Source organism: Streptomyces sp. NPDC041135, assembly GCF_055592085.1.
Window position 1 is genome coordinate 1 of record NZ_JBVIYZ010000006.1, and the last position, 55,930, is coordinate 55,930.

The 55,930-nt window shown below is 73.2% G+C and carries 48 protein-coding genes and 1 rRNA gene (1 of these 49 cut by a window edge); 19 read left to right on the top strand and 30 right to left on the bottom strand.

Annotation, left to right across the window (positions count from 1 at the left end):
• A 16S ribosomal RNA gene (locus tag ACZ6CZ_RS15800) occupies nt 1-356 on the bottom strand; the annotation flags it as partial.
• A 575-nt stretch (nt 357-931) separates the two neighbouring features.
• Nucleotides 932-1,939 (bottom strand): stage II sporulation protein M, encoded by a 1,008-nt coding sequence (locus ACZ6CZ_RS15805; protein WP_469020576.1) that lies wholly within the window; start codon nt 1,937-1,939, stop codon nt 932-934.
• 150 nt (nt 1,940-2,089) lie between these two features.
• Here ACZ6CZ_RS15805 and ACZ6CZ_RS15810 point away from each other — a divergent pair, with 150 nt between their 5' ends.
• On the top strand, nt 2,090-3,046 hold the full coding sequence (locus tag ACZ6CZ_RS15810) for an RDD family protein (protein WP_469020579.1): 957 nt from the start codon (nt 2,090-2,092) through the stop codon (nt 3,044-3,046).
• A 39-nt stretch (nt 3,047-3,085) separates the two neighbouring features.
• Here ACZ6CZ_RS15810 and ACZ6CZ_RS15815 read toward each other — a convergent pair whose 3' ends face one another.
• The 8 genes from ACZ6CZ_RS15815 to ACZ6CZ_RS15850 all read right to left on the bottom strand — a co-directional run bounded on the left by ACZ6CZ_RS15815 (nt 3,086) and on the right by ACZ6CZ_RS15850 (nt 11,644).
• Nucleotides 3,086-3,700 carry a hypothetical protein gene (locus ACZ6CZ_RS15815; protein ID WP_469020582.1) on the bottom strand — a complete coding sequence of 205 codons (615 nt, stop codon included), beginning with the start codon at nt 3,698-3,700 and terminating at the stop codon, nt 3,086-3,088.
• Between the two features lie 193 nt (nt 3,701-3,893).
• Nucleotides 3,894-5,351 carry an adenosylhomocysteinase gene (gene ahcY / locus ACZ6CZ_RS15820; protein ID WP_469020585.1) on the bottom strand — a complete coding sequence of 486 codons (1,458 nt, stop codon included), beginning with the start codon at nt 5,349-5,351 and terminating at the stop codon, nt 3,894-3,896.
• Between the two features lie 271 nt (nt 5,352-5,622).
• On the bottom strand, nt 5,623-6,603 hold the full coding sequence (locus ACZ6CZ_RS15825; RefSeq protein ID WP_469020587.1) for a cation diffusion facilitator family transporter: 981 nt from the start codon (nt 6,601-6,603) through the stop codon (nt 5,623-5,625).
• Nucleotides 6,604-6,765: 162 nt separating this feature from the next.
• A complete protein-coding gene (gene manA / locus ACZ6CZ_RS15830) occupies nt 6,766-7,917 on the bottom strand; it encodes a mannose-6-phosphate isomerase, class I (protein ID WP_469020590.1) in 1,152 nt (383 codons plus the stop codon).
• Between the two features lie 179 nt (nt 7,918-8,096).
• Nucleotides 8,097-9,227, bottom strand: a complete 1,131-nt coding sequence (locus ACZ6CZ_RS15835; protein WP_469020592.1) for an SIS domain-containing protein — start codon at nt 9,225-9,227, stop codon at nt 8,097-8,099.
• Between the two features lie 59 nt (nt 9,228-9,286).
• Entirely contained in the window at nt 9,287-9,457 is a 171-nt protein-coding gene (locus ACZ6CZ_RS15840; protein ID WP_469020595.1) for a Trm112 family protein, read from the bottom strand.
• A gap of 212 nt (nt 9,458-9,669) precedes the next feature.
• Entirely contained in the window at nt 9,670-11,034 is a 1,365-nt protein-coding gene (locus tag ACZ6CZ_RS15845; protein ID WP_469020598.1) for a phosphomannomutase/phosphoglucomutase, read from the bottom strand.
• Nucleotides 11,035-11,221: 187 nt separating this feature from the next.
• Nucleotides 11,222-11,644, bottom strand: coding sequence for a DUF3499 domain-containing protein (locus ACZ6CZ_RS15850; protein WP_469020601.1), 423 nt, complete (start codon nt 11,642-11,644; stop codon nt 11,222-11,224).
• Nucleotides 11,645-11,928: 284 nt separating this feature from the next.
• Between ACZ6CZ_RS15850 and ACZ6CZ_RS15855 the strand changes: the two genes are divergently transcribed.
• Nucleotides 11,929-12,381 (top strand): metallopeptidase family protein, encoded by a 453-nt coding sequence (locus tag ACZ6CZ_RS15855; protein ID WP_469021602.1) that lies wholly within the window; start codon nt 11,929-11,931, stop codon nt 12,379-12,381.
• A gap of 20 nt (nt 12,382-12,401) precedes the next feature.
• On the opposite strand, the gene ACZ6CZ_RS15860 is transcribed toward ACZ6CZ_RS15855, so the two are convergent.
• From ACZ6CZ_RS15860 to ACZ6CZ_RS15870, 3 genes are all read right to left on the bottom strand, one after another.
• Entirely contained in the window at nt 12,402-13,901 is a 1,500-nt protein-coding gene (locus ACZ6CZ_RS15860; protein WP_469020604.1) for a DUF5719 family protein, read from the bottom strand.
• Nucleotides 13,898-17,569 carry a glycosyltransferase family 2 protein gene (locus ACZ6CZ_RS15865; protein ID WP_469020607.1) on the bottom strand — a complete coding sequence of 1,224 codons (3,672 nt, stop codon included), beginning with the start codon at nt 17,567-17,569 and terminating at the stop codon, nt 13,898-13,900. The genes ACZ6CZ_RS15860 and ACZ6CZ_RS15865 overlap by 4 nt, the downstream gene beginning before the upstream one ends.
• Nucleotides 17,570-17,792: 223 nt before the next feature.
• The gene (locus tag ACZ6CZ_RS15870; RefSeq protein ID WP_003975777.1) at nt 17,793-18,056 is read right to left on the bottom strand and encodes a WhiB family transcriptional regulator; all 264 of its coding nucleotides are present in this window, start codon (nt 18,054-18,056) and stop codon (nt 17,793-17,795) included.
• A gap of 651 nt (nt 18,057-18,707) precedes the next feature.
• Between ACZ6CZ_RS15870 and ACZ6CZ_RS15875 the strand changes: the two genes are divergently transcribed.
• The 4 genes from ACZ6CZ_RS15875 to ACZ6CZ_RS15890 all read left to right on the top strand — a co-directional run bounded on the left by ACZ6CZ_RS15875 (nt 18,708) and on the right by ACZ6CZ_RS15890 (nt 22,869).
• Nucleotides 18,708-19,214, top strand: a complete 507-nt coding sequence (locus tag ACZ6CZ_RS15875) for a cysteine dioxygenase (RefSeq protein WP_469020610.1) — start codon at nt 18,708-18,710, stop codon at nt 19,212-19,214.
• Nucleotides 19,215-19,298: 84 nt separating this feature from the next.
• Nucleotides 19,299-20,258, top strand: a complete 960-nt coding sequence (gene cofD / locus ACZ6CZ_RS15880) for a 2-phospho-L-lactate transferase (protein ID WP_469020613.1) — start codon at nt 19,299-19,301, stop codon at nt 20,256-20,258.
• A gap of 92 nt (nt 20,259-20,350) precedes the next feature.
• Nucleotides 20,351-21,667, top strand: a complete 1,317-nt coding sequence (locus ACZ6CZ_RS15885) for a coenzyme F420-0:L-glutamate ligase (protein WP_469021606.1) — start codon at nt 20,351-20,353, stop codon at nt 21,665-21,667.
• 182 nt (nt 21,668-21,849) lie between these two features.
• The gene (locus tag ACZ6CZ_RS15890) at nt 21,850-22,869 is read left to right on the top strand and encodes a DNA-3-methyladenine glycosylase family protein (protein ID WP_469020615.1); all 1,020 of its coding nucleotides are present in this window, start codon (nt 21,850-21,852) and stop codon (nt 22,867-22,869) included.
• 115 nt (nt 22,870-22,984) lie between these two features.
• Here ACZ6CZ_RS15890 and manB read toward each other — a convergent pair whose 3' ends face one another.
• Together manB and ACZ6CZ_RS15900 are read right to left on the bottom strand one after the other, a co-directional pair.
• The gene (gene manB, locus ACZ6CZ_RS15895; protein ID WP_469020618.1) at nt 22,985-24,067 is read right to left on the bottom strand and encodes a mannose-1-phosphate guanylyltransferase; all 1,083 of its coding nucleotides are present in this window, start codon (nt 24,065-24,067) and stop codon (nt 22,985-22,987) included.
• A 162-nt stretch (nt 24,068-24,229) separates the two neighbouring features.
• Nucleotides 24,230-25,729: a peptidoglycan recognition protein family protein gene (locus tag ACZ6CZ_RS15900; protein WP_469020621.1), complete on the bottom strand. Its 1,500-nt coding sequence runs from the start codon at nt 25,727-25,729 to the stop codon at nt 24,230-24,232.
• Between the two features lie 140 nt (nt 25,730-25,869).
• On the opposite strand from ACZ6CZ_RS15900, the gene ACZ6CZ_RS15905 reads away from it, so the two are divergent.
• From ACZ6CZ_RS15905 to ACZ6CZ_RS15915, 3 genes are all read left to right on the top strand, one after another.
• On the top strand, nt 25,870-26,625 hold the full coding sequence (locus tag ACZ6CZ_RS15905; protein ID WP_469020624.1) for a TIGR03089 family protein: 756 nt from the start codon (nt 25,870-25,872) through the stop codon (nt 26,623-26,625).
• A 191-nt stretch (nt 26,626-26,816) separates the two neighbouring features.
• Nucleotides 26,817-28,028, top strand: a complete 1,212-nt coding sequence (locus tag ACZ6CZ_RS15910; RefSeq protein WP_469020626.1) for an LCP family protein — start codon at nt 26,817-26,819, stop codon at nt 28,026-28,028.
• A 243-nt stretch (nt 28,029-28,271) separates the two neighbouring features.
• Nucleotides 28,272-30,044: an LCP family protein gene (locus ACZ6CZ_RS15915; RefSeq protein ID WP_469020628.1), complete on the top strand. Its 1,773-nt coding sequence runs from the start codon at nt 28,272-28,274 to the stop codon at nt 30,042-30,044.
• 59 nt (nt 30,045-30,103) lie between these two features.
• Here ACZ6CZ_RS15915 and ACZ6CZ_RS15920 read toward each other — a convergent pair whose 3' ends face one another.
• Nucleotides 30,104-31,132 (bottom strand): glycosyltransferase family 2 protein, encoded by a 1,029-nt coding sequence (locus ACZ6CZ_RS15920; protein ID WP_469020631.1) that lies wholly within the window; start codon nt 31,130-31,132, stop codon nt 30,104-30,106.
• Between the two features lie 125 nt (nt 31,133-31,257).
• Between ACZ6CZ_RS15920 and ACZ6CZ_RS15925 the strand changes: the two genes are divergently transcribed.
• Nucleotides 31,258-32,739, top strand: a complete 1,482-nt coding sequence (locus ACZ6CZ_RS15925; RefSeq protein WP_469020633.1) for an LCP family protein — start codon at nt 31,258-31,260, stop codon at nt 32,737-32,739.
• A gap of 148 nt (nt 32,740-32,887) precedes the next feature.
• On the opposite strand, the gene ACZ6CZ_RS15930 is transcribed toward ACZ6CZ_RS15925, so the two are convergent.
• A complete protein-coding gene (locus ACZ6CZ_RS15930; RefSeq protein ID WP_469020636.1) occupies nt 32,888-33,472 on the bottom strand; it encodes an acyl-CoA thioesterase in 585 nt (194 codons plus the stop codon).
• Between the two features lie 118 nt (nt 33,473-33,590).
• Between ACZ6CZ_RS15930 and ACZ6CZ_RS15935 the strand changes: the two genes are divergently transcribed.
• Nucleotides 33,591-34,913: an LCP family protein gene (locus ACZ6CZ_RS15935; protein WP_469020639.1), complete on the top strand. Its 1,323-nt coding sequence runs from the start codon at nt 33,591-33,593 to the stop codon at nt 34,911-34,913.
• 567 nt (nt 34,914-35,480) lie between these two features.
• Nucleotides 35,481-37,124 carry an LCP family protein gene (locus ACZ6CZ_RS15940; protein WP_469020642.1) on the top strand — a complete coding sequence of 548 codons (1,644 nt, stop codon included), beginning with the start codon at nt 35,481-35,483 and terminating at the stop codon, nt 37,122-37,124.
• Nucleotides 37,125-37,244: 120 nt separating this feature from the next.
• Here ACZ6CZ_RS15940 and ACZ6CZ_RS15945 read toward each other — a convergent pair whose 3' ends face one another.
• From ACZ6CZ_RS15945 to ACZ6CZ_RS15955, 3 genes are all read right to left on the bottom strand, one after another.
• Nucleotides 37,245-37,607, bottom strand: a complete 363-nt coding sequence (locus ACZ6CZ_RS15945; RefSeq protein WP_469020644.1) for a four-helix bundle copper-binding protein — start codon at nt 37,605-37,607, stop codon at nt 37,245-37,247.
• An 89-nt stretch (nt 37,608-37,696) separates the two neighbouring features.
• Nucleotides 37,697-38,473, bottom strand: a complete 777-nt coding sequence (locus ACZ6CZ_RS15950) for an SAM-dependent methyltransferase (protein WP_469021608.1) — start codon at nt 38,471-38,473, stop codon at nt 37,697-37,699.
• Nucleotides 38,474-38,628: 155 nt separating this feature from the next.
• Nucleotides 38,629-39,786 (bottom strand): acyl-CoA dehydrogenase, encoded by a 1,158-nt coding sequence (locus ACZ6CZ_RS15955; protein WP_469020647.1) that lies wholly within the window; start codon nt 39,784-39,786, stop codon nt 38,629-38,631.
• Between the two features lie 179 nt (nt 39,787-39,965).
• Between ACZ6CZ_RS15955 and ACZ6CZ_RS15960 the strand changes: the two genes are divergently transcribed.
• The 3 genes from ACZ6CZ_RS15960 (at nt 39,966) to ACZ6CZ_RS15970 (ending at nt 42,284) form a co-directional block, all read left to right on the top strand.
• Nucleotides 39,966-41,309 carry a UDP-glucose dehydrogenase family protein gene (locus ACZ6CZ_RS15960; RefSeq protein WP_469020649.1) on the top strand — a complete coding sequence of 448 codons (1,344 nt, stop codon included), beginning with the start codon at nt 39,966-39,968 and terminating at the stop codon, nt 41,307-41,309.
• Nucleotides 41,310-41,496: 187 nt separating this feature from the next.
• Nucleotides 41,497-41,856 (top strand): VOC family protein, encoded by a 360-nt coding sequence (locus tag ACZ6CZ_RS15965; RefSeq protein WP_469020652.1) that lies wholly within the window; start codon nt 41,497-41,499, stop codon nt 41,854-41,856.
• A 29-nt stretch (nt 41,857-41,885) separates the two neighbouring features.
• A complete protein-coding gene (locus ACZ6CZ_RS15970; protein WP_469020655.1) occupies nt 41,886-42,284 on the top strand; it encodes a VOC family protein in 399 nt (132 codons plus the stop codon).
• Nucleotides 42,285-42,315: 31 nt separating this feature from the next.
• Here the strand turns inward: ACZ6CZ_RS15970 and ACZ6CZ_RS15975 are convergent, their stop codons facing one another.
• Nucleotides 42,316-43,422, bottom strand: a complete 1,107-nt coding sequence (locus ACZ6CZ_RS15975) for a dipeptidase (protein WP_469020658.1) — start codon at nt 43,420-43,422, stop codon at nt 42,316-42,318.
• Between the two features lie 109 nt (nt 43,423-43,531).
• Nucleotides 43,532-43,891, bottom strand: a complete 360-nt coding sequence (locus ACZ6CZ_RS15980) for a MerR family transcriptional regulator (protein WP_469020660.1) — start codon at nt 43,889-43,891, stop codon at nt 43,532-43,534.
• A gap of 149 nt (nt 43,892-44,040) precedes the next feature.
• Between ACZ6CZ_RS15980 and ACZ6CZ_RS15985 the strand changes: the two genes are divergently transcribed.
• Complete coding sequence (locus tag ACZ6CZ_RS15985) at nt 44,041-45,246, top strand: alkene reductase (RefSeq protein ID WP_469020662.1); 1,206 nt, start codon at nt 44,041-44,043, stop codon at nt 45,244-45,246.
• Here ACZ6CZ_RS15985 and ACZ6CZ_RS15990 read toward each other — a convergent pair.
• The 3 genes from ACZ6CZ_RS15990 to ACZ6CZ_RS16000 are packed head-to-tail and all read right to left on the bottom strand — an operon-like array spanning nt 45,174 to nt 48,039.
• Nucleotides 45,174-46,373, bottom strand: coding sequence for a dipeptidase (locus ACZ6CZ_RS15990; RefSeq protein ID WP_469021610.1), 1,200 nt, complete (start codon nt 46,371-46,373; stop codon nt 45,174-45,176). The genes ACZ6CZ_RS15985 and ACZ6CZ_RS15990 overlap by 73 nt on opposite strands.
• 5 nt (nt 46,374-46,378) lie before the next feature.
• Nucleotides 46,379-46,903 (bottom strand): 5-(carboxyamino)imidazole ribonucleotide mutase, encoded by a 525-nt coding sequence (purE, locus tag ACZ6CZ_RS15995; RefSeq protein ID WP_469020663.1) that lies wholly within the window; start codon nt 46,901-46,903, stop codon nt 46,379-46,381.
• Nucleotides 46,900-48,039: a 5-(carboxyamino)imidazole ribonucleotide synthase gene (locus ACZ6CZ_RS16000; protein ID WP_469020666.1), complete on the bottom strand. Its 1,140-nt coding sequence runs from the start codon at nt 48,037-48,039 to the stop codon at nt 46,900-46,902. Before ACZ6CZ_RS16000 ends, purE begins: the two co-directional genes overlap by 4 nt.
• Nucleotides 48,040-48,253: 214 nt before the next feature.
• On the opposite strand from ACZ6CZ_RS16000, the gene ACZ6CZ_RS16005 reads away from it, so the two are divergent.
• Entirely contained in the window at nt 48,254-48,784 is a 531-nt protein-coding gene (locus ACZ6CZ_RS16005) for a GtrA family protein (RefSeq protein WP_469021612.1), read from the top strand.
• 48 nt (nt 48,785-48,832) lie between these two features.
• Here the strand turns inward: ACZ6CZ_RS16005 and ACZ6CZ_RS16010 are convergent, their stop codons facing one another.
• Both ACZ6CZ_RS16010 and ACZ6CZ_RS16015 read right to left on the bottom strand, forming a co-directional pair.
• A complete protein-coding gene (locus ACZ6CZ_RS16010; protein WP_469020668.1) occupies nt 48,833-50,107 on the bottom strand; it encodes an ATP-binding protein in 1,275 nt (424 codons plus the stop codon).
• Between the two features lie 67 nt (nt 50,108-50,174).
• On the bottom strand, nt 50,175-50,852 hold the full coding sequence (locus tag ACZ6CZ_RS16015; RefSeq protein ID WP_067024884.1) for a response regulator transcription factor: 678 nt from the start codon (nt 50,850-50,852) through the stop codon (nt 50,175-50,177).
• A 486-nt stretch (nt 50,853-51,338) separates the two neighbouring features.
• On the opposite strand from ACZ6CZ_RS16015, the gene ACZ6CZ_RS16020 reads away from it, so the two are divergent.
• The gene (locus ACZ6CZ_RS16020; protein ID WP_469020673.1) at nt 51,339-52,835 is read left to right on the top strand and encodes an oligopeptide:H+ symporter; all 1,497 of its coding nucleotides are present in this window, start codon (nt 51,339-51,341) and stop codon (nt 52,833-52,835) included.
• Nucleotides 52,836-52,982: 147 nt separating this feature from the next.
• Here the strand turns inward: ACZ6CZ_RS16020 and ACZ6CZ_RS16025 are convergent, their stop codons facing one another.
• Together ACZ6CZ_RS16025 and ACZ6CZ_RS16030 are read right to left on the bottom strand one after the other, a co-directional pair.
• The gene (locus ACZ6CZ_RS16025) at nt 52,983-53,681 is read right to left on the bottom strand and encodes an ATP-binding protein (RefSeq protein ID WP_469020676.1); all 699 of its coding nucleotides are present in this window, start codon (nt 53,679-53,681) and stop codon (nt 52,983-52,985) included.
• A gap of 307 nt (nt 53,682-53,988) precedes the next feature.
• Complete coding sequence (locus ACZ6CZ_RS16030) at nt 53,989-54,366, bottom strand: STAS domain-containing protein (protein ID WP_469020679.1); 378 nt, start codon at nt 54,364-54,366, stop codon at nt 53,989-53,991.
• A 356-nt stretch (nt 54,367-54,722) separates the two neighbouring features.
• On the opposite strand from ACZ6CZ_RS16030, the gene ACZ6CZ_RS16035 reads away from it, so the two are divergent.
• Nucleotides 54,723-55,616 (top strand): RNA polymerase sigma factor SigF, encoded by an 894-nt coding sequence (locus ACZ6CZ_RS16035; protein WP_469021614.1) that lies wholly within the window; start codon nt 54,723-54,725, stop codon nt 55,614-55,616.
• A 118-nt stretch (nt 55,617-55,734) separates the two neighbouring features.
• On the opposite strand, the gene hutI is transcribed toward ACZ6CZ_RS16035, so the two are convergent.
• On the bottom strand, nt 55,735-55,930 hold the final stretch of the coding sequence (gene hutI, locus ACZ6CZ_RS16040; RefSeq protein WP_469020682.1) for an imidazolonepropionase. 980 nt of this gene lie beyond the right edge of the window; only the last 196 of its 1,176 coding nucleotides appear in the window; its start codon lies beyond the right edge, outside the window; the stop codon is at nt 55,735-55,737.

The following is a 55,930-nucleotide window of genomic DNA, read 5'->3' on the forward strand; positions in this document are numbered from 1 at the left end:
TTCCCCACTGCTGCCTCCCGTAGGAGTCTGGGCCGTGTCTCAGTCCCAGTGTGGCCGGTCGCCCTCTCAGGCCGGCTACCCGTCGTCGCCTTGGTGAGCCATTACCTCACCAACAAGCTGATAGGCCGCGGGCTCATCCTGCACCGCCGGAGCTTTACAGCCTCCAAGATGCCATGGAGGCTCATATCCGGTATTAGACCCCGTTTCCAGGGCTTGTCCCAGAGTGCAGGGCAGATTGCCCACGTGTTACTCACCCGTTCGCCACTAATCCCCACCGAAGTGGTTCATCGTTCGACTTGCATGTGTTAAGCACGCCGCCAGCGTTCGTCCTGAGCCAGGATCAAACTCTCCGTGAATGTTTACTCGGCCAGAAAATTAATTCAGCCGGTGAGCACCACGAGAGCGGTGCGAGAGGAGGAATAATCCCCTCGCACACAGCGTCCTCGCTGTGATTTTTCAAAGGAACCGCGTCCCGGTCGTGACGACCGGAGACGGGGTATCAACATATCTGGCGTTGACTTTTGGCACGCTGTTGAGTTCTCAAGGAACGGTCGCTTCCTTTGTACTCACCCTCTCGGGCTTTCCTCCGGGCTTCCCTTCGGTCTTGCGTTTCCGACTCTATCAGATCTTTTCTCGACCCGATTTCCTCGGCGCTTTCCAGGTTTCCGCTCTCGCGTTTCCCTTTCCGGCGGTTCCGACTTTATCAGAAGTTTTTGGCCGGTCTGACCGGCCACTCATTCCTGAGTAATTCGGAGGAGCGCTTCCGGGTCAATGCGTAGGCATCGCCTCGGGAAGCAAGTAGATTCTAACGTTTCGCCCCGAGCTTGTCCAGCTCTAGGCAACTCAGTGAATCTACCTCCCCACGCCAGCCGTGTCAACAGCTCTTGCGGGGCGAAGAGGAGAGTAGCAGCTTGCGGGGGCCGCACGCACATCAGGCGGCCGTGGGCACCGTGGCGCTGCGTTCGGCCGCCTCGACGTCACCGGTGGCGCCGGACCGTACGGCGCGACCGCCGAGGACGTAGACGTACGTCAGGAAGCCCGCCTCCGCCGCGATGCCGATGCCGATGCGGGCCCACGTGGGCAGGCCGGACGGGGTGACGAAGCCTTCGATGGCGCCGGAGACGAACAGCACCAGGGCCAGGCCGATGGCCATGCCGACGGCCGCGCGGCCTTCCTCGGCGAGAGCGGTGCGGCGAGTACGGGGGCCGGGGTCGATGACGGTCCAGCCGAGCCGCATGCCCGTACCCGCGGCCACGAAGACGGCGGTCAGTTCGAGCAGGCCGTGCGGGAGGATCAGGCCGAGGAACGTGTCGAGGCGGCCGGCCGAGGACATCAGGCCGATGCCGACTCCGAGGTTGAGCATGTTCTGGAACAGGATCCAGAGCACGGGCAGGCCGAGGAAGACACCCAGGACCAGGCACATCGCGGCGGCCTCGGCGTTGTTCGTCCACACCTGGGCGGCGAAGGACGCGGCCGGGTGGCTCGAGTAGTAGGTCTCGTACTCGCCGCCGGGGCGGGTCAGCTCGCGGAGCTGGCCGGGTGCCGCGAGGGACGACTGCACCTCCGGGTGGGTGGCGATCCACCATCCCAGGACGATCCCGACGACGGTGGAGACGAGTGCGGTGGGCACCCACCAGTGACGGGCCCGGTAGACGGCGGCCGGGAAGTCCTGCCCCAGAAAGCGCGTGACGTCCCGCCAGGAGGCTCGGCGCGTTCCCGTCACCGTGGCACGCGCGCGTGCCACGAGCCGGCTCAGCTGACCCGTCAGCTGCGGATCGGGAGCGCTGGACTGGATCAGGGAGAGGTGGGTGGCGGTGCGCTGGTAGAGGGCCACGAGTTCGTCGGCCTCCGCGCCGCCGAGGCGGCGCCTGCGGCGGAGCAGGGCGTCGAGGCGGTCCCATTCCGCTCGATGCGCGGAGACGAAGACATCGAGGTCCATCAGGTCTGTCTGCTCCTCGGCTGGTCGTCGGCTGCACGTCTGCCGCTCGCCGGCACCAGTCACAGCGGTCAGGTTGTCGTACTGGCGCGCGATGCGTGCTCAGCTTGGCAGACTTGCGGTTCTCGGGGCAGACCAGGAAGGGCGGCGGGCGTGAGTGAGCTGGTGACCGGCGAGGCGGTGGCGCTCGAACTGCGGCCCGCGAGGCTGCCGAGCAGGGCCTTGGCGGTGGTGCTCGACCTGGTCGTGTACATGGCCGTGTACATCGCCGTGACCGTCGCGCTGGTGGCGGCCACCGCGTCCCTGGACGAGGCGGCGCAGACGGCACTGGCCATCGCGACGTTCCTGCTGGTGCTGGTGGGCGTGCCGATCGCGGTGGAGACGCTCAGCCACGGGCGTTCGCTGGGGAAGCTGGCGTGCGGACTGCGGGTGGTGCGGGACGACGGCGGGCCGATCCGGTTCCGTCACGCGCTGGTGCGCGGCGCCCTGGGGGTCGTCGAGATCCTCATGACCTTCGGCGTGGTGGCCTGCATCGCCTCGCTGGTGTCGGCGCGTGGGCGGCGGCTCGGGGACGTCTTCGCCGGCACGCTGGTCGTGCGTGAGCGGGTGCCCACCGGACAGGCGGCTTTCGTTCCCCCGCCTCCGCCGTGGCTCGCGGGACGCTTCGCGGGCCTCGACCTGTCCGCCGTTCCGGACGCACTCTGGCTCGCCGTCCGTCAGTACCTGGTGCGGATGCAGCAGCTCGATCCGCAGACGGCCGCGGGGATGGCGCAGCGGCTCGCGGCCGATGTCGCGGCTCGTACGGGGACTCCGGCGCCGCCGGATGTGCACCCGGCCGCCTATCTGGCGGCCGTGGTGCACGAGCGGCAGGCGCGCGACGCCCGGCAGGCGTTCGGCGGTGCGCCCTATGCGGGCAGTGCCCCGGCGCCTTACGCGGGCGGTGCCCCGGCGACCTTCTCGGGTGCGGGGCCGCAGCCTTACGGCGTCGCACCCGAGCCGCCGGTACCGTCCGCGCCGCCGGTGCCGCCGGTGCCGCCGGCGGACCCGCGTCGGCCGTCGGACGGGCCGGGGTCCGAGCGGCCGGCCACGGGGTTCGTGCCGCCGGCGTGAGCTGCCCCGGGCCCCGGGCCGGCAGGTCGGGCCGGCCGGTCAGTCGAAGGCCGAGGGGGGCGACTCGAGGTCCTCCAGCTCGATGCCGGGCGCCGCCAGCACCACGTCGCCGGCGATGTGGACGGTGTGCCGTTCGCCGGTGTCCAGGGCTGTGACCTGGTACGCGTCCACGGTCAGGGGGCCGTTGTCAGTGGCGTGTGCTTCTCTGTCGAGCAAGGCCCACGACTGGTCCACGGTGCGCGGGGCGAGGACCGGGTCCGTGAAGGCCACGAGCCGTACGCGGGTCGCCGAGGCGGAGGGGGTGAGGCGCAGCAAGCGGGCTGTGGCGACGAGGAACGCGGGGGACGTGCCGGTGAAGGCGTGGGCGCGCACATTGCCCTCGCTGGCGTCGGTGCCGGTGGGGTCGGTGCGGACCCAGGTGACGCCGTCGATGGCGGCCCCGCGCACCTGCCAGCCCCCGGCGTGGAGTTCCAGGCGGATGGGGCGGCCGAGGTCGTCGAGGGCGAGGTCGACGGAGCCGCCGTGGTCGCCCGCGGGGGTGGTCAGCTGGGCGACGTAGCGCCAGCCGGAGGGGCCGGGGGCGCAGTGGAAGTGTTCTTCGGCGAGGGGGGTGTGATCGTGCGGATCGTGGAGCGAATAGCGGCCGCGGGGCATGGGTGTCCTGCTGTCTTGACGGGCTGGTGGTCCGGTCGCCCCGACGGTCCGCCCGGGCCGGTGTGACGGCCGGTCCGGCCAACGGGGCAGGCCCCCGGCACGGGGGTGCGGGGGCCTGCTTCGTCGGACCTGCCGCCGGGGCGGGCGCGCCGGTGTTCCGGGCGCGCCTGCTCCGGCGGGTGGGGCTGCGGACTCAGTAGCGGTAGTGGTCCGGCTTGAAGGGACCGTCGACCTCGACGCCGATGTACGCGGCCTGCTCGGGGCGCAGCTTGGTGAGCTTCACGCCGAGCGCGTCCAGGTGCAGGCGGGCGACCTTCTCGTCGAGGTGCTTGGGCAGCACGTAGACGCCGGTCGGGTACTCGTCGGGCTTGGTGTACAGCTCGATCTGGGCCAGGGTCTGGTCCGCGAAGGAGTTGGACATCACGAACGACGGGTGGCCGGTGGCGTTGCCCAGGTTCAGCAGGCGGCCCTCGGACAGCACGATGAGGACCTTGCCGTCGGGGAACGTCCAGGTGTGAACCTGCGGCTTGACCTCGTCCTTGACGATGCCGGGGATCTTGGCGAGGCCGGCCATGTCGATCTCGTTGTCGAAGTGGCCGATGTTGCCGACGATCGCCTGGTGCTTCATCCGCGCCATGTCCGAGGCGAGGATGATGTCCTTGTTGCCGGTGGTGGTGACGAAGATGTCGGCGGTCTCGACGACCTCGTCCAGGGTGGTGACCTGGTAGCCGTCCATCGCCGCCTGGAGGGCGCAGATCGGGTCGATCTCGGTGATGATCACGCGGGCGCCCTGGCCGCGCAGGGACTCGGCGCAGCCCTTGCCGACGTCGCCGTAGCCGAAGACGACCGCGGTCTTGCCGCCGATGAGGACGTCGGTGGCGCGGTTGATGCCGTCGATGAGGGAGTGCCGGCAGCCGTACTTGTTGTCGAACTTCGACTTGGTGACGGCGTCGTTGACGTTGATCGCCGGGAAGAGCAGCGAGCCCTCGCGCTGCATCTCGTACAGGCGGTGGACGCCGGTCGTGGTCTCCTCGGTGACGCCGCGGATCTCCGAGGCCAGCTGGGTCCACTTCTGGGGGTCCTCGCCCAGGGTGCGGTGCAGCAGCTGGAGGATGACGCGGTGCTCGTCGGACTCGGCGGTGTCCACGGAGGGGACCTCGCCGGCCTTCTCGTACTCGACGCCCTTGTGGACCAGGAGCGTGGCGTCGCCACCGTCGTCCAGGATCATGTTCGGGCCGCCGGTGGGGCTGTCGGGCCAGGTCAGCGCCTGCTCCGTGCACCACCAGTACTCCTCCAGGCTCTCGCCCTTCCAGGCGAAGACCGGGACACCGCGGGGGTCGTCGGGCGTGCCGTCCGGGCCGACGGCGATGGCGGCGGCCGCGTGGTCCTGGGTGGAGAAGATGTTGCAGGAGGCCCAGCGGACCTGCGCGCCGAGGGCGACGAGGGTCTCGATGAGCACGGCCGTCTGGACGGTCATGTGCAGGGAGCCGGTGACGCGGGCACCGGCGAGGGGCTGGGCCTCCGCGTACTCCCGGCGGATCGCCATCAGGCCGGGCATCTCGTGCTCGGCGAGGGTGATCTCCTTGCGGCCGAACTCGGCCAGGGAGAGGTCGGCGACCTTGAAGTCCTGTCGGTTGTCGACAGTCGTCATGCGAGCTGCTCCTCGGGATTGGGTCGAGGTGGGTACGGCTGGTCTGCGCGGCGGCGGACACCGGGGTGCCCGAAAGAGGACACAGGCATGCCCGCGTACGCGCAGCGCAGTCCGTCGGAGGCCCTCTCTCCCTCGGTCGGTCCGCTGGGGGACCGCCCGACCGCCATCAGCAGCGACGTCTGGCTCCGTTCCAAACTACACCGCCGACCCCTGCCGCCCCCAGTCCGCGCCGGACATCTCACATCGTCCGCGGCGGGGTGCCGGTGGGTGGTCAGTGGCCGGAGGGGTGCTGGTTCGGGCCGCCGGGGGTCGCCTCCGGATCGGGGCCCTTGGCGGCCTCGGTCGCGCTGTAGATGTCCGGCTCGAGGTAGATGACGCGGGCGATCGGGACGGCGGCGCGGATGCGGGCCTCGGCGGCGTCGATGGCCTTGGCGACCACGGCGGCGGTGTCGTCGTGCCGGACGGCGACCTTGGCGGCGACCAGCAGCTCCTCGGGGCCGAGGTGGAGGGTGCGCATGTGGATGATGCCGGTGACCGTGCGGTCGTCGACGATCGCGGTCTCGATCTTCTTGACGTCCTCGACGCCCGCGGCCTCGCCGAGCAGCAGCGACTTGGTCTCGGCGGCCAGGACGAGGGCGATCGAGACGAGCAGGACACCGATGCAGACCGTACCGATGCCGTCCCAGACTCCGTCGCCGGTGAGCAGGGTGAGGCCGACGCCGCCCAGGGCGAGGACCAGGCCGATCAGCGCGCCGAAGTCCTCCAGCAGGACGACCGGCAGCTCGGGGGCCTTGGCGCGGCGGATGAACTGCGCCCAGGAGAGCTTGCCGCGCAGTTCGTTGGACTCCCTGATGGCCGTCCGGAAGGAGAAGCCCTCGGCGACGACCGCGAAGACGAGCACGCCCACCGGCCAGTACCAGTGCTCCAGTTCGTGCGGGTGGCGGATCTTCTCGTAGCCCTCGTAGATGGCGAACATGCCGCCGACGGAGAACAGCACGATGGAGACGAGGAAGGCGTAGATGTACCGCTCGCGGCCGTAGCCGAACGGGTGCTGCGGGGTGGCCTCGCGCTGGGCACGCTTGCCGCCGACCATGAGCAGGAACTGGTTGCCCGAGTCGGCGAGCGAGTGGACGCCCTCGGCGAGCATCGAGGAGGAGCCGCTGAACGCGAACGCCACGAACTTCGATACCGCGATCGCGAGGTTGGCACCGAGTGCCGCCACGATCGCCTTCGTTCCGCCTGCCGCGCTCATGAGTTCGCGTCGTCCCTTCGCCTTCGTACGTCCACGCCGTGCGCCGTGTCGCCGGCCGGCTCCGCCCGGGGATGCCGTCCCGGCGGCTTTGCCCGTCCTTTGCCGGTGGGCCATTCTTGCAGCCCGGACCGGCACCGACGCGTCAGGTATCCACAAGCGTGGTCATACGATCACACTCGCCCGGAAGACCGTGCCCGCGCCGGACACCTCGGCCTTCTCTCCCGCCGGGACGAAGACCGACTGCCCGGGCAGCAGCCCTTCCACGCCCGCCCGGACGGAACCGGCCGTGCAGAGCAGGATCTGCGGGGCGCCGAGCGTGAGGTCGTGGGCGGCGCCGCCCTCGGGCAGGACGTAACGGGAGAGCCGGAACTCGTCGATCGGCGTCTCGTAGACCTCCTCGCCGTCCGCTGCGGCCTCCGGGCGCAGCACGCGCGCGTCACCGGCCTCGAAGCGCACGACGCGCAGCAGTTCGGGCACGTCCACGTGCTTGGGGGTCAGGCCGCAGCGCAGCACGTTGTCGGAGTTGGCCATGATCTCGACGCCGAGGCCGCTGAGGTAGGCGTGCGGGATGCCGGCGCCCAGGAACAGTGCCTCGCCCGGCTGCAGCCGGACGTGGTTGAGCAGCATGGCGGCGATGACGCCGGGGTCGCCCGGGTAGTGGTGGGCGATGTCGGCGTACGGGGCGTAGGCGCCGCCCAGGCGGGCGCAGGCGGCGGTGGTCTCGGCGACCGTGTCGGCCGTCTCGTCCGGGTCGGCGGTGAGGATCGCGGTGAGGACCTCGCGCAGGGTGGCGTCCTGGGGCCGGGCGTGCAGCAGGTCGACGTACGGCTTCAGGGAGGCGACGCCGAGGCCGTCGAGCAGACCGGCGGTCAGCACGGGATCACGGAAGCCGCACAGGCCGTCGAACTCGGTCAGCGCGCAGATCAGTTCGGGCTTGTGGTTGGCGTCCTTGTAGGTGCGGTGCGGCGCGTCCACGGGGATGCCGCGGCGCTCCTCGTCCGCGAAACCCTCCCTCGCCTGCGCCAGGTCGGGGTGGACCTGGAGGGAGAGCGGGGCGCCCGCGGCGAGGAGCTTCAGCAGGAAAGGCAGGCGGGGGCCGAACTTCGCGACGGCTCCCGCCCCCAGTGCGCGCTCGGGGTCCGCCTCGATGACCTCGGCGAGCGTCCCGCGCGCGGTGCGTGAGGGCGCGCCCGGGTGTGCGCCCATCCACATCTCGGCCTGCGGCTCCCCGGTCGGCTCGACGCCGAGCAGGGTGGGGATGGCGGTGGGGGAACCCCAGGCGTAGGGGCGGACGGTGTTGTCGAGGCGGTCCATGCGGTTCTCTCTGCCGTTCTGTCTGCGTACGACGCGGTGCGGCCGGTGCGGCCCCGTGCGGCCCTGTGCGGTGCGGCGCGCCGGGTCGCCGTCCGCCCGCCGCCCGTCCTTCGCCCGTTCGCCGGGGCTACAGGTTCAGGGCGTGCCCCGGGGAGGCGGTCACGGCGTCGGCGTCCACCTCAGGCCCTCGAAGCGAGCGCCAGGTAAACGGCGGCGAAATCCGTGACGGCGATCAGCTCCGCCAGGGTCACCACCTCGTCGCCCTCCTCCGGCTCCAGCTCGCTGATCGGCGTCTCGTGGCTGAGGGCCAGGTCGCGGGCGGCGGGAGCGGCGCTGAGGCCGCTCAGGGGGCGGTCACGCAGGAGCACCACGCGCGCGTGCAGGGCGGGCGGCTCCTCGACGCGGTCGCGGAAGAAGTCCTCGGGGTCGGCCGCGGCGGCCAGCGGTCCGGCGAGCAGGGCGCTGTGCTCGGACAGCGCCTCGGGGAGTTCGGCGACCAGGGCGGGGCGGCCGGCCAGTTCGGCGAGGGCGGCGGCGAAGCGGCGGCCCGCGGGACCGGCCGAGGTGCCCTCCGTCCAGATCACCGGGAGCGCGTCGGCGAGTTCGGCGGCGAGCGTCTTGGCGGGGTTGCTGTAGGTGGCGATGGCCGGGCCGCAGCGTTCGGCGACGAGGTCCAGGCGGTCGGCGACCTTCTCCAGCACGTCCGGCGGGGCGGCGAGCAGGCCGACGCGGTCCAGGAGCACGAGCAGCGGGGTGAGCAGCGCCCACAGGACGCCGGGGGCGGAGGCGGCCAGCGGCGCGTCCTCGTCCGGGTCGTAGGGGGCGGTCGCCATCGGTACGAAGAGGCCGTGGGCGCCGTCGACCGCCTCGGCGAGGGGCGTGCCCGCGGGGGCGACGGCGGCGATCGAGCAGCCGTGCCGGTAGGCCTGCTCGGCCAGCAGGGACAGGCTGGGTTCGGTGCCGTCCGGGGTGGCGACGAGGACCAGGTCGACGGAGCCGGCCCAGCCGGGCAGTTCCCAGCGCAGGGCGCCGGCCGCGGGGGCGACGCCGGTGGGGGCCAGGCGGATCACCGGGCTGCCGGCGGTGAGCGTGCCGAGCAGGTCGGCGGCGTGCGTCGCGGCGGCACCGGGGCCGGCGATCAGGACGGCACGGGGGCGGCCGTCCGGCTTGAGTTCGCCGATGCCCGCCTCGGCGGCGTACCGGGCGGCGGTGCGGACGCGGGCGCCGGCCTCGGCGGCACCGCGCAGCAGGCCCCGGCGGTCGGCCGCGGCGAGCCCCTCCGGGGTGTCGAGCAGCGTTTCGTCGAGCATGGGCGGCAGCCTCCGGTGGCCGGGGTCCGGGTTCCAGTGCGGGGTGGGACGCCTCGTCGTCAGGCGGGGCGGCGGGCCTCGTCGACGAGGAGGACGGGGATGCCGTCGCGGACGGGGTACGCCAGGCCGCAGTCCTGACCGGTGCAGACCAGCTCGGCGTCCCGCTCGTCGAGGGGGGCGTGGCAGGCCGGGCAGGCGAGGATCTCCAGGAGGCCGGCTTCGAGCGGCATGGGGGTTCCCTTCGGGACGGGCGGGACGGCTGTCGGGATGTGCCTGGTCAGCGTACCGCCGGTGGGGGCGGCCGGGTGGGCTTCGGCGGACCCGGTGGTGCGGCTCGCCGCGGCGGGCAGCCGGACCGGGGCCTGCGCGGGCCCCGGGACCGGCCGCAGGCGCCCCTCCCGAGCACCTCCCGCGGCCGTACGCCGCCCTGCTCGGCCGGTGGTCAGCCGCGGATGACGGCCAGGACCTCGTCGCGGATCTTGTGCATCGTCGCCTCGTCGCGGGCCTCCGCGTTGAGGCGCAGCAGGGGCTCCGTGTTGGACGGGCGGACGTTGAACCACCAGTCGGCGGAGGTGACGGTGAGGCCGTCGAGGTCGTCCAGGGTGACGTCGTCGCGGCCGTCGTAGGCGGCGCGGACGGTGGCCAGGCGGGCCGACTGGTCGCCGACGGTGGAGTTGATCTCGCCCGAGCCGGCGTAGCGGTCGTACTGGGCGACCAGGGCCGACAGGGGGCCGTCCTGGCCGCCGAGGGCCGCGAGGACGTGCAGGGCGGCCAGCATGCCCGTGTCGGCGTTCCAGAAGTCCTTGAAGTAGTAGTGCGCGGAGTGCTCGCCGCCGAAGATGGCGCCGCTGTCGGCCATCTCGGCCTTGATGAAGGAGTGGCCGACGCGGGTGCGCACCGGGGTGCCGCCGTGCTCCCGCACCACCTCCGGGACCGTCCAGGAGGTGATCAGGTTGTGGATGACCGTGCCGGCGCCGCCGTTGCGGGCGAGTTCGCGGACGGCGACCAGCGCGGTGATCGCCGACGGGGAGACGGGGTCGCCGTTCTCGTCCACGACGAAGCAGCGGTCGGCGTCGCCGTCGAAGGCGATGCCGAGGTCGGCGCCCTCGGCCGGGACCCGCTTCTGGAGGTCGACGAGGTTGGCCGGGTCGAGCGGGTTGGCCTCGTGGTTGGGGAAGGTGCCGTCCAGCTCGAAGTACATCGGCACCAGGGTGAGGGGCAGCCCGGCGAGGACGGAGGGGACCGTGTGGCCGCCCATGCCGTTGCCCGCGTCGACGACCACCTTCAGCGGGCGGACGGCGCTGAGGTCGACGAGGGAGCGCAGGTACGCGGCGTAGTCGTCCAGCGTCTCGCGGGTGGTGAGGGTTCCCGGCCGCGCGGCGGGTTCCGGGGCGCCCTCGCGCGTCCAGCGCTCGACCAGTGCGCGGATCTGCGCGAGGCCGGTGTCCTGGCCGACCGGGGCCGCGCCGGCCCGGCACAGCTTGATGCCGTTGTACTGGGCGGGGTTGTGCGAGGCCGTGAACATGGCGCCCGGCAGGTCCAGGGCGCCGGACGCGTAGTACAGCTGGTCCGTCGAGCACAGGCCGATCTCGGTGACGTCCACCCCGAGGGAGGCGGCCCCGCGCGCGAAGGCACGGGACAGGCCGGGCGAGGAGGGGCGCATGTCGTGGCCGACGACGATCGCGCTCGCGTCGGTCACCCGCGCGAAGGCCGCCCCGAAGAGTTCGGCCAGCGAGGCGTCCCACTGGTCCGGGACCACTCCGCGCACGTCGTACGCCTTCACGATCTGCGACAGATCAGCAGCCACGGGCCACCCCTCCTGGTTTCTCACTGGGTGCCCACAAACTACCCGTACGCGATGGCGGCCCGGTGCGCGGACGCCTGCCGGCGGTCCGGCCGTAACGTGAGGTCAGGGTGGTGAGGCGGGAGTGGGGTGGTTCCTCCGGGCGGTTCGCCGTCCGGTTGACGCGCCGGGGGCGGGTCACGCGGGCGGGTCAGTTGTCCGGTGACCGCAGGACGCGCAGGTGGCCGCGGCGGGCGACCTCCATCGGGTCGGCCGTGCGTCCGCCGCCGCCCGCCTGGGCCGCCCGCTGCTGCGGACGGGCCGCCTCGCGCACCGCGTTGGCGAGCGCTTCGAGGTCGTCGCCGCTCGGCCGCGCCGGGGCGGAGCCGTCGAGGAGGCGGACGACCTCCCAGCCGCGCGGGGCGGTGAGGCGCTCGGAGTGCTCGGCGCACAGGTCGTAGCAGTGGGGTTCGGCGTAGGTGGCGAGCGGGCCGAGGACCGCGGTCGAGTCGGCGTAGACGTACGTCAGCGTCGCGACGGCGGGTCGGCCGCAGGCGGTGCGCGAACAGCGACGTACAGGGCTCACGACGTTGGACGGTACCGCACTCTTGAGCGGGCCGCGACGACTCTCCACCAGGTCACTCCACCGTGTCGTGTTGTGAAACGCCCCACACGCCTCTCCGGACACGCCTCGCTGACCAGGGCGGACACGCCTGCGCGCGCCGGTAGTCCGGGACCACATCCGGTCATGAGTCGGTACAAACACCGTCAATTGCCTTGAGGATCACGGTCTTGTAGAGCTATGGAAACGAGCCCAACCTTGGCTGGAACGGTCATCCGGCGACACGTCCGGTGAGGTGGTGTCCACCGTGTGGGGACCGGGCAGCGGGGCCGCTCGGGGACTACGCTTCACCGGTGATGGACAACCGTGTACCGCCCCGCGCCGCCGGCCCCGGGCCCCGCCGCCGTGATCGCCACGGGCGAGGCATGCGTGGGCCGATCGCGCCGCCGCAGGTGCCTCTTGCGGCCAGCCGTGCCGATGTCTTCGCGGACCTCGTGCAGGACTCCGTCGACCGCCTCGAGCGGCGGTGGCCGCAGCTGGCGGAGATCGACTTCCTGGTCCTCGAGGTGCCCCGGGTGGACGGGCGGGCCGGGGAGGCGTGGAGCGACGAGGCGGTGCCGCTCGGCGGGACCGTCGCCGCACGCGAGGGGCGCCGGGCGCGGGTCGTGGTCTACCGGCGGCCCGTGGAGATCCGCACCAAGGGCCGCGACGAACGGGCCGCGCTGGTGCACGAGATCGTCGTGGAGCAGGTGGCCGAGCTGCTCGGGCTCACCCCGGAGACGGTCGACCCCCGGTACGGCGAGGACTGAGAGCCCCGCCGCCCACCGGCCTAGTCCTGCACCACCGACACGTCCTGGTCCGCCTGGGGCACCGCGACCGTTCCCCGGTCGTCCGGGAGGGTCTGGACGGTGACTCCCGAGACGCCGTTCTCGGTGGCCGTCAGGGTGCGGGCGGCGTAGACGGGGCCGCCGGAGACGGGCTGGACGGTCAGGGCGTAGGTGCCCTTGAGGCCGGCCGGCCGCGGGGCGGCGATGTCCTGGGTGGTGCCGGCGGCGATGGTGAACGTCTTGGAGACCGGGGTGCCGCCGCCGCTGCCGGCCGACGCCGTGACCCTGACCGTCGCCCGGGCCGTGGGCGCGGTGACGGACACGGTGGTGCCCTTGGCGCTGTTGTCGGCGGACGTCGCACGCGTGCCGACGGGGCCGGTCGCGGGGATGAACGCCGTCTCCCGGCCGTCGCCCTTGCCGCGGGTGACACGCAGGGCCGCGACGACGGGGACGGGCCGGCCGTCGCAGGTCAGGACGAGTGAGCCCGCCTCGCCCCGGGTGACGTCGCCGAGGTCGGCCGCCGCGGTCATGCCCGCCTTGACGTGCAGGCTCTCGTGGCCGGCCGGGGTGATCAGGCCGCTCGGGGAGGCCAGGCGGATCTTCAGGTCGGCGTCGGCGTCCGAGGGCGTGAAGGCGATCAGGCGGACGGAGGTGGCGTCCTTGGGGATGCCGGGCAGCACCAGGGTGTCCGCCGGGTCGGCGGAGGCGGCCAGCCAGTCGCCGCCCACGGCGTCGTCCAGGGCCTGTACGGCCGCGCCGACGCGCCCGCTGCGCACGTTGACGTGCACCGTCAGGTCGGTCTGCCGTTCGTCGGTGAGCGTGGACAGCAGGACCGGTTCGCTGCTGTGCGGCTTGACCGTGATGCCCTCCCCCACCGCCGACTTCACGGCGCCGTCCTTGCCGTACAGCTCGATGTCCACGACGGCGGCGGAGTCGTCGGGGTTGGTCAGGTGCACGTAGTCGGTGCGGTCGGGGGAGGTGGCGGCGCCCGGGAACCAGAACTCGGTGTCGGGGGCGGTGCAGTTGACGCCCTGGAGGCCACGTCCGGTGCCCGCGGCGACCTCGGTGGTCTCCTGGACGGTCCAGCCGGGCGCGGACCTGCCCTCGGCGGTGCCGACGAGCGCGGGCGCGTCCGCACCGGAGGCGTCGCCCGTGGCGGGCGTGCCGGGCGCCTTGGGGGTCAGGACGGGCTTGGCGGCCTTCTTGCCCTTGCCGGCCTTGCCGCCCGTGCCGTCCGCCGACTGCGCGGTGGCGGCCAGGAGCCGCGCCGTGCCGCTGCCGCCGGTTCCCTTGGTGACCGGCGTGAACGACGTGTACGACGTCTCGGCGATGTCGGAGACGCTCGGCGCCGGGCACAGCAGGCTGGTGCGCTCCACGGGCAGCCGGGCGGCCGCCCGCGCGGTGTCCGTGCCGGACGCGGCCGGCGGGTTGAGCGCGGCGAACCCGGTGAGCGCGGCGAGAGCGGCGGTGCCGGCGATCAGGGACAGGGTGGTGCGCTTCACTGCTGGCTCCCGTCGGGGCGCTCACTGCCGGTGCCGTGCGGGTGCCGGGCGGGGTCGTAGGCCGGGTCGTAAGCCGGATCGTAGGCGGGGTCGTAGGCGGGGTCGTGGTCCTGCTGGTACGCGGGGTCGTACGGCGGCTGCTCGCCCGTGCCGCCGTAGCCGTACGGGTCGTAGGGGGCGCTCTGGTACGGGTCCGCCTGGTAGGGCTGCTGGTCGTAGCCGCCGGCCGGGTGGGCGGCGGGGTCCTGGTACGGGTCGGCGCCGTAGCCGCCGTACCCGGCGCCCTGGGGGGAGGCGGTGTCCCAGTCGCCGTACGGCTGCTGGTGCGGGACGGCGACGGGCGGCTCCGGCGCGTCCGGGGGCGCGGCGGGGCCGGACTCCTGCGCGGCGGCCTCCTCGGCCTGGGCGCGCAGGCGGCGGGCGCGGCGGCCCTCGCCCTCGGTGGCCTGGGCCGGGACGGGCTGCTCCGCGGGGAGGTCGTCGTCGACGTCCCGGCGGCGGCCGGGCAGGGCGAGGACGACCAGGACGACGGCGAGCGCGCCCTGGGCCCACAGCCAGGCGGTGTGCCCGACCGGGGTGTCGTAGGTGACGTCGAGCCTGCCGCCGGACGCGGGCAGCCGGAAGCCCTGGGCCCAGCCGTCGACGGTGGTGGGGGTGAGCGGCCTGCCGTCCAGGGTGGCCGTCCAGCCCTCGGAGGCGGTGTCGGCCAGGCGCAGGACGCGGCCGTCCGCTCCGGAGGGGATCGTGGTGTGGATGTCGACGGGCCCGGCGGCGACGGGCAGCGCGGCGGTCGAGCCGCCGGGGGGGACGACGGCGGCGCGGGAGACCTGCCGGTCGACGCGCCACAGGGCGCTGTCGCTCTGCTGGCTGAGCCGGCTCAGGCCGGGAGTGGCGTCGAGCACGCGGCTGACCTGGCGCGGCGCGCCCTTGTGGACGAGGACGTAGCGCACGGCGAAGCCGCCGAGCTGGTCGGCCTGGTCGGCGCCGGAGCCGGCGACGAGGTTGGCGACGACCTTGTCGAGGCGGGTGTTCTCACCGTCGGCGGCGGTGAGTTCGGCGTCTCCCATGCGGGCGCCGGAGCCGCGGACCAGCAGATACCGCACGTGTGCGGCGGAGTCGCTGTCGAGGACCAGGGTGCGGGCCTGGTCGCGGGTGCCGGACTCCTCGGCGACGAAGGCGGGCACCTGCACCGGGTCGCGCCGCTCCAGCGGTCCGTCGGCGCCGCCGATCATCCAGCCGGCGGCGACGAGCAGCGGGCCCGCGGCCGAGGCGAAGGCGATCAGCGCGGCCACCGGCTGGCGCCAGCCGAAGCTCTGCTCGGCCACGCGCGCGCGTGCCCCGTCGGCGCCGAGCGCGGCGGCGGCGAGCAGGGCGATGCCGTAGACCAGGGTGGCCGGTCCGGCCCAGGCGGAGCCGTTGGACAGGACGGCGAGGAGCAGGCCGGCCAGGGCGGCGGTCCAGGCCGCGCGGATGCCCAGCCGGCGCTCGGAGCGCAGCAGCGCGGCGAGGGCGGCGCACACGATGCCGATGAGCATCAGCCCGTGCACCGTGCCGGGGCCGCCAGGGCTGGCGCCGAGCAGGTCGACGGCCGAGGCGGCGGACGAGCCGTAGTCCAGCCCGGCCTCCTGGAAGAAGCCGGACGGCAGCAGGGTCAGCGACCAGGGCGCGAGGACCAGCAGCGGGGTGCCGAGCTGGGCCAGGAGGCGCAGCCCGTAGGGGACGAGGTCGGCGCGGCGCACGGCCAGCACGCCGAGGCCGAGGATCAGCGCGAGCGGCCACACGAGGGGCGTGAAGGCGGTGGTGACGGTGAGCAGCAGCGCGTACGCCCAGGTGGCGCGCCAGCTGCCGCGCGCGGCGGAGCCGTTCGCCAGGCCGCTGGCCGCGACGCCCGCGCGCGCCAGGAGCGGCAGCAGGACGGCGAGGACGGCGGTGCCGAGGCGGCCGCCGGCGAGGGCGCCGGTGGTGGCGGGCAGGAAGGCGTAGGCGACGGCCGCCCAGGCGCGCAGCAGCCGGGAGGTGACCAGCGGGCGCGAGGCGAAGTAGGCGGTGCAGCCGGCCAGGGGCACCGAGCAGACCAGCAGGACCGTGACCGCGAGGCCGGTCGAGCCGAACAGCGCGGAGGCGAGCATCGCGACCAGGGCGAGGTAGGGCGGTGCGGAGGGGCTGCCGCCGGTGCCCACCGGGTGCCAGGCGTCGAGGTAGCGCGACCACAGCTCGCCGGAGCCGGCCGGGGCGGGCAGCAGGGCGCCGCCCGCGAGCGCGCCGCCGCCCAGCAGGGCGCGGCAGGCCACGAGGGAGACCAGCAGCAGGGCGAGGAAGAGCACCGGGCCGGGCCTGCGGGCGATGCGCTTGAGGCGGGCGAACTGCTCGACCTCGAGGAAGTCGGCGTCGTCGCCGCCGGGCCCGGACTCGACGGCGCCACCGTGCCGGCCGGCCGGGGAGACGTCGGTGTCGGAGCTGCCGAAGAGGTCGCCGGCGACCTGTTCGACGGTGGCCCGGACGGTGGCGCCGGGCGGCGGGAACAGCTGCCGCAGCTCACCCTTGTCGATGCGGGACTGTCCGCGCCTGCGCCGGGCGGCGACGATCCGCTCGGGGCGCAGCAGGGTGCCCAGCAGGCCGCGGATCTCGTCCACGGCCTGCCCGGGCACCTTGCCGACCAGGTAGGCGACGGTCCGCACCAGGGTGCCCAGGACGATGCGCAGCAGCACCCAGGGCAGGACGGCGGTGCGGGAGTTGGCGAGCAGGGCGTAGACGGCGCCCGCCTTGTCCACCTTGTGCGGGGAGGCGGTGGTGCGGCCCGCGCAGTCGACGGCGCGGCGCTCGCGGGAGGCGGCCTCGGCGTGCCGTACGACGGCCTCGGGGGCGACGAGGACGCGGTGGCCGGCGGCGTGGGCGCGCCAGCACAGGTCGACATCGTCCCGCATCAGGGGCAGCCGGCGGTCGAACCCGCCGAGCTGTTCGAAGACGTCGCGGCGGATCAGCATGCCGGCGGAGGAGACCGACAGCACGGAGCGGACGTGGTCGTGCTGGCCCTGGTCCTGCTCGCGGCGGTCAAGGCCGGTCCAGCGGCGGCCGGAGTGGGCGATGGTGACGCCGACCTCCAGCAGCTGGCGGCGGTCGTACCAGCCGCGCAGCTTGGGTCCGACCACGGCGACGTCGTCGCGGCCCAGCTCCAGTTCGTTGTCCACCACGCGCAGCAGCTGGGCCAGTGCCTCGGGCTCGGGAGCGCAGTCGTCGTGCAGCAGCCAGAGCCACTGGACCGGTTCGCCGTGCGGCAGCTCGGGCAGGTCGTAGGCGTCGTCGCGCCAGGTGCGCGTGACGGGGTCCCAGCCGCTGGGGCGCTTGAGGTACGGCAGCTCCTCGGGGGTGAGGAGGGGCGCGGTGCGGCTCGCCTCCTCGACGGCCTGGCCGAAGCCGGTGCGCCGGGCGAGGTGCAGGACCCGGTCGGCGCCGAGGGCGTCGGTGAGCAGCTGGGCGGAGTCGTCCGCGCTGCCGGTGTCGGCGGCCACCGCGTACTGGACGGGGCGCTCCTGGCCGAGCAGCCCGGCGAGCGCGTCGGGCAGCCAGCGGGCGCCGTCGTGGGCGACGAGGACCGCGGTGACTACGTGGCGCGGGAACTCGGGCGTGGCAGCGTCGTGGTGGGCTGCCGTATGGCTGTGCACGGACATCGAGGTACGGGCCCCGGTTCGGTGGACTGCGGTGGACGCCTGTGCCCTCGGGGGCAGCGGGGCGTCTCGGACGAGCGACCACACTATCGGCTGGCCGGCACCACGGACCGCCGCCTGTGGACGACCACGGACCACCACCTGTGGACAACCCGGTCGCGACGGGCCGTTCGCGCGGCGCGGAGGGGGTGTCGTGCGCCGTCCGCCCGGACGGCGTCCCGCAACCTCAGACGGCGGCCTTCTTCAGGCGGCGCCGCTCGCGCTCGGACAGTCCGCCCCAGATGCCGAAGCGCTCGTCGTTGGCGAGGGCGTACTCGAGGCACTCGGAGCGCACCTCGCAGGCGAGGCAGACCTTCTTCGCCTCTCTGGTGGAGCCGCCCTTCTCGGGGAAGAAGGACTCGGGGTCGGTCTGGGCGCACAGCGCGCGCTCCTGCCAGCCGAGTTCCTCGTCCGCGTCGTCGACCAGCAGTTGCTGCACCAGCTCGGTCATGTGCGCCCCTCGTCTGTCTTCCAGCGTCCCCGTGCCTGGCCGTTACCGATTTCGGCTGAACGACACGAGTGAAATTACAAGTGTGCTGCTCCGGGCGAGTCAAGCCGAGATCTGCTATTGGGCCCGTTATTCACTCTGCGGAACCAAGACCAAGCGGAAAGTGTTCAAATCGCCATAAACCTTGACCCGCACGGGGCGCCGACTCCGTGCGGAGCCTTGTACGGAGAAGGACGCCCATGCGTTCGATCGCGTTCCAGCGAGGCTCGAGCGCTCGGTTGTGCGCCATGTGTCCCGAGAGTCGGGTGGACAAACCTTTCACCTGACAGATGAACCGGATGAGGTGAAGCACATCCCACGATCCGGGCGTCGAGTTGACAGTGCAGGTGTGAACCGGTGTCCTTGTGGGCATGCTCGCGAACTCGGCACTCACCTCGACCCGCTCCGCCGGGTCCCACGGTGCTGCTCGCGCACGCTGTCGCTGTTGCTGTCACAGCTGTTGAGCCACCCGCGCTCCGGCTGCCGCCGAGTCTCCCCGACCCGGCTGCGTCTCCCCTCCCGGCCCCGCCCCGGGCACCGCTGTCCCCCGTGACCCGGGACGGCGGCAGGCGACACACCAGCCCCCCACTCTTCCGCCGAGGAACCCCGCACCCCATGAACAGCGACAACGATCTCCAGATCGCCGGTGACATCCTCGAGGTCACCCACCTGCTCCAGCCGCCGCGCGAGCACCCGGTCACCGTCGCCGAGTTCGCCGGCCTGGCCCGGTCCATCGCCGCCGACCGCTCCCAGTGGGCGCACCTCGTCCGCTACGACGCCACCACTCGCTGGTACCACCGGCTGCGCACCGGCCCCGGGTACGAGGTGTGGCTGCTGTCCTGGGTGCCGGGGCAGGGCAGCGGGCTGCACGACCACGGCCGCTCCTCCGGCGTGCTGACCGTGCTGGAGGGCACGCTGACCGAGCGCACCGAACGCGGCACGCGCGCGCTGGCCGCCGGGGCGCAGCGGGTGTTCGCCCCCGGGTACGTGCACGAGGTCGTCAACGACGCGCTGGAGCCGTCGGTCAGTCTGCACGTCTACTACCCGGGCCTGACCGAGATGCCCATGCACACCGCCCAGGCCTGCACGGCCCACCCCGGGCAGGCCCCGGTCACCGCCTGACGCACCGGGGCCGTCCGGAACACCACCGGTGCGGCGCGGCCCACCGGCTGACGAGGTGTCGTACCCGCCTGCGAGACTTGGCCCATGCGCATTGTGGTTCTGGCAGGCGGCATCGGCGGTGCCCGGTTCCTGCGCGGTCTGAAGCGGGCCGTGCCGGACGCCGACGTCACGGTCATCGGCAACACGGGCGACGACATTCACCTCTTCGGGCTGAAGGTCTGTCCGGACCTCGACACGGTGATGTACACGCTCGGCGGCGGCATCAACGAGGAGCAGGGCTGGGGGCGGACCGACGAGACCTTCCACCTCAAGGAGGAGCTGGCGGCCTACGGGGTGGGCCCGGAGTGGTTCGGGCTCGGCGACCGGGACTTCGCCACGCACATCGTGCGGACCCAGATGCTGGCCGCCGGGTATCCGCTCAGCGCGGTGACCGAGGCGCTGTGCGACCGGTGGAAGCCGGGCGTGCGGCTGATCCCGATGACCGACGACCGCGTCGAGACGCACGTGGCGGTCGACCTGGACGGCGAGCGCAAGGCGGTGCACTTCCAGGAGTACTGGGTGCGGCTGCGCGCCTCCGTCCCGGCCGAGGCGGTCGTACCGGTCGGGGCCGAGCAGTCCAAGCCGGCGCCGGGCGTGCTGGAGGCGATCGCCGCGGCGGACGTCGTGCTCTTCCCGCCGTCCAACCCGGTCGTGTCCGTCGGCACCATCCTGGCCGTGCCCGGCATCCGGGAGGCCATCGCGGACGCCGGGGTGCCCGTGGTCGGCCTCTCCCCCATCGTCGGGGACGCGCCGGTGCGCGGGATGGCCGACAAGGTTCTGGCGGCGGTCGGCGTGGAGTCCACGGCGGCGGCGGTCGCCGAGCACTACGGCTCGGGGCTGCTGGACGGCTGGCTCGTGGACACCGTGGACGCGGGCTCGGTCGAGCGGGTCGAGGCGGCGGGCATCCGCTGCCGGGCCGTACCGCTGATGATGACCGACGTGGACGCGGCGGCGCGGATGGCGCGGGAGGCGCTGGCGCTGGCGGAGGAGGTGCGGGCGGCTTGAGCGGCGAGACGCACCGCCAGGGGCAGGCGGCGCCCGGGGCGGACCAGGGGCTCGCGGCGGCGCCCGGGTACCGCGTCTGGGCGGTTCCCGGGATGCCCGAGGTCCGGGAGGGCGACGACCTCGCCAAGCTGATCGCCGCCGCCGAACCGGGGCTGGCCGACGGCGACGTGCTGCTGGTCACCTCCAAGATCGTGTCGAAGGCGGAGGGCCGGATCGTCGAGGCGGCCGACCGGGAGGCGGCGATCGACGCCGAGACGGTCCGGGTGGTGGCGCGGCGGGGGCCGCTGCGGATCGTGGAGAACCGGCAGGGGCTGGTCATGGCGGCCGCCGGGGTCGACGCCTCGAACACGCCGTCGGGGACCGTGCTGCTGCTGCCCGACGACCCGGACGCCTCCGCGCGCGCGATCCGCGCCGGTCTGCGGGACGCCCTCGGTGTCGACGTCGGCGTCCTCGTCACCGACACCTTCGGGCGGCCGTGGCGCGCCGGGCTCACGGACGTGGCGATCGGCGCGGCCGGTGTGCGGGTGCTGGACGACCTGCGCGGCGGCACGGACGCGTACGGCAATCCGCTGAGCGCCACCGTCGTCGCCACCGCGGACGAACTGGCCGCGGCGGGCGACCTCGTCAAGGGCAAGGCCGCCGGGCTGCCGGTGGCCGTCGTGCGCGGGCTGCCGCACGTGCTGGCCGGGGAGGCCGGGATCGCCGGGGACACCGCGGACAGCGCGGACGCCGGGGAGCAGGCGGAGTGGGCGGCGGGCGCACGGCTGCTGGTGCGGGACGCGCGGGACGACATGTTCCGGCTCGGCACCTCCGAGGCGGTGCGGGAGGCGGTGACCCAGCGGCGCACGGTCCGGGCGTTCACCGCCGAGCCGGTGGACCCCGGGGCGGTCCGGCGGGCGGTGGCCGCCGCGGTCACCGCGCCGGCGCCGCACCACACGACGCCGTGGCGGTTCGTAATGCTGGAGTCCGGGGAGTCGCGGACCCGGCTGCTCGACGCCATGCGGGAGGCGTGGATCGCCGATCTGCGGCGCGACGGCAGGAGCGAGGAGTCCATCGCCGCGCGCGTGCGCCGCGGGGACGTGCTGCGGAACGCTCCCTACCTGGTGGTGCCCTGCCTCGTCATGGACGGCTCGCACCACTACGGGGACGCCCGGCGCGACGGCGCCGAACGGGAGATGTTCGTGGTCGCCGCGGGCGCGGGCGTGCAGAACTTCCTGGTCGCGCTGGCCGGGGAGCGGCTGGGATCCGCGTGGGTGTCGTCCACGATGTTCTGCCGGGACGTCGTGCGCGAGACGCTCGGGCTGCCGCCGGACTGGGACCCGATGGGCGCGGTGGCGGTCGGGCATCCGGCCGCGTCCCCGACGCCGCGTCCGGCACGGGAGGCGGGAAGCTTCATCGCGGTGCGGTGAACCGGCCGGGGTGAGGTGCGCCGCGGCACAGGACGCAGGGCGCGGGCCCGGCGCGCGTGCGTGCGTGCCGGGTGGGGCGTCCGGTGGGACGGCGTGCCGCCCGGTGTGGCACCGTAGGACGTCCGTTACGGGACGGCTCCCGCACGGCTCGCACCGCACACCGCATCCCGAGGACCTCACCCGTGGCAGGACGTTTCGTTCAGCGGCCCCCTCGCCCGCAGGGCACCGGGGGCCTGCCGGGCGTCCCCGCCCCCGCGCGCGGCGGGCGGACCGTCGTGCCCTCCGGTGCGCCGGGGCGTGTGCGGCGGTGGGTGCCTGACGGGCCGCTCGACCTCGGGCTGGTCCTCGGGCCGCTCAGACGCGGGCCGGGCGATCCGACGTTCCGGGCGACGCCCGACGGGTCCGTGTGGCGGACCAGCCTGACACCCGCCGGACCGGGCACGCTGCGCGTGTCGGCGTACGGCGGCGAGGTGCGCGGCGAGGCGTGGGGGCCCGGCGCCGAGTGGCTGCTGGAGCAGCTGCCCGAGCTGCTCGGCGCGGCGGACGAGCCCGGCGCGTTCGTGCCGCGGCACCGGGCGGTGGCGGCGGCGTGGCACCGGCGGCGCGGGCTGCGGCTGACGCGGACCGGGCTGGTGCTGGAGTCGCTGATCCCGTCGGTGCTGGAGCAGAAGGTCACGACCGTCGAGGCCTACCGGGCGTGGCGGACGCTGGTGCGCGCGTTCGGCGAACCGGCGCCGGGGCCCGCGGCGGGCGGACGGCTGTGGGTCATGCCGGCGCCCCGGACGTGGGCGCTGATCCCCTCCTGGGAGTGGCACCGGGCCGGCGTCGACGACAAGCGGGCCTCGACGGTCCTGCGTGCCGTGCGGGTCGCCGCACGGCTGGAGCAGGCGGTGGGGATGGAACCGGAGGCCGCCCGGGCGCGGCTGGAGGTGGTCCCCGGGATCGGGCCGTGGACGTCGGCGGAGGTCGTGCAGCGCAGTCACGGCGCCCCGGACGCGGTGACCGTCGGGGACCTGCACCTGCCCGGGATCGTGGGCTGGGCGCTCGCGGGCGACCGGCACGCCGACGACGCCGCGATGCTCCGGCTGCTGGAGCCCTACGCGGGGCAGCGGCACCGGGCGGCGAGGCTCATCCTGCTGAGCGGGCACCTTCCGGCGCGCCGAGGACCGCGGATGCCCGTCGGGGACATCGGGCGGCTCTGACCCGGCGGTGAGCCGGCGGTGAGCGGCCCCGGACGCGGCGCGGGTCAGTGGCCGGTCACCTCGTGGGCCACCTGGCCGTCACCTCGTCGGTCACCTGGCCCGGTCACCTGGTCGGTCACTGGTCGGAGGAGAAGCGGACCGCTCCCGCCGGGATGCGGGCGTCGCACCACACGCGGGCGCCCTCGCGCAGTTCGTTGTCGGGGCCGACGACCGCGCCGTCACCGATGACCGTGCCGGTCAGGACGGACCGCTCGCCGACCCGGGCACCGGTGCCGATCAGGGAGTCGGTGACGACGGCGCCGGGCTCGATCACCGCGCCCGGCAGGATCGTGCTGCCGTAGACCCGGGCGCCCTCGGCGACGAACGCGCCCTCGCCCACCACCGTGCCGCCCGTCAGCTTGGCGTCCGGGGCGACCCGGGCCGTGGGCAGCACGAGCCGGTCGCCGCAGCGGCCGGGCACCGCCGGGGACGGCGCCCGGCCCAGGACCAGGTCGGCCGAGCCGCGCACGAAGGCGGCCGGGGTGCCGAGGTCCAGCCAGTACGTGGAGTCGACCAGGCCCTGGAGGTGGGCGCCGGCGGCGAGCAGACCGGGGAAGGTCTCGCGTTCCACCGAGACCGGGCGGCCCGCCGGGATCGTGTCGATGACCGAGCGGCGGAAGACGTACGCGCCCGCGTTGATCTGGTCGGTGACGATCTCCTCCGGGCTCTGCGGCTTCTCCAGGAAAGCGAGGACGCGGCCGGTGTCGTCCGTGGGGACCAGGCCGTAGGCGCGCGGGTCCGCGACCTTGGTCAGGTGCAGGGAGACGTCCGCTCCGGTCGTCTCGTGGGTGCGGACCAGGGCCCTGATGTCCAGGCCGGTCAGGATGTCCCCGTTGAAGATCAGCACCGGGTCGTCGGGGCCGGAGCGCAGCCGGGAGGCGACGTTGCGGATCGCGCCGCCCGTGCCCAGGGGCTCGTCCTCGGTCACGTACTCGATGTGCAGGCCCAGTTCGGCGCCGTCGCCGAAGCAGGGTTCGAAGACCTCCGCCAGATAGCTCGTGGCCAGGATGATGTGGTCCACGCCGGCCGCTCGCGCGCGTGCCAGCTGGTGCGTGAGGAACGGCACTCCGGCCGCTCGGACCAGCGGCTTGGGCGTGTGCACCGTGAGCGGACGCAGCCGGGTGCCTTTGCCGCCGACCAGGAGGATCGCTTCTGTCACCTGTCGTCTCTGCTTCCTGCCGGGGCCGGCCGAACCGTCGTTCTGGCCGGCCAGTGTATGCAGACCCCCCGACGGCGCTCCCGACGGCCGCGCTGCGTCCCGCGCGTTCGGTGCGCGGTTTCCCCCGTCCGCCGCACGGACCGCCTCCCCTGCCCGCCTCGCTCAGCGCCCCTGGTAGCGCGCCGCGCTGGAACGGGCCGAACCGAGCCTGGCGTAGAGCCGCTTGCCGGGGCAGTCGGTGACGAAGCCGTCCCGGTGGCCGGAGATGACGTGCAGCCGTACGTTCCTGCCCTTCGGGTAGCGGTTGCCGCCGCCCGACTCGAGGTGGGTCGTGCCGCGCGGGTTGACCCCGTAGAGGCCGAGCTTCCACGCGGTGAGCCGGGCGATGGCGCGGACGGCGGCGCCGGACGGCTTGTTGGAGCTGTAGGTGCCGAGGACGGCGATGCCCATGCTGTTGCTGTTGAAGCCGAGGGTGTGGGCGCCCATGACGGCCCTCGCCGCCCCTCCGGCGCGGCCCTCGTAGATGCTGCCGCATCGGTCGACGAGGAAGTTGTAGCCGATGTCCCGCCAGCCCATGCTGCGCACGTGGTACCGGTAGATGCCGCGGATCACGGCGGGGGCCTGCGCGCAGCTGTACGTGTTGCCGGAAGCGGTGTGGTGCACGAAGGCCGCCTTGACCTTCTTGGTGTAGACGAACCCGCGCCTGCGCAGCGACTCGTTCGCGCCCCAGCCGCGCCGGGTGACGATCCTCGGCCGCGGCCCGATGTACGGCCTGGCGCGCAGTCCGTCGGCGAGGTCACCGCCGAGCCCGTCGTCCGGCCCGCCGGCGAGGTGGCGGAGTTCGGCCTCGGTCTCCTCGCGGGTCAGCGCGGGGATCTCGGTGGCGTCGGCGGGCGCGAGATCGGCGTTGGCCTCGGCGGCGGCGGTCGCCGCGTCCGCCTCGGCGGCGTCGGCGTCGGCGTCGGTGTCGGCGTCGGCGTCGGCGTCGGCGTCGGCGTCGGCGTCGGCGTCGGTGCGGAGTGTGCCGGCCGGGGGGCCGGCGGGCGGCGGATCGGCGCCGGGGTCGACGAGTTCGACGCGCAGTCCGCCGGGCAGCTCGGCGCCGCCCGCGCCCGCCTCCCTGCCCGCCTCCGCGCCGGCCGCGCGGACCCGCACGTCCACGCCGTCCGAGTCCCCCACCCACAGCGGTGCGGTGGCGCCGCGCACCCGGCGGGAGGCGCGTTCCGAGGTGCCCGGGTCGGCGCCGTGGTCGGCGTTGTGGGTCTCGACGTCCTGCCAGCCGGACCAGGCGCCGGTGGCGGCGGACCGGGTGCGCACCTGGACCCGGCCGCGCAACTCGGTGGCGGGGTCGTCCCAGACGACACCGAGCAGCGAGAAGTGCCCCACCCCGGCGCGGTACAGGCCCTGCTGCGGGGACGTGCCCAGGGCGCGGTCGGGGGCGAGGGGGACCAGCGGGAGCGACTGGGTGCGGCCGGGGAGGGCGGCCCCGGCGGTGTGCCGTGCGGTGGCCGGGTCCGCGGGGCGCCCGGCCACCGCTCCCGCGGCCGGCCCCGCTCCCGCGGCCACCGCGGCCGCGGGCAAGGTCAGCTGGAGCGCGAGGACGGCCGCGCAGGTGAGGCCGACCGCGGAGGCGCCGATCGAGGAAGTGAGGAATCCACGCATGCCCCCGATCTTGGACATACCGCGACAAATATGTCTATCGGTGCGTCGGGCGGTAGTTGACGGGCCGTCGGGGGGCGTTCCGCCGAACCGGTGGCCCCGCCGCCCGGTGCGGCCGCTTGCCCCGGCGTACCCTTGCGCGGGTGAACGCCACCGATCGCACCCCTGCCGACCTGCTGCGTTCCGCGCTCGCCGCGGACCCCGGACGCCCCCTGGTGACCTTCTACGACGACGCCACGGGCGAGCGCGTCGAACTGTCCGTGGCCACCTTCGCCAATTGGGTGGCCAAGACCGCGAACCTGCTCCAGGGCGATCTCGCCGCCGGTCCCGGTGACCGGGTCGCGCTGCTGCTGCCCGCGCACTGGCAGACGGCCGTGTGGCTGCTGGCCTGTTCCTCGGTGGGCGCGGTCGCGGACGTCGCGGGCGACCCGGCGGCGGCCGACGTCGTGGTGAGCGGCCCGGACACGCTGGAGGCGGCGCGGGCCTGCCGCGGGGAGCGGATCGCCCTCGCGCTGCGGCCGCTCGGCGGCCGGTTCCCGCAGCCGCCCGAGGGCTTCGCCGACTACGCGGTGGAAGTGCCGTCCCAGGGCGACCGGTTCGCGCCCTTCGCCCCGGTGGACGCCGACGAGCCCGCGCTGATCGTGGCCGGAGCCGAGTACAGCGGCGCCGAGGTGGTCGAGCGGGCCCGCGCCGACGCGCCCGCGCTGGACCTCACCGGGCCCGGCTCCCGCCTGCTGTCGGGCCTGCCGTACGACACCTGGGAAGGGCTGAGCGCGGGGCTGTACGCGCCGCTGGCCGTCGGCGGCTCGGTGGTGCTGTGCCGCAACCTCGACCGGCTGGCCGGGGACGCGCTGGCCAAGCGGATCGACAGCGAGCGGGTCACCGCGGCCCGGCACTGAGCACCGGCGGATGTCCGGGGGCGCCGGGTGGCCCGGTGGCCCGCGAAATGGCCGGTGAGGGGGCCCGACGCGGTCTCCCGGCGGGGGTGGCGGGGCGCCCGGGCGTCACCCGTCCGGCGTAGCACCGGCCGCCCCGGCCCGCTGCCGCGGGCGATGGTCGTAGGAGCAGCAGGACGTGACGCTCGTACGCCATGAGGGGTGGAGATCCGGACGTGGCCGACACCGCAGGCAAGCCCCCCGGGCCCGGTGCCGGCGCGTCCGCCACCGGCGGGGGACTCGTGCGGCGGCGCAGGCGGCGGTGGGTCAGGGGGACGGCGCTGGGGGCGGCCGTGCTGCTGGTGGCGGCGGCCGGGTGCGGCTGGGCGGTGTACGCGAAGCTCAGCGGCAACATCACGGCCGACGACGACGCGGCGGCGGAGCTGGCGCGCTACGAGCGGGAGCGGCCCACCGCGCTCGTGCGCGGCGCGCAGAACATCCTGCTCATCGGATCCGACAGCCGGGCCGGCGCGGGCAACCGCGCGTACGGGCGGGACCTCGGCAGCGAGCGGTCGGACACCACGATCCTGCTGCACCTGGCCGCGAACCGGCGCAGCGCCACCGCGGTGTCCCTGCCGCGCGACCTGATGGTGGACGTACCGCGGTGCCGGCGGGCGAACGGCAGCCGCAGCGAACCGGCGTTCGCGATGTTGAACTACGCCTTCCAGTTGGGCGGTTCGGCGTGCACCGTGCGGACCGTCGAGAAGCTGACGGACATCCGGGTCGACCATCACGTCGTCGTCGACTTCAGCGGGTTCAAGGAGATGGTCGACGCCGTCGACGGCGTGGAGGTGTGCCTGAAGGAGCCCATCGACGACCGGGCGGCCAGGCTGAAGCTGCCTGCGGGGCGGGTGTCGCTCGACGGCGAACAGGCCCTCGGCTACGTGCGCGCCCGCAAGTCGCTCGGCGACGGCAGCGACACCGACCGCATGAACCGCCAGCAGCGCTTCCTCGGCGCGCTCGTCAACAAGGTGCGGAGCGAGGACGTCCTGCTGAACCCGGCGAAGCTCTACCCGCTGCTGGACGCGGCCACCTCCTCCCTCACCACCGACCCGGGGCTGGCCAGTCTGCGCGGCCTCTACCAGTTGGTGCGCGGACTGCGGAACATCCCTCCGGAACATGTGCAGTTCCTCACCGTGCCGCGCGAGTCCTACGTCTACGACGCCAACCGCGACCAGCTCGTGGAACCCGACGCCGAGCGGCTGTTCGCGCTGCTGCGCGGTGACCGGCCGGTGGCGGTCGCCGCCCGGGCCTCCGGGCAGGCGCCCTTCGGCGGCGGCGACGGCACCGGCACCGGCGCCGGGGACAGGCCCTCCCCCGCCCCCACGTTCCGCGGCAACACCGCCGCCGAGGACACGTGCGGGTAAAGCCGGCGCCAAAGCGCCGCCAAGCAACCGAACCCGTGTTCAGAAAATGCGACGGATTGCCCGGTTGTAGGGACGTGGAATTTGTCACCGGCGTCGTTCCAGGCTGAACTGGGCGGATAGTGTGAGCGATCCGGTGCACCCGGCCACGAGGTCCGTCCTGGGGTCGTGCACTGCTTGACCGAGACCCGAGCGCCTTGGAGGGGGAAAGGCGCCGCGTGGCCCCGACGGAGGATTCGGACAACCGTGGACGCGCAAGGCCGTGGGCGGGCGGAGAACATCGACCCCGCAGACCAGTGGGTGCTCAATCCGGACACCGGCGAATACGAACTGCGACTGAGTCCCTCCGCACCGCAATCAGCGGTCCCGGGACCCCGTAAGCCTGCCTCCGGCAGGAGCGGCGGCGCGGCGCGCGGCCGCTCGCGGCCGGCCGGCCAGGAAGGCGGCGGCGCGCGGGAGGGCGGGCAGACCCGCCCGATGCGCACGGTGCCGGGCCAGGAGGTGCCGGGGCCGCGCCGGCGCCGGACCGAGCCCGAACCGCCGCCCGGGCGCCGCGGCCGGCGGCCGGTGAAGAAGAAGTCCAAGGCCAAGAAGGTCCTGGTGTGGACCGGCGGCACCATGGCGTTCGTGCTGATCGCCACCGGCACCGCCGCCTACGCCTACCTCAAGCACCTCGAGGGCAACGTCAGCACCACCGACGTCGGCAGTGCGGCCAAGAGCGACTTCAGCAAGGACGACGCCTTCAACATCCTGATCATCGGCACCGACAAGCGGACCGGTGCGGGCAACGAGGGCTACGGCGACAAGGGCAGCGTCGGGCACGCGGACACCAACATCCTGCTGCACGTCTCCAAGGACCGGACGAACGCGACCGCGCTGAGCATCCCGCGCGACCTGATCGTGGACGTGCCGGACTGCGAGACCATCCAGTCCGACGGCAGCACCAAGGTCATCCCCGGCACCGACGGCGTCCGCTTCAACACCAGCCTGGGACAGGACGGCCGCGACCCGGGCTGCACCATGAACACGGTGAAGGCGGTCACCGGCATCGCGCCGGACCACTTCATGATGGTCGACTTCAACGCGGTGAAGACGCTGACGACGGCGGTCGGCGGGGTCGACGTGTGCCTCAAGCACGCCGTGAAGGACAAGGACTCGCACCTCGACCTGCCGGCCGGCGCGTCGAAGGTCTCCGGTGAGCAGGCGCTGGCGTTCGTCCGCACCCGGCACAGCTGGGGCAACCAGGGCGACCTGGACCGCATCAAGGTGCAGCAGCAGTTCATGGCCTCCCTGATGCGCAAGATGTCCTCCAGCGACACCCTGACCAGCCCGACCAAGCTGGTGAAGCTCGCGGAGGCCGCCACCAAGGCGCTGACCGTCGACAAGGGCATCGGCTCGGTGAGCACGCTCAAGGACGTGGCGCTGGAGCTGAAGAAGGTGCCGCCGAAGAACATCTCCTTCGTGACGGTGCCGGTGATCGACAACCCCGCCGAGAAGGTCCACGCGACCGTCGTGGTCGACCAGAGCAAGGCCCCCGCGGTCTTCGACGCCATCAACGGCGACGTCTCCTTCACCGACGTGAAGAAGCAGAAGCAGGCGGCCAAGGACCGGGCGGCCGCGCGGCTGAAGGGCACCAAGTCGGACGCCTCCGCGGTGCGGGTGCGCATCCTCAACGGCGGTGCGGCGGCCGGCAGCGCCCAGGCGGAGTTGAACTGGCTGCAGAACGACGCGGGCGTGCTGAAATCGGAGAACGCGGGCAACGCACCGGCCGCGCTGAGCCGGACCACCCTGGAGTACGGCCCCGACCAGGCGCCCCAGGCGCGGCGGCTGGCCGCCATCATGGGGCTGTCCGGCTCCGCCCTGAAGCCGGGCAGGAGCGTGACCAACGCGCAGGGGCTGCCGGCGATGACGCTCACCCTGGGCAAGGACTTCAAGGGTGCCGGTGTCTCCCTGAAGATCCCGGCGAAGGCACCCACGGTGGACAAGTCCACGGCGGACAAGGTCACGTGCGCCAGCTGAGGTGAGGGTGCGCCGGCCGGAGGCTCAGGCCGGCGCACCCACCAGGCGTCTCGGGCGCCTCAGGGGGTGCTGGGAACCGCCGGGCGCCGGGAGGCGATGACCCGCTTCGCCAGCGAGCGCGGGCTGGTCAGGAAGCCCCAGCCCCAGGACATGTGCATGGTGGCGAGGGCGACCGGGATCCGCAGCCGGGCCTTCAGCGGCAGCCCCCTGCCCGCGGGGACCGAGCCCGCGGTGATCGCCGCCAGGTAGCCGCCGGGGACGACGAGGGCCCACGGGGTCAGGGCCGCGCCCGCCACCAGACCGGCCGCGATCGCGCACACCGCCGCCGGCGGGGCGAGGTAGCGCAGGTTGATGGAGCCCTCGTGGTAGCGGGCGACGACGTGCCGCCAGCGGCCGTAGTCCTTGTACTGCTTGGCGAGGGCCCGCACGCTCGGCCGGGGCCGGTAGGACACCTTCAGCTCCGGCGAGAACCAGATCAGGCCGCCCGCCTCGCGGATGCGGAAGTTCAGCTCCCAGTCCTGCGCGCGGATGAACTCCTCGTTGTAGCCGCCCTGTTGTTCCAGGGCCGCGCGGCGGAAGACACCGAGGTAGACGGTCTCGGCGGGGCCGGCCGTGCCGCCGGTGTGGAAGGCCGCGTTGCCCACGCCGATCCTGGAGGTCATCGCGGCGGCGACGGCGTGCTCCCAGTCGTTCTCGCCCTCGGCGTGCATGATGCCGCCGACGTTCTGCGCGCCGGTCTCCTCCAGGAGCCGTACGGCGGTGGCGATGTAGTCCGGGGAGAGCATGCCGTGGCCGTCGACGCGGACCACGACCGGATGCCGGGACGCCTTGATCGCCGCGTTCAGCGCGGCGGGGGTGCGGCCGGTCGGGTTGGCGACGGTGTGCACACGCGGGTCCTCGGCGACCAGCTCGGCGGCGATCTCGTCCGTGCGGTCCGCGGACGGACCGAGGGCGATGACGACCTCCAGCTCGCCGGAGTACTCCTGCGCGAGGATCGCTTGGACGGCCCCGCGCAGATGCCGCTCCTCGTTGAGGACGGGCATGATCACGGAAACGGCGGGGGGCCGCACGTCGGGCTTGGCGTTCATAAGAGCCTCACGTTACCGCGAACGGGGGACAGCGGTGCGCGCCGCGGGGCTGCGGGGCGGGCTGGAGATCGTATCGCCCTACTGTGCTCACGGATCCCACGTACGGCGTCGTCCGGAGGTGTCCCTTGCCCAGCCCGCCACGGTCCCCTGCCCGGCCCCAGCGCCGCCCGCAGCCGAACCGCGATGCGCCACGGCCGCCCGCGGGGCCGGTGCGGCCCAGGCGGCCGCGCTGGGCGATGCGGGCGGTGACCACGCTGTCGGTGGTGGTGCTCGCCTCGGCCGGGATCGGGCACGCCGTCGTCACCAGCCTCGACGCGGGCATCACCCGGGTCGACCCGTTCAAGGACATGAAGAACCGTCCCCGCGCGGGCCAGGGCATGAACGTCCTGCTGGTCGGAACCGACGGCCGCGACAAGATCAGCGAGCAGGACCGGCGCCGCTACCGGCTGGGCGGCGAGCCCTGCCACTGCACCGACACGATCATGATCGTGCACATCGCGGGGGACCGGGACCGGGCGACCGTGGTGAGCCTGCCGCGCGACTCCTACGCCGAGGTGCCCGAGCACGTCGACGCGGTGACCGGCAAGCGGCACCCGCGCCACGCCATCAAGCTCAACGCGGCGTACGCGGAGGGCGGGCCGCAGCTGACCGTGCGCACGGTCGAGAACATGAGCCACCTGAAGATCGACCACTACCTGGAGGTGGACTTCACCACGTTCATGCGGACCGTGGACGTGCTGGGCGGGGTCCGGGTCTGCACCGCGCAGCCGCTGAAGGACTCCTACACCGCGCTGGACCTGTCGCCCGGCACCCACACCCTCACGGGCGGCCAGGCACTTCAGTACGTCCGCTCACGGCACGTCGACGGGGCCAGCGACCTGGGCCGGATGAAGCGGCAGCAGCGGTTCCTGGCCGCGCTGATCGAGCGGGCGACCTCCTCCGGGGTGCTGCTGAACCCGATGAGGTTCCGGGACGTGACCCGGGCCGTGCTCGGGTCCGTGCGGGCGGACACCGGCTTCGGCACCGACGAGCTGCTGGACCTCGGCCGGGCCATGCGGAACTTCTCCCCGTCCTCCTCCGAGTTCACCACCGTCCCCATCGGTCAGGTGGGCTACGCGGTCAAGGGCATCGGCTCCACCCTGAAGTGGAACCCGGTCCTGGCGGACAAGCTGTTCCGGACCCTGCGCGACGACAAGCCGCTCAGCGTGGACCGCCCGGCGCCGCGCGGCCCGGCGGCCGTGCCGGTGGAGGTGGAGCCGGCCCGCATCCGCGTCCAGGTGGCGAACGGCACCCCGACGGCCGGGGTGGCCAAGCGGATGGACGCGGCCCTCGCGGCGGCCGGCTTCGCCACCACCCACCGGCCCGTCACCGCCCCCGACCACGCGGTACGGCGCACGGTGATCGCCTACGACCCCCGCTGGGACCGCTCCGCCCGCTCCCTGGCGGCCGCGCTCCCGGGCAGCGAGCTGCGCCCGGCGCCCGGGCAGGGGCCGCTGCTGAAGGTCACCGCCGGCACGGACTTCAAGGAGGTGCGCAAGGTCCGCTTCGACGACCCCGGTGCCCCTGACCCCGGCGTGGTGCGGGGCGACGAGGTGGTGTGCCCCTAGGGCCAGTCCGCGCCCGTGCTGGGGTTACCTAGGGCCTGTCGTTCGGATCATGTCGGCGTCGCGGGGCGTGGCACGCACATCTGCCGCGTTGTCGTCGGTCCTCGACGCTCCGCGTCGACTCCCTCAACAACGCTCGTGATCAATACACCTAGTCCTCGTAGCCCTCGGCCGCGCGGCGCTCGCGCAGTTCGCGGATGGCGCGGCGGCGGGCCAGGCGGTGGGTGCGGCGGATCTGGGCCTCCTGGCAGCGGCGGCGGTCGCGGTCGGTCTCGGGGACGACCTGCGGGACCCGGCGGGGCTTGCCGTCGGCGTCCACGGCCGCGAAGACCAGGTAGGCCGAGCCGACCTGGGTGGCCGGCGCCGACTCGTTCCAGCGCTCGGCCAGGACCCGGACGCCGACCTCCATCGAGGTCCGGCCGGTCCAGTTGACCTGTGCCTTGACATGCACCAGGTCGCCCACGCGGACCGGCTCCAGGAACACCATCTCGTCCATGGACGCGGTGACGGCGGGCCCGCCGGAGTGCCGGCCGGCCACCGCGCCCGCCGCGTCGTCGACGAGCTTCATGATCACACCGCCGTGCACCGTCCCCAGCAGGTTGGTGTCGTTGTGGGTCATGATGTGGCTCAGGGTGGTGCGGGACGCCGAGGTGGGCTTCCCCGGGATACCGGCGGGGTCCGAGGTGTCGCGCCCGCCCGGGATGCCCGCCTCCGCGGCAGGGGCCTGGTCTGTCATGACCCCCACCTTATGCCGAAGCGGCAATGCGGAATTTGTGTCAGCTTGGCAACAGCGGCGCTCTGATTTTCCGACGGGCCTTGTAAGGCACACGGTCGCGCCCTGCACACTGGGGCCCATGACTGACTGGCCCCAGGGATCGTCCGACGACAACCGCGGCACCCGGTACGGACGCGGCAGTGCCGGCGCCCAGCCGGAGAGCGCCCGTGTGATGCGCCAGGTGCGGCGCGACCGGGGAGCGCCCGGACAGGGCGGCTACGGCGGCGCGGGCCGTACGGCGCCGCCGTACGGCGGGGTCCCGCAGCAGCCGTCGTACGTCGACGGCCACGGGGACGACGGCTACGGCGGGTACGACAGCGGCTACAACACCGGCCAGGTGTACGGCACCCCCGGCGGCGGCCACGGCGGACCGGGCGGGCCCGGCGGGCCCGGTGACGTCCGCACCCGGGGCCCGCGGCCCGCGCCGAACTGGCGGCGCCGCATCAAGTGGACGGCGATCACGCTGGCGAGCGTGCTCATCGTCACGTCGGTCGCCACCTACTTCTGGGCCGACTCCAAGCTGCACCGCGACGTCGACCTGTCCACGGTCATCGACCGGCCCGACGGGGGCGAGGGCACGAACTACCTGATCGTCGGTTCCGACAGCCGCAAGGGCATGTCGGCCGACGAGAAGAAGAAGCTGCACACCGGCTCCGCCGAGGGCCAGCGCACGGACTCGATGATGATCCTGCACGTCGGTGACTCCGGCGACACCCTGATCTCGCTGCCGCGCGACTCGGACGTGGAGATCCCGACGTACAAGGGGTCGGCCTCCGGGAAGGTCTACCAGGGCACCGGCCGGCACGCGAAGCTGAACGCGGCCTACGCCGAGGACGGGCCGACGCTGCTGGTGCGCACGATCGAGTTCAACACCGGGCTGCACATCGACCACTACGTGGAAATCGGCTTCGCGGGCTTCGCGAGCATCGTCGACGCGGTGGGCGGCGTGGACATCACCATCGACAAGGGCTTCAAGGACAAGTACTCGGGCGCCGACTTCAAGGCGGGCAAGCAGACCCTCGACGGCGAGGAGGCCCTGGCCTTCGTCCGCACCCGGCACGCCTTCGCCGCCTCCGACCTCCAGCGCACCAAGAACCAGCAGAAGTTCCTGTCCGCGCTGGCCCACCAGGTGGCCACCCCGTCGACGATCCTGAACCCCTTCAAGCTCTACCCGACCCTGGGCGCGGGCCTGGACTCGCTGACCGTGGACAAGGACATGGGGCTGTGGGACCTGGGGTCCATGTTCTGGGCGATGAAGGGCGTCAGCGGCGGCGACGGCACGTCGATGAACATGCCGGTCTCCGGCTCGACCGGCGGCAACCTCGTCTGGGACAAGGCGAAGGTGAAGACGCTCGTGAACGAGCTGAACAACGACGAGAAGGTCACCGTCACCGGCAACTAGCGCCGCGACAGGCAACGTTCGCCCCGTCGCGACACCCGGCCCTTGACGGGCAAACCTTGCCCGCCGCGGCACTGGCGCCGCGGCTCCCCGGCTCCGGACGCCCAGGGGCGGGAGCCCCGGGCCCGGGGCCCTCCTCGGGCGGGCGAAAACTCACCTGGTGACCGTTGTGCGGGCGTGCCGGGCCGGTGATCCGGCGGCGCGCTTCGAACTGATGGTCGCTGAACGCTCAACTGTGCCGATAATGTGAGCGATCCGGTGCGGGGGGGGGTCGGCGACGGCGCCGGCGGCCGCGCGGACTCCGGGGGCGCGGGCGGACGGCCCGGCAGCGACGAGGTCACGCGCGCGACGTGACCACGAGGGCTGATTTCGCGTCTCACCGAGTGCGAGAGCGCGGCACACCACCACACGTGCCGCGGCAGGCACCGTGCTCCGGCCTGAGGCCAGGCGTTCGCGGGCGCACGGCCGACAGTTTTGCGACATGGCCGCCCCGGTCCGTGCAAGGACGCACGTGCGCCGGGGCGCGGACGAAGCCGCGGTGAGGGTGCCGGGGGCGGGAGGGCGGGGAGGATGACGGGAAGCAGCGTGCGCGGAGAAGGGGCTCTGCCGCGCACTCGGCGCGCCGGTGAATCGGGCGGGCAGGGCGGGGCGCCGGCCGAGGGCGGCGAAGCGGCGGGCAGAGGGGGCGGACGGCACGGCGGCGGCCGCAGACGGGGCGCGGGACCGGGACCGGGCCGCCCCAAGCGGCGCATACTCCGCTGGTCGGCGCTGACCCTGACGGTCGTCATACTCGGCACCGCCGGCGCGGGCTACCTCTACTACCAGCACCTCAACGGCAACATCCGCCAGGCCAAGCTGAACCTCGGCGAGGGCGGCCCGCCCAAGGCGACGCCGAACGCCGCGGGCCAGACCCCGCTGAACATCCTGATGATCGGCTCCGACAGCCGCAACTCCAAGAAGAACCTGAAGCTGGGCGGCTCCAAGGCCGACGTGGGCAGGCCGCCGCTGGGCGACGTGCAGATGCTGGTGCACCTCTCGGCGGACCGCAGCAACATGTCGGTCGTCAGCCTCCCCCGGGACACCATGATCCCGATCCCCAAGTGCACCGACCCCGACACCGGCAAGGTCTACCCGGCGCTCACGCTGGAGATGGCGAACGAGTCACTGGGCCGCGGCGGCCCGGGCTGCACCGTCGCCACCTGGCAGGCGCTCACCGGCATCCACATCGACCACTTCATGATGGTCGACTTCTCCGGTGTCGTGTCGATGGCGGACGCCATCGGCGGCGTGCCCGTCTGCGTCCGGCAGAACGTCTACTCGCACACCTCCGACGGCCACGGCTCCGGCCTGAAGCTGCGCAAGGGCACCACCTCCATCATGGGCGAGCAGGCCCTGCAGTGGCTGCGCACCCGGTACGGCTTCGAGGACGGCACCGACCTCGGCCGCACCCACGCGCAGCACATGTACATGAACTCGATGGCGCGCCAGCTGCGCGAGAACGCGACGCTGAGCAACCCGGCCCGGATGCGCGAGCTGGCCGAGACCGCGACGAAGGCGCTCACGGTCGACGAGGACCTGGGCACCGTGAAGAAGCTGTACGACCTCGCCGAGGAGTTCAGGAAGGTACCCGCCAAGCGCATCACCATGACGACGCTGCCCACCGACCAGTGGACGCAGAACCGCAACCGGCTGGTGCCCAAGCCGGGGGACGCCGAGCAGCTGCTGTCCATGGTCCGCAAGGACACCCCGCTGGACGGCCGGGGCGCGAAGAAGAAGGCCGAGCAGGTCTCCGACGACCCCGCGGCACCGGACGGCGAGATCGCCGTGCAGGTCCGCAACGGCACCGGGACGGACACCCAGGCACCGACGCGCCAGCGGGCCGGCGCGGTCCGGCAGCTGCTGGTGGACCAGGGGTTCACCCAGGCGGCGGTGGACTCCCAGGCGGCGTCCGCGGCCGAGACCGAGGTGCTCTACCCCAGCGCCGACCTCGAGGGCGACGCCCAGGCGGTGGCCAAGGCGCTCGGCATCCCGCTGGACTCGGCGCACCGCTCCACCGACGTCTCCGGCATCACGCTGGTGGTGGGCGCGGACTGGCGCACCGGGGAGACCTATCCGAAGTCCGCGGAGCCGACGAAGGCGCCGAAGTCGGCGGCCGTGCTGCACGGGGACAAGAAGGACGCCTGCATGGACGTCCAGCCGGGCTTCACCTGGTGACCGCCTGCCGGTGACCGCCTGCCGGTCACGCCTCCCGGTCACCGCCTCCGGGTGACGTGCCGGCCGGCCCGGGTTCCCGGGGGCGTCCCGTACGGGGCGCCCCCAGGAGGGGTGGGTCGGTCACATGGAGGCGCCGGCCATGGACCGGCACATCTCCGCGCAGCGGCGACACGCCTCGGCGCAGCGCATCATCTGCGGGTCGTCCGGCATCGACATACACGCCTCGGCACACATGTCACAGGCCTTGGCGCACATCGCGCACATCTCTCCCGCCATGGGCGAGCGCCGCATCATCATGTCGGCGCACATGCGGGTCGTCTCGGAGCAGTCCATGAGCGCGCGCATGATCTGCATCTGGGCCTGGCCGCCCATCTGCATGCAGGAGCTCATGGTCTCCTCGCACATGGTGTGGCAGGACATGCAGGCCTCGACGCAGTCCTGCATCTGCTTGCTCATGGCGGTCATGGGTCCGGTCTGGGTCATGGCTCCTCCTCGGAGGGACGGGGACGGGACCCGGGGCGGGCCCCCTGTGCTTCCGTCCTACGTCCACCGCGCCCGCCCCGCCATCGGGACTACGGCTTCCGGCCCACTCCGCCGAAGTGGGTGACCGCCACCGGTTCGCCGCCTTCCGGGCGCCAGTGGGAGCAGGAGACGACACCGGGCTCCAGCAGCTCCACCCGCTCGAAGAGGCGGAGCAGGTCGGCCCGGCTGCGCAGGGTCATCGAGGCCGAGCCCTGGCTGTTCCAGTAGTCCACCGCCTGGGTCATCGCCTCGCCGTCCACCTCGGTGGTGGGGTGGGAGATCACCAGGTAGCTGCCGGAGGGCACCGCGTCCAGCAGCCGTCCGACGATCGCCACGGCCTCGTCGGTGTCCATGACGAAGTTGAGGATGCCCAGCATGGTGATGGCGACGGGCCGGCCGAAGTCCAGCGTGCGGGCCGCCTCGCGCAGGATGCTCTCCGGGTCGCGGACGTCCGCCTCGATGTAGTCCGTGGCGCCCTCGGGGCTGCTGGTGAGCAGGGCGTGGGCGTGGGAGAGGACGAGCGGGTCGTTGTCGACGTAGACGATCCGGGCGTCGGGTGCCACCCGCTGGGCGACCTCGTGGGTGTTGTCGGCGGTCGGCAGACCGGTGCCGATGTCCAGGAACTGCCGGATGCCGGCCTCCCCGGCCAGGTGCCGCACGGCCCGCGCCAGGAAGGCCCGGTCGGCGATCGCGGAGCGGGGCAGCGCGGGGACGAAGCCGAGGATCTGGTCGCCGACCTCCTCGTCGACCTGGTAGTGGTCCTTGCCGCCGAGCCAGTAGTTCCAGATCCGGGCCGAGTGCGAGACGTCGGTCCGCAGGCGGGTCATGCGCGCGACCCCCTCGTCACCGGTTGCTGCGATGTCCTCGGCCATGGCCTGTCGTCTCCTCGGGGCGATCATCGAACGGATGCGCACCAAAATAGACAAGAAGGCGCCCCGCAGGGCGCCTTCTTCGAAAACAACAGCCGTCAACCGGCCTGCGGCTAGGGGAGGTTCCTGGCCATCACGATCCGCTGGACCTGGTTCGTGCCCTCATAGATCTGGGTGATCTTGGCGTCGCGCATCATGCGCTCGACCGGGTAGTCGCGGGTGTAGCCGTAGCCGCCGAGGAGCTGGACGGCGTCGGTGGTGACCTCCATGGCGACGTCCGAGGCGAAGCACTTGGCGGCGGCCCCCTGGAAGGTGAGGTCGCGGTCGCCGCGCTCGGACTTGGCGGCGGCGGCGTAGGTCAGCTGGCGGGCGGCCTCGATCTTCATGGCCATGTCGGCGAGCATGAACTGCACGCCCTGGAAGTCGGCGATCGGCTTGCCGAACTGCTTGCGCTCGCGCACGTAGCCCTTGGCGTAGTCGAGGGCGCCCTGGGCGACACCGAGGGCCTGGGCGGCGATGGTGATGCGGGTGTGGTCCAGGGTCTGCATGGCGGTGGCGAAGCCGGTGCCCTCCGCGCCGATCATGCGGTCGGCGGGGATGCGGACGTTGTCGAAGTAGACCTCGCGGGTCGGGGAGCCCTTGATGCCGAGCTTCTTCTCCGGGGCGCCGAAGGAGACGCCCTCGTCCGACTTCTCCACGACGAACGCGGAGATGCCCTTGGACCGCTTCGAGGGGTCGGTGACCGCCATGACGGTGTAGTACTCGGAGACGCCCGCGTTGGTGATCCAGCGCTTGACGCCGTTGAGGACGTAGTGGTCGCCGTCGCGTACGGCCTTGGTCTTCATGCCGGCCGCGTCGGAGCCCGCGTCGGGCTCGGAGAGGCAGTAGGAGAACATCGCGTCGCCCTTGGCCAGCGGCGCCAGGTACTTCTTCTTCAGGTCCTCGGAGCCGGAGAGGATGACCGGCAGCGAGCCCAGCTTGTTCACGGCCGGGATCAGCGAGGAGGACACGCAGACGCGGGCCACCTCCTCGATGACGATCACGGTGGCGAGCGCGTCGGCGCCGGAGCCGCCGTAACTCTCGGGGACGTGCACCGCGTGCAGGTCGTTGGCCACGAGCGCGTCCAGTGCCTCCTGCGGGAAGCGGGCCTCCTCGTCCACCGCCGCGGCGTACGGCGCGATCTTCGCCTCGGCCAGCGCGCGGACGGCGTCACGGAGCATGTCGTGCTCCTCGGACGGGCGGTACAGGTCGAAGTCAGCCGATCCGGCCAAGGTCTCTCACGCTCCATAGACGCAGTGAAGGTGACGCTAATTACCGTTAAGTAACTGAATTTTAGAACGCCGCCCGGGACACGCCTACGTGAGGTTGACGACAGCGGGGAAATTCCCCGGCGGGCGGCCCGACTATGCTCGGGCTCCGCAGAGCCGAGTCCCCGAGCTGGAGCGCACCCATGAGCCTGAAGATCACCGTGATCGGCACCGGTTATCTCGGCGCCACGCACGCCGCGGCCATGGCCGAACTCGGCTTCGAGGTGCTCGGGCTCGACGTGGTGCCGGAGAAGATCGCCCTGCTGGAGCGCGGGGAGGCCCCGATGTACGAGCCGGGGCTCGAGGAGCTGCTGCGCCGGCACGTGGCCGGTTTCGAGGGGTCGTCGGGACGGCTGCGGTTCACCCGGGACTGGGCGGAGGTCGGCGCGTTCGGCGACGTGCACTTCGTGTGCGTCAACACCCCGCAGCGGCACGGCGACTACGCGGCGGACATGAGTTACGTCAACGCGGCCGTCGCCTCCCTCGCCCCGCATCTGACCGGGCCCGCCCTGGTGGTGGGCAAGTCGACGGTGCCCGTCGGCTCCGCCGCGCGGCTGGCCGCCTACCTGGCCGAGCACGCGCCCGCGGGCGAGGACGCCGAACTGGCCTGGAACCCGGAGTTCCTGCGCGAGGGCTACGCCGTCGAGGACACGCTGCACCCGGACCGGATCGTGGTGGGCGTGCGCAGCGAGCGCGCCGAGAAGCTGCTGCGGGAGGTGTACGCGACCCCGCTCGGCGCGGGCACGCCCTTCGTGGTCACCGACTTCCCGACGGCCGAGCTGGTGAAGACGGCCGCGAACTCCTTCCTCGCCACGAAGATCTCGTTCATCAACGCCATGGCGGAGGTCTGCGAGGCGGCGGGCGGTGACGTGGTGAGGCTGGCGGAGGCGATCGGGTACGACGACCGGATCGGCCGGAAGTTCCTGCGGGCCGGCATCGGGTTCGGCGGCGGGTGCCTGCCGAAGGACATCCGGGCCTTCATGGCCCGCGCCGGTGAGCTGGGGGCGGACCAGGCGCTGACGTTCCTGCGGGAGATCGACTCCATCAACATGCGCCGGCGCGGACAGATGGTGGAGATGGCGCGGGAGGCGCTGGGCGGCGGCTCCTTCCTCGGCAAGCGGGTGGCGGTCCTCGGTGCCACCTTCAAGCCCGACTCGGACGACGTGCGCGACTCGCCCGCGCTGAACGTGGCGGGGCAGATCCACCTCCAGGGCGGCCAGGTCACGGTGTACGACCCGAAGGGGATGGACAACGCCCGCAAGGTCTTCCCGACCCTCGGCTACGCCGGTTCCGCGCTCGCGGCGGCGCAGGGCGCGGACGTGGTGCTGCATCTGACGGAGTGGCGGGAGTTCCGGGAGCTGGACCCGGTGGCGCTGGGCGAGGCGGCGGCGGCGCGGGTGATCCTCGACGGGCGCAACGCCCTGGAGCCGGAGCGGTGGCGGCGGGCCGGGTGGACGTACCGGGCGATGGGGCGGCCGGCGGCCTGACCGGCCCGGCGCGCCTGCGCACCCTTTCGTACGGCGTCGGGGACGCCGGTTCGGCCGAGGCTCAGTCGGCCGAACCGGCGTCTTCCTGCATTCTGCACCACCGGGCGCGGCCGGCGGGGCCGCGGTGGTCGTACGCCCCAGGCCCTAGGGTGCCTGACAAGTGACCGCAGGCCTTCGAGGAGGAGTCATGGCTCTCGCTCAGCTCGGTGTCGTCGTCCTGGACTGTCCCGACCCCCGTGCGCTCGCCGGGTTCTACGCGGAGGTGCTCGGCGGCACCGTGGAGGGCGACGAGGAGTGGGTGGATCTGCGGCTGCCGGGCGGGCCGGCGCTGGCCTTCCAGCGGGCGGCCGGTCACGTGCCCCCGCGCTGGCCCGCCCCGGAGGCCTCGCAGCAGTTCCACCTGGACCTGACCGTCCCGGACCTGGACACCGCGGAGAAGGCGGTGCTGGAGCTGGGGGCGAAGCCGCTGGACACGGCGGACCACTCCCGCGCCTTCCGTGTGTACGCCGACCCGGCGGGGCACCCGTTCTGCCTCTGCGCCGGCTGACACCGCGCCGGCCGACCCTGGAGGCCTGGATGAGCGCTGTCGCCCGTTTCCGTTCCGTCGTCGTCGACTGCCCCGACCCGCGGGCGCTGGCCGGCTTCTACGCCGGGCTCCTCGGCGGCACCCCGCGCGCGGACGAGGACGACGACGACTGGGTCGTCCTGGAGGTCCCGGGCGGGCCCCGGCTCGCCTTCCAGCGGGCCGAGGACTTCACCGCGCCGGAGTGGCCGCGCGGCGACCGCAACGGGCAGCAGTTCCACCTCGACCTGGAGGCGGGCCGGACCTGGGCGGAGATCGACGCGGCCCATGAGCGGGCGCTGGCGCTGGGGGCCCGGCCGCTGGACCTGGAGGACCGGGAGAAGAAGGACTTCCAGGTGTACGCCGACCCGGCCGGGCATCCCTTCTGCCTGTGCCGGATCGACCGCCCGTAGCTCACCGGGCCCGGGTTCGTGGCCCTGGCCGTCAGCCGTCCAGTTCCGCGATGGTCGCGGTGGACGGTGCCCGGCGGGCCCGGGTGGCCCGCGCGACGGAGTCCGCGCTGCGCAGCACCCGCTGGACGTTCCCCCAGGTGAGCAGGGCCAGCTCCGGCTCGGACCAGCCGCGCCGCAGCAGTTCGGCGATCAGGTGCGGGTAGCGGGAGACGTCGGCGAGTTCGCGCGGGTGGGCGACGCCGGAGTCGAAGGTGCCGGACAGCGCGACGCTGTGGGCTCCGGCGACGGCGCGGACGTGGTCGAGGTGGTCGGCGACGTCCCGGACGGTCGGGCCGGTCTGCTCGGCCGTCAGCGGCACCATGCACAGCCCGTTCGCCGTGCCGAGCGCGGCGAGCTGGTCGTCGGGCAGGTTGGCGGGGTGGGGGCGCAGCGCGCGGGCGCCGGAGCGGGTGCACAGCACCGGTGTCCGGGACAGCGTGACGGCCCGGTCGATCGTGGCCTCGGCGGCTCCGGAGAGGTCGGCGAGCACGCCGAGGCGGTTCATCTCGCGCAGCACCTCCTCGCCGAACCGGGTCAGCCCCGCCCCGCTGGCCCAGGCGGTGCCCGCGAGGGTCAGCGAGCGCAGGCCCAGGCCGTGCAGGACGCGCAGGACGCTCAGCGAGTCGTCGATCGCGCCGGCGCCGGCCGGGCCCAGCACCACGGCGACCCGGCCGAGGTGGCGGGCGTCGATGAGCTGACCGGCGGTGTGCGCCGGGCACAGTCCCTCCGGATGGGCCGCGATGACCGAGCGCACCAGGTCCAGTTGTTCCAGGGTGGTGGCCACGGCCCGGTCGCCGGCCAGGCCGCCGGGCAGGTGCAGCGACCAGAACGCGGCGCCGACGTGTCCCGCCCGCAGCCGGGGCAGGTCCGTGGCGACGGCCGTCTCGCCCAGTTCGAGGTCGTACCAGGGCAGGTGGCGCAGGGCCCACGGCAGCCCGCTGTAGCCGTCGGCGACCGGGTGGGCGGCGAGCAGGGCGCGGGCGTGCTCCAGGGTCGCGGCGTCCGGGTCGGTCGCGGGGGCGGGGGCGGGGTCCTCCAGGGGGCCGTCGACCTCGCCGACCTCGGTCGTGGCGGGCAGGTCGTTGTCGAGGTCGGCCATGGCGGGCTCCGTACGTCGTCGTGAGCTACGTGGTGGCTGGCGGTAGGGCCACCGTCGCACGGAGGGAAGGACGCCTTCCTGGTGAGTGGGGCGTTCGGGGGTACGGTGCTCAGTCCGCCCGGGCCGCCCGGATGACCTCGTCGAGCGTCTCCCGGGAGCGCACCAGGTCGGCGATCACGCGGTCGATGCGGGCGCGTTCCTCGGTGAGGTCGGCGACCAGTCTCGGGGTGGCGATCGCGGAGGGCCCGCCGTCCTGGTCGCGCATGCAGGGCAGCAGCAGACGGATGCGGTCGCTGTGCAGTCCGGCCGCGTACAGCTCCTGGATGCGGATGACCCGGTCCACGGCCGTCTCCGGGTAGTCGCGGTGGCCACCGGGGGTGCGGTCCGCGGCCAGCAGCCCCTGGGTCTCGTAGTAGCGCAGCGACCGCTCGCTCACGCCGGTGCGCCGGGCCAGTTCGCCGATCCGCATCTCCGCCTCCGCACGCTCGTGTGGCCGGGCCCGAGAGCCCGCCGCGTGGACCGTGGCCGTGGGCCGGGGCTGTCGGCCGGGGGCCGTCAACCCCGTTCGGGGCGGCGGGACTTGAACCTGACACCGGTGTCAGGTTCTAGCGTACCGTCATGACCCGGACAACGGACTTCCTCGCGCCGGCCCGGCTCGGCCGGCTGGCGCTCCCCCACCACCTCGTGATGGCCCCGCTCACCCGCAACCGCGCGGCGGACGACGGCACCCCGACCCCGCTGATGGTCACCTACTACGCCCAGCGCGCCTCGGCCGGCCTGATCATCGGCGAGGCCTCGACACCGAACGCGGTCGGGCAGACGTACCCGAACATCACCGCCCTGCACACCGACCGGCACACGGCCGGGTGGCGGCGGGTCACCGACGCCGTGCGGGCGGCCGGCGGGCGGATGTACCTCCAGCTCCAGCACGGCGGGCGGGTCAGCCACCCGGAGACCACCGGCCTGACGCCCGTGGCGCCCTCCCCGGTCGCGCTGCCGGAGACCATCTTCACGCCCGGCGGCCACCGGCCGGCCGTGGTGCCGCGGGAGATGACGGCCGAGGACATCCGCGCCACCGCCGCCGACTTCGCCGCCGCGGCCCGCCGGGCCGTCGACGCGGGCTTCGAGGGCGTCGAGGTGCACTCGGCCAACGGCCACCTGCTGCACCAGTTCCTGGCCGGAAACACCAACCGCCGGACCGACGGGTACGGGGGTCCCGTCGAGCGGCGCGTGCGGTTCACCACGGAGGTCACACAGGCGGTGGCCGAGGCGATCGGGGCCGACCGGGTGGGGGTGCGCATCTCCCCCGGCGCCACCGTCAACGGCATCCAGGAGGACGACACCGACCTGCTGTACCCGGCGCTGGTGGCCCGGCTGCGCGAGCTGGAACCGGCCTACCTGCACATCGTGCACGCCGACCCCGCCACCGCGCTGTTCCGCCGGCTGCGCGCCGAGTGGCCCGGCGTCCTCATCGGCAACCCGGTCCTGGCCGACCTCACCACCGAGGGCGTCGGCCGGGCGTCCCGGGACATGCTGGCCGCCGGCGCCGACCTGGTCGCCCTGGGCCGGCCGTTCCTCGCCAACCCGGACCTGGTGACGCGGCTGCGCCGGGGCGCGCCCCTCAACCCGGTCCGGGACCGGTACCTGATGTACGTGGGCGGGGCCGACGGTTACACCGACTACCCCGCCCTCGACGCCCAGGAGCCTCTCGACGCTCAGAAGCCTCCCCGCGCCCAGGAGCCTCCCGGCCCTCAGGCGCCCGCGTCGGCGTCCTTGCCGTCGAGCGACTCGATCGTCGCGTTGGACGGGCCGCGGGTGGCCTGAAGGTGGCGGGCCACGTCCTCCGCAGCGCCCAGCACCCGTACGGCGTTCTTCCAGGTCAGCTTGGCCAGGTCGGCCTTCGACCAGCCCCGCTCCAGCAGCTCGGCGAGCAGGTTCGGGTAGCCGGAGACGTCGTCCAGGCCGTCCGGGGTGAAGGCCGTGCCGTCGTAGTCGCCGCCGATGCCGAGGTGGTCGACGCCGGCCACCTCGCGCATGTGGTCGAGGTGGTCGGCGACCGTGGCCGCGGTGGCGACCGGGCGCGGGGTGTGCTCCTCGAAGGCGCGGTGGACCGTCATCGCCTCGGCGGTGGTGTCCAGGTGGTGGAAGCCGTGCGCGCGCATGTTCTCGTCGGCCGCGGCCGTCCAGTCGACGGCGGCCTGGAGCACGAACTTCGGCACGAACGTCACCATCGCCACGCCGCCGTTGCCGGGCAGGCGCTCCAGGACGTCGTCGGGGATGTTGCGCGGGTGGTCGCACACGGCCCGTGCCGAGGAGTGGGAGAAGATCACCGGCGCGGTGGAGGTGTCCAGCGCGTCCCGCATGGTCGTCGCCGCCACGTGGGAGAGGTCGACCAGCATGCCGAGCCGGTTCATCTCCCGCACGACCTCGCGGCCGAACGCCGTCAGCCCGCCGGCGCGGGGCACGTCGGTCGCCGAGTCCGCCCAGGGCACGTTGTCGTTGTGGGTGAGCGTCAGGTAGCGCACGCCGAGCGCGTACAGACCGCGCAGGGTGCCGAGCGAGCAGGCGATCGAGTGGCCGCCCTCCGCGCCCATCAGGGAGGCGATCCGGCCCTCGGCGCGGGCCGCCTCCAGGTCGGCGGCGCCCAGCGCGGCCCGCAGGTGCCGCGGGTAGCGGTCGATCAGCTGCCGTACGCAGTCGATCTGCTCCAGCGTGGCCGGCACCGGGTCGGGCAGGTCGGCGCGCACGTAGACCGACCAGTACTGCGCCCCGACCCCGCCCTCGCGCAGCCGCGGCAGGTCGGTGTGCAGGTGGGCGTCCTGGCGTTCGGCGAGGTCGCGGGCGTCGAGGTCGTAGCGGACCTGCTCGCGCAGCGCCCAGGGCAGGTCGTTGTGACCGTCGACCACCGGGAACTCGCGCAGCAGCTCACGGGCCTCGCCGAGGGAGGTCATCCGGCTCACTTCCCGAAGCCGAAGCCGCTGCCCGCGCCCTCGACCTTGGAGCGCAGCCGCTTGCCCTTCTCGGTGGCCTGGTCGTTGAGGTCCTGCTGGAACTCGCGCATCCGCTGCGACAGCTCCTCGTCGTGGGTCGCGAGGATGCGGGCGGCGAGGAGACCGGCGTTGCGGGCCCCGGCGACGGAGACGGTGGCGACCGGGACACCGGCCGGCATCTGCACGATGGACAGCAGGGAGTCCATGCCGTCGAGGTACTTCAGCGGCACCGGCACGCCGATGACCGGCAGCGGGGTGACGGAGGCGAGCATGCCGGGCAGGTGGGCGGCGCCGCCCGCGCCCGCGATGATCGCCTTCAGCCCGCGTCCGGCCGCCTGCTCGCCGTAGGTGATCATCTCGCGGGGCATGCGGTGCGCGGAGACGACGTCGACCTCGTACGCGATCTCGAACTCGTCGAGGGCCTTGGCGGCGGCCTCCATCACGGGCCAGTCGGAGTCGGACCCCATGACGATGCCAACAACAGGGCTCATTCGGTGATCGTGCCTCTCAGGTAGCCGGCAGCGTGGCGGGCGCGCTCCAGCACCTCGTCCAGGTCGTCGCCGTAAGTGTTCACGTGACCCACCTTGCGGCCGGGCTTCACGTCCTTGCCGTACATGTGGATCTTCAGTCTGGGGTCACGGGCCATGCAGTGCAGGTAGGCGGAGTACATGTCGGGGAAGTCACCGCCGAGCACGTTGACCATGACCGTCCACGGGGCGCGCGGGCGCGGGTCGCCGAGAGGCAGGTCGAGGACCGCGCGGACGTGGTTGGCGAACTGGGAGGTGATCGCGCCGTCCATCGACCAGTGGCCGGAGTTGTGCGGGCGCATCGCCAGCTCGTTGACCAGGATGCGGCCGTCGCGGGTCTGGAACAGCTCGACGGCGAGGTGGCCGACGACGCCGAGTTCCTGGGCGATGGACAGGGCCATCCGCTCGGCCTCCAGGGCCAGGGAGCCGTCCAGGCCGGGGGCGGGCGCGATCACGGTGTCGCAGACCCCGTCGACCTGCCGGGACTCCACGACCGGGTAGGCGACCGCCTGGCCGTGCGGGGAGCGCACGACGTTCGCGGCCAGCTCGCGGACGTAGTCCACCTTCTCCTCGGCGAGGACCGGCACGCCCGCCCGGAAGGGGTCGGCGGCCTCCTCGGCGCTGGAGACGACCCAGACGCCCTTGCCGTCGTAGCCGCCGCGGACGGTCTTGAGCACGACCGGGAAGCCGTCGCCCTCCGCCGCGAAGGCCGCGACGTCCGCCGGGTCGGTCACGATCCGGTGCCGGGGGCACGGCACGCCGATCTCGGTGAGCTTCGCACGCATCACCCCCTTGTCCTGGGCGTGCACCAGCGCGTCCGGACCGGGGCGCACGGGGATGCCGTCCGCCTCCAGGGCCCGGAGGTGCTCGGTGGGTACGTGTTCGTGATCGAAGGTGATCACATCGCACCCGCGCGCGAACTCGCGCAGCGTCTCCAGGTCGCGGTAGTCGCCGACGACGACATCGCGCACGACCTGTGCCGCGGAATCCTGCGGGGTGTCACTGAGGAGCTTGAACCTGATGCCCAGCGGGATACCCGCCTCGTGCGTCATACGCGCGAGCTGGCCCCCGCCGACCATGCCGACTACCGGGAACGTCACACCCCTAGGGTATCGGCCGCGCCAGGGCGGCCGGTTTCCGTCCCTCCCCAGGACCGTTCCGCGCCCCGCGCGGCCCCCTCGGGCCCCGCGGACCCGGGACGTAACGGTGCGTACCGGACCCATTGCCGTGCTGTGGACGGGTGGCCGGGCGGCGGCGGGGGCGCCTGGCTAGCATGGCCGGGTGACGACACCTACGGACGGGAGCCCGCACCCCATGGACAGCGGTTCCTCCGGGCTGCGCCGGCTCTCCCGCGAGGTGGCCAAGTTCGGCGCCGTCGGCGGCGCCGGCGTCCTGGTCAACCTCGGGGCCTTCAACCTCGTCCGGCACGTCTCCGACCTGCCGGTGGTGCGCGCCGGCATCATCGCGACGGTCGTCGCGATCGTCTTCAACTACGTCGGCTTCCGCTACTGGACGTACCGGGACCGCGACAAGAGCGGCCGCACCAAGGAACTCACACTGTTCCTGCTGTTCAGCGCGATCGGCCTGGTGATCGAGAACGGCCTGCTCTACCTGGCCACCTACGCCTTCGGCTGGGACAGCCCGCTGCAGAGCAACGTCTTCAAGTTCGTCGGCATCGGCGTCGCGACCCTGTTCCGCTTCTGGTCGTACCGGTCGTGGGTGTTCAAGGCGCTGCCCGTGCAGGCCGCCGCCGACGCGGAGGCGCTCCTCGCCCGGGAGTCCGGGCCGCGGCGGCCCGACCCGCGCGAGCCGGAGCAGCGCGAGCCGCGCCAGCGGGTGCCGTAGCCGGACGCACGGGCTCAGGCCGGCGTACGTACGGCCCGCCCCCCGCCCTTAGCGGACCGTCGGCCGGTCCGTGTCGTCCGGTTTCCTGGCCGGCGGCGTGCGGGACAGGAACAGGCCGAACACCGGTGGCTGGGCCTGGAGCAGTTCCAGGCGGCCGCCGTCCGCCTCCGCGAGGTCCCGGGCGACGGCCAGGCCGATCCCGGTGGAGTTGCGCCCGCTGATGGTGCGCTCGAAGATCCGGGCGCCCAGGTCGGCCGGGACGCCGGGCCCCTCGTCGGTGACCTCCACGACGGCCTGGTTGCCGGTGACCCGGGTGCGCAGGGCGACCGTGCCGCCGCCGTGCATCAGGGAGTTCTCGATCAGCGCCGCCAGCACCTGCGCGACCGCGCCCGGGGTGCCGACGGCCCGCAGATGCCGCTTGCCGGAGCTGACTACGGCCCGCCCGGCGCTGCGGTAGGCGGGCCGCCACTCGGCCAGCTGCTGCTGGATGACCTCGTCGAGGTCGAAGGAGACCGCGGAGCCGGTGCGCGGGTCGCGGGAGTTGGTCAGCAGCCGCTCCACCACGTCCGTCAGCCGCTCGACCTGCGTCAGCGCGATGGTCGCCTCCTCCTTCACCGTCTCCAGCTCGTCGGTGAGGGTGATCTCCTCCAGCCGCATCGACAGCGCGGTGAGCGGGGTGCGCAGCTGGTGGGAGGCGTCGGCGGCCAGCCGCCGCTCGGCGGTCAGCATGCGGCCGATGCGCTCGGCGGAGGAGTCCAGCACGTCGGCGACCCGGTCCAGCTCGGGCACGCCGTAGCGCTTGTGCCGCGGGCGCGGGTCGCCCGAGCCGAGGCGTTCGGCGGTCTCCGCGAGGTCGGTCAGCGGCGAGGCGAGCCGGTTGGCCTGGCGTACGGCGAGCAGGACGGCGGCGACCACGGCGAGCAGCGCCACCGCCGCGATGATCAGCAGCGTCCGCCCGACCTCCCGCGTCACGGCCGAGCGGGGCTCCTCGACGGTGACCGTCTCGCCCTCCTCGCCGTCGGCGGTGGCGTCGATGACCTCGCCGCGCGGCCTGGGACCGGCCTCGATGGGCGGGCGACCGGGGATGCGGATCACCGCGTACTGGTCCCCGGAGACCTGGTCGCGCAGCACGTCGGCGGTGACGCTCTCGGCGCCGAGCATGCGGCTGTCCACGATGCTGGCCAACCGCTGCGCCTGGGAGTCCACCCGTTCCTGGGCGCTGCTGCTGATCGTGCGGGTCTCCACGATCACCAGGGACAGGCCGAACACCCCGATCACGACCAGGACGACGGCGAGGGTGGACTGGATCAGTCGACGGCGCATGTCCTGTTACCTGGGGTGCCTGGAAGGGGTGGGGCGGCCCGGAGGGGCACCGGGACCACGGAGCGGTTCAGCTCTTCTCGAAACGGAACCCGACGCCGCGCACGGTGGCGATGTACCGGGGGTTCGCCGCGTCGTCGCCGAGCTTCTTGCGCAGCCAGGAGATGTGCATGTCGAGGGTCTTGGTGGACGACCACCACGTGGTGTCCCAGACCTCGCGCATCAGCTGGTCGCGGGTGACGACCCGGCCCGCGTCCCGCACCAGCACCCGCAGCAGGTCGAACTCCTTCGCGGTGAGCTGGAGTTCCTCGTCGCCCATCCAGGCGCGGTGCGACTCGACGTCGATGCGCACGCCGTGCGTGGCCGGCGGCTGCTGCGGCTCCGCGGCGCCGCGCCGCAGCAGGGCCCGGACCCGGGCGAGCAGTTCGGCGAGCCGGAAGGGCTTGGTGACGTAGTCGTCGGCGCCCGCGTCCAGGCCGACGACGGTGTCCACCTCGTCGGCCCGGGCGGTCAGGATGAGGATCGGCACCGTGAGGCCCTCGGCGCGCAGCCGGCGGGCGACCTCAAGGCCGTCCATGCCGGGCAGGCCCAGGTCCAGCACGACGAGGTCGACACCGCCCTGCGTGCCGGCGTCGAGCGCGGTGGGTCCGTCCTCGCGCACCTCGACCTCGTAACCTTCCCGGCGCAGGGCGCGGGCCAGCGGCTCCGAGATGGAAGCGTCGTCCTCGGCGAGCAGTACACGGGTCATGGGGTGATGGTAGACCGCCCGCGTGCGGTGCCGGGGTGTGATCGCGACGCGCGGTTCTTACCTTCGGGCACAGTGGTACATACCTGCGGCCCTGCGGGAAGATCGAAGACGAGACCTTCGAATCCGCTCCTGCGGTTCCACTCACACCTGTGATCCGCGTCTCAAGTCCTTCCATATCCGGCACTGTCCTGCCGTATGGTGAGCTGAACGCCTGTAGTGCACCGGGGACCTTTGGCGGGCAATGTCGCTGAAGGTCTCTTTTGTGTGCCGGGCCGGTACGCCGGCCCCGAAAGGAATGACCTCTGGCCGGGCCCCGGACGCATCGCCGCGTCACGGGGCGTGGATCCCGGTGGTCGCCGTCCACCGCCCCGTGATCCGGTGCGGGCTCCCCCTGGGCGTGGGGTGGACGTCCGACCCGCCGGTGCCGGCCGCTCCCCCCACGGGCGCGCAACGCCACGCGCGCGTCCCGACCAGCAAGGAACGACCATGGCGTCCAGCCTGACGAAGGACTCGGTCCGCCCGGGCACCCCCGGGTCCGAGTACTCCTTCTTCGGCCACCCCCGCGGACTGGCCACACTCTTCATGACCGAGATGTGGGAGCGGTTCTCCTACTACGGCATGAGGGCCCTGCTCCCGCTGTACCTCGTGGCCCCGGGCGGGCTGCACCTGAACGCGTCCACCGCGACCGCGATCTACTCGGTGTACCTCTCCCTCGTGTACCTGCTCGCCCTGCCCGGCGGCTGGTTCGCGGACCGTGTCCTCGGCCCCCGCAAGACGGTCGCCGTGGCCGGTGCCGTCATCATGCTGGGCCACCTCACCCTGGCCCTGCCGACCGCCGGCACCTTCTTCGCGGGCCTCGGTCTGGTCGCCATCGGCTCCGGTCTGCTGAAGGCCAACATCTCGACGATGGTCGGCCACCTCTACGACGGCCCCGACGACCCGCGCCGCGACGGTGGCTTCACGATCTTCTACATCGGGATCAACCTGGGCGCCTTCGCCGCCCCGCTGGCGATCGGCACCGTCGGCCAGAACGTCAACTGGCACCTGGGCTTCGCGCTCGCCGCGGTCGGCATGGCGCTGGGCCTGGCCCAGTTCCTGCTCGGCACCCGGCACCTGAACCCGCGCTCCAGCGTCGTGCCGACCCCGCTGTCGCCGCAGGAGAAGGCCGCCACCATGCGCAAGGCGGCCCTGTGGGCGGCCGTCGCCGCGGTCTTCTACGCGATCGTCGGCTTCACCGGCGTCTACACCCTGAACTGGGTGATGGTCCCGATCATCGTCGCCGGTCTGGTCATCCCGGTGATCGTGCTCGCGCGCATCAAGCGGGACAAGGACCTGGACGGCGCCGAGCGGTCGAAGATGTCGGCGTACATCTGGTTCTTCGTCGCCGCCGCCGTGTTCTGGATGATCTACGACCAGGGCGGTTCGACCCTGTCGATCTTCGCCGACTCCTCGGCCGAGAACAGCGTCCTGGGCTGGAAGTTCCCGGTCTCCTGGTACCAGTCGGTCAACCCGGTGATGATCATGGCGTTCGCGCCGGTCTTCGCCTCGGTGTGGATCGCCCTGGCCCGGCGCGGCAAGGAGCCGAGCACGGCGACCAAGTTCGCCCTCGGCCTGATCCTGGTCGGCGCGTCCTTCTTCCTGTTCCTCGCCCCGCTCGCGATCGCCGACGGCGGTCACAAGGCGGCCGCCCTGTGGATGGTGGCGATCTACTTCGTGCAGACCGTCGGCGAGCTGCTGCTCTCCCCGGTCGGCCTGTCGGTCACCACGAAGATGGCGCCCGCGAAGTACGCCTCCCAGATGATGGGCGTGTGGTTCCTGGCCGTCACCGCGGGTGACGCCACCACCGGTCTGCTGGGCGTGGCGAACGTCGACCTCAACAAGACGGGCATCGTGGCCCTGGAGGCCGCCCTGGCCGTCGTCGCCGGTGTCGCGGTGTGGATGTACCGCAACAAGGTCAAGAAGCTCATGGGCGACGTGAACTGACGCACGTCCGCCCCGGGCTCCTGCGAAAGGGCCGCCGCACCCTTCGGTGCGGCGGCCCTTTCGTGCGTCCGGCGGCTGTGTAATTCCTGTGCGCCCCTCGTGCCGGCGGCTCGGGGCAGCGGCGCCCGGGCAGCGGCACCCGGCGGGTCAGGCCGGTGCGCCCAGTTCCGCCCAGACCGTCTTGCCCGCGCGGCCCTCGGACCGTACGACACCCCAGTCCAGGCAGAGCCGCTGCACGATGAACATGCCGTGGCCGCCGGGGCGTCCGGCGCGGTGCGGGGTGCGCGGCGCGGGCTGGCCGGCGCCCCGGTCGGAGACCTCTATGCGGATCACCTTGTTGTCGCAGGCGAGGAACAGGTCCTCGGGCCCCTCGGCGTGCAGGCAGGCGTTGGTGACCAGCTCGGAGACGACCAGCAGCACGTCCTCGGCGGCGGCCCGCTGGTCGGCGGAGGCGGCCGGCAGCCAGCCCCACGCGTACAGCGCCTGGCGGGTGAAGTCACGGGCGAGCGGCACGACGCCGCTCTCGCCGTCGAGGCGCAGTCTGCGGACCTGGCGGCCGCGGGGGCCCTGACCGCTCTCGCGGCCGTCACCGCCCTCGCTGCTCTGTGCGGACGGCACGGACCGGTCTCCCTCCACCTCAGGGGCCTCGGACAGCGCGAACGGGCTCACCAGGCCCCCCGGGCGACCCCCGGGGCCCGTCAGGCCCTCAGCGCCCTCGGGCGGGACGGACGGCGCGGCTGCCCCCGTGGGCGCGCCTGCCGTCGGCGCACCCCTTTCGGACGCCCCGGAAGCGCCGCTCGGCTCCGGGCCGCGGTCGCCCGGCGGACAAGGCCGGGTGGTGCTCATCAGCGCTTCACCTCACCGATTCACCAGTTCACCAGTTCACAATTTCAGAAGTCCGGCACCGGGCGGTGCCGGGCGGCCGGTGCCGCCCGACCGGTCGGTGCCGGGCGGTACCGGCCGACATCAGTCGGTACGTAAGTCGTACGCAGGTCGTTCGTCGGTTCCACGCCGGCCCGGGGCGTCCCGGTGCCCTGAGCCGACGGTGTCAGGATGTCTCCTGCCCGACCGATCCGGCGGAACACCCCCCAGGTTCGGCGTGGCCGGTGCGAAGCCCGGGGCGCCGATCGCGCGGGGTGGCCGGACAACCGGCTCAGCCGGTCTCTCCGGCCAGGGCCGCCTCGACGGACTCGTGGACGGTGAAGACCGCCTCCGCGCCCGTGATCTCGAACACCCGGGCGACAACTGGCAGCATTCCGGCCAGATGGACCCCGCCCCCGGCGGCTTCCGCCTTGAGCCTGGTACCCAGCAGGACGTTCAGTCCCGTCGAGTCACAGAACTCCAGCCGTGAGCAGTCCACGACAAGTCGTGAGAAGCCCTTGGCGAGGAGGTCGTCGAGCGGCTCGCGCAAAAGATCGGCGGTGTGGTGATCAAGCTCACCCGCCGGTGTCACTACGGCGCTGGAGCCCTCTTCCCGCACCTCCACCAGAAGCCGGCCCGACTGTGCGCTGCCGACCGTCCCGTGGTCCATGCCGTCTCTCTCCCGAGGTCGTGGCTGCTGACTGACTGCCGTAGGGGCCGCCGTACCGGCGGCCGTCATGGCCGCAGCACCGGCTGCCGTTCCGATTGCCATACAGATTGCCGTACGGATGTCCTGCTGATGCCCTGCTGATGCCCTCGAACATTACGCCCTCCGCACCGACTACGACACCCGAACAACCTCGCAGAAACGGACATAACGCCAGGTAACGCACTTGCGACCAGTCGGCTGGAGCGGGTAGGGCTAGTACGGACACGAAAATCGACACGGCCGGCTTTGGAGGCGCCGCACACCGCTGTGCACGTACTGGCTCCGGCAGCCTTATGCCGAGAACGATGGAGGACACCATGTCACCCCGGCTCGACGGATCGCATACCCGCACAGCGACGTCGACACCCCCACCGGACCAACTGGATCCCATCGATCCTCTCGACGCGCTCGGGGAACTCCCGGAGATCCCCCCGTACGACCAGGTCGGGGCGGTCGACGCGCGGGCGCTGTCCAAGACCCTCTTCCAGCGGCTGGAGTCGCTGGAGGAAGGCACGCACGACTACTCGTACGTCCGCAACACCCTGGTGGAGCTCAATCTCGCCCTCGTGAAGTTCGCGGCCTCCCGGTTCCGCTCCCGCAGCGAGCCGATGGAGGACATCGTCCAGGTCGGCACGATCGGTCTGATCAAGGCCATCGACCGCTTCGAGCTGTCCCGCGGCGTGGAGTTCCCCACGTTCGCGCTGCCCACCATCATCGGCGAGATCAAGCGCTTCTTCCGCGACACCTCCTGGTCCGTGCGCGTGCCGCGCCGGCTCCAGGAGCTGCGGATCGAGCTGGCCAAGGCCGGGGACGAGCTGGCCCAGAGGCTGGACCGCGCGCCCACCGTGGCGGAACTGGCCGAGCGGCTGGGCCTGTCCCACGACGAGGTCGTCGAGGGCATGGCCGCCTCGAACGCCTACACGGCGTCCTCGCTGGACGCGCAGCCCGAGGAGGACGACACCGAGGGCGCCCTCGCGGACCGCATCGGGTACGAGGACCACGGGCTCGAAGGCGTCGAGTACGTCGAGTCGCTGAAGCCGCTGATCGCGCAGCTGCCGGACCGGGACCGGAAGATCCTCTCCCTCCGCTTCGTCGCGGGGCTGACCCAGTCGGAGATCGGCGAGGAACTCGGCATCTCCCAGATGCACGTCTCCCGGCTGCTGTCGCGGACGCTGGGGCGGCTGCGCAAGGGGCTGACGCTGGAGGAGTGACCCTCCGCCCGGCAGCACACGTCCCGGGGAGCGGCCCGGTCCCGCCCCACCGGGACCACGGGCCGCTCCCCGTCGGTCCTTCCGCGCCCTCGGCCGACCCGCTCGTCCTTCCGCGCCCTCAGCCGACCCGCTCGCCGCGCCGCCACACCTGCGCGACCAGCGGCACGCCCGGCCGGTACGCCAGGTGCACGTGGCTCGGCGCGTCCAGCAGCGCCAGGTCGGCGCGGGCGCCCGGGGTGAGCCGTCCGACGTCCGTGCGGCGCAGGGCCGCCGCCCCGCCCGCGGTGGCGGACCACACCGCCTCGTCCGGGGTC

Bases quoted from the DNA above. Each gene is read 5' to 3' on its own strand.
- ACZ6CZ_RS15840 (WP_469020595.1), bottom strand. From the start codon at position 9,457: ATGCCGCTCGAAGCCGGCCTCCTGGAGATCCTCGCCTGCCCGGCCTGC.
- ACZ6CZ_RS15855 (WP_469021602.1), top strand. From the start codon at position 11,929: ATGGACAACCGTGTACCGCCCCGCGCCGCCGGCCCCGGGCCCCGCCGC.
- ACZ6CZ_RS15815 (WP_469020582.1), bottom strand. From the start codon at position 3,700: ATGCCCCGCGGCCGCTATTCGCTCCACGATCCGCACGATCACACCCCC.
- ACZ6CZ_RS15950 (WP_469021608.1), bottom strand. From the start codon at position 38,473: ATGACCCGCCTGCGGACCGACGTCTCGCACTCGGCCCGGATCTGGAAC.
- ACZ6CZ_RS16030 (WP_469020679.1), bottom strand. From the start codon at position 54,366: ATGGACCACGGGACGGTCGGCAGCGCACAGTCGGGCCGGCTTCTGGTG.
- ACZ6CZ_RS15935 (WP_469020639.1), top strand. From the start codon at position 33,591: ATGACTGACTGGCCCCAGGGATCGTCCGACGACAACCGCGGCACCCGG.
- ACZ6CZ_RS15835 (WP_469020592.1), bottom strand. From the start codon at position 9,227: ATGCTCGACGAAACGCTGCTCGACACCCCGGAGGGGCTCGCCGCGGCC.
- ACZ6CZ_RS15900 (WP_469020621.1), bottom strand. From the start codon at position 25,729: ATGCGTGGATTCCTCACTTCCTCGATCGGCGCCTCCGCGGTCGGCCTC.
- ACZ6CZ_RS15970 (WP_469020655.1), top strand. From the start codon at position 41,886: ATGAGCGCTGTCGCCCGTTTCCGTTCCGTCGTCGTCGACTGCCCCGAC.
- ACZ6CZ_RS15975 (WP_469020658.1), bottom strand. From the start codon at position 43,422: ATGGCCGACCTCGACAACGACCTGCCCGCCACGACCGAGGTCGGCGAG.
- ACZ6CZ_RS15960 (WP_469020649.1), top strand. From the start codon at position 39,966: ATGAGCCTGAAGATCACCGTGATCGGCACCGGTTATCTCGGCGCCACG.
- ACZ6CZ_RS15885 (WP_469021606.1), top strand. From the start codon at position 20,351: ATGCCCGAGGTCCGGGAGGGCGACGACCTCGCCAAGCTGATCGCCGCC.
- cofD (WP_469020613.1), top strand. From the start codon at position 19,299: ATGCGCATTGTGGTTCTGGCAGGCGGCATCGGCGGTGCCCGGTTCCTG.
- ACZ6CZ_RS16025 (WP_469020676.1), bottom strand. From the start codon at position 53,681: ATGAGCACCACCCGGCCTTGTCCGCCGGGCGACCGCGGCCCGGAGCCG.
- ACZ6CZ_RS15875 (WP_469020610.1), top strand. From the start codon at position 18,708: ATGAACAGCGACAACGATCTCCAGATCGCCGGTGACATCCTCGAGGTC.
- ACZ6CZ_RS16010 (WP_469020668.1), bottom strand. From the start codon at position 50,107: ATGCGCCGTCGACTGATCCAGTCCACCCTCGCCGTCGTCCTGGTCGTG.
- ACZ6CZ_RS15965 (WP_469020652.1), top strand. From the start codon at position 41,497: ATGGCTCTCGCTCAGCTCGGTGTCGTCGTCCTGGACTGTCCCGACCCC.
- ACZ6CZ_RS15980 (WP_469020660.1), bottom strand. From the start codon at position 43,891: ATGCGGATCGGCGAACTGGCCCGGCGCACCGGCGTGAGCGAGCGGTCG.
- ACZ6CZ_RS15825 (WP_469020587.1), bottom strand. From the start codon at position 6,603: ATGAGCGCGGCAGGCGGAACGAAGGCGATCGTGGCGGCACTCGGTGCC.
- ACZ6CZ_RS16015 (WP_067024884.1), bottom strand. From the start codon at position 50,852: ATGACCCGTGTACTGCTCGCCGAGGACGACGCTTCCATCTCGGAGCCG.
- ACZ6CZ_RS15870 (WP_003975777.1), bottom strand. From the start codon at position 18,056: ATGACCGAGCTGGTGCAGCAACTGCTGGTCGACGACGCGGACGAGGAA.
- manA (WP_469020590.1), bottom strand. From the start codon at position 7,917: ATGGACCGCCTCGACAACACCGTCCGCCCCTACGCCTGGGGTTCCCCC.
- ACZ6CZ_RS15805 (WP_469020576.1), bottom strand. From the start codon at position 1,939: ATGGACCTCGATGTCTTCGTCTCCGCGCATCGAGCGGAATGGGACCGC.
- ACZ6CZ_RS15940 (WP_469020642.1), top strand. From the start codon at position 35,481: ATGACGGGAAGCAGCGTGCGCGGAGAAGGGGCTCTGCCGCGCACTCGG.
- ACZ6CZ_RS15945 (WP_469020644.1), bottom strand. From the start codon at position 37,607: ATGACCCAGACCGGACCCATGACCGCCATGAGCAAGCAGATGCAGGAC.
- ACZ6CZ_RS16020 (WP_469020673.1), top strand. From the start codon at position 51,339: ATGGCGTCCAGCCTGACGAAGGACTCGGTCCGCCCGGGCACCCCCGGG.
- ACZ6CZ_RS16035 (WP_469021614.1), top strand. From the start codon at position 54,723: ATGTCACCCCGGCTCGACGGATCGCATACCCGCACAGCGACGTCGACA.
- ACZ6CZ_RS15920 (WP_469020631.1), bottom strand. From the start codon at position 31,132: ATGAACGCCAAGCCCGACGTGCGGCCCCCCGCCGTTTCCGTGATCATG.
- ACZ6CZ_RS15910 (WP_469020626.1), top strand. From the start codon at position 26,817: ATGAGGGGTGGAGATCCGGACGTGGCCGACACCGCAGGCAAGCCCCCC.
- ACZ6CZ_RS15865 (WP_469020607.1), bottom strand. From the start codon at position 17,569: ATGTCCGTGCACAGCCATACGGCAGCCCACCACGACGCTGCCACGCCC.
- ACZ6CZ_RS15990 (WP_469021610.1), bottom strand. From the start codon at position 46,373: ATGACCTCCCTCGGCGAGGCCCGTGAGCTGCTGCGCGAGTTCCCGGTG.
- ACZ6CZ_RS15930 (WP_469020636.1), bottom strand. From the start codon at position 33,472: ATGACAGACCAGGCCCCTGCCGCGGAGGCGGGCATCCCGGGCGGGCGC.
- purE (WP_469020663.1), bottom strand. From the start codon at position 46,903: ATGAGCCCTGTTGTTGGCATCGTCATGGGGTCCGACTCCGACTGGCCC.
- ACZ6CZ_RS16005 (WP_469021612.1), top strand. From the start codon at position 48,254: ATGGACAGCGGTTCCTCCGGGCTGCGCCGGCTCTCCCGCGAGGTGGCC.
- ACZ6CZ_RS15985 (WP_469020662.1), top strand. From the start codon at position 44,041: ATGACCCGGACAACGGACTTCCTCGCGCCGGCCCGGCTCGGCCGGCTG.
- ahcY (WP_469020585.1), bottom strand. From the start codon at position 5,351: ATGACGACTGTCGACAACCGACAGGACTTCAAGGTCGCCGACCTCTCC.